Genomic DNA, 57,671 nt, shown 5'->3' on the forward strand with positions numbered 1-57,671 from the left:
ACTCGCGAGCGCCTGCCGGCGCTGCCCACGCTGGTGAAGACGGCTCACCGCCGTTTGAAGGAGGCCAAGATGCGTCTCGATGCACTCAATGCTGCTCCGCTCGGTTCAAATTTCAGCGTGCTTGGTGAGACATTCAGGGTTCCGCGCTTCAGCAAATGCGCTGACGGGCGCCCGATCCATGCCTGGGATGCGAAGGGCACCCGGCGCTCATTCGCTGGTGAGGAGCGCAGCGCATTCTGGGCGTGGGCTGCCATCGAGATCTTGCGGCACACCGGCATCCGCATCGAGGAACTCCTCGAGCTGGGGCATCACAGCATCGTCAGCTACAAGCTGCCCACCACCGGTCAGACCGTTCCGCTCTTGCAGATCGCCCCGTCGAAGACGGACCAAGAGCGACTTGTCTTGGTCACGCCGGAGCTGGCGGACGTGTTGAGTACGGTCGTCTCTCGAGTCCGAGGCTCGGACGGGAGAGTTCCTGTTGTTCGTAGCTATGACCACTATGAACGGGTCTGGAACCCGCCGATGCCTCTCCTGTTCCAGGATCGCTCTAGTGGGTACCTGCGTCCGCTGTCACCAGCGTCGATCCGTCGGGGACTCGACGTCACCCTGTTGGCCTCAGGTTTGACGGACAGCGCGGGTGACCCCCTCATCTTTCAGCCCCACGACTTCCGCCGGATCTTCATCACGGACTCCATCCTCAACGGCCTGCCACCTCACATCGCCCAGGTCATCGCTGGTCACGACCACATCGGAACGACGATGGGATACGCCGCCATTTACCCCACTGATGCCATCGAGGCACATCGAGCGTTCATCGCCCGGCGCCGGGCTCTGCGGCCTGCCGATGAATACCGCACCGTCACTCCTGAGGAATGGGGAGAATTTCTCGGGCACTTTGAGCGCCGCAAGCTCGCCCTGGGCGACTGCGGCCGCGCATACGGAACTGACTGTGCTCACGAACACGCTTGTGTCCGGTGCCCCGTCCTGATCGTCCACGCGACAGAGCGTCCCCGACTTGTCGAAATCCGCGACAACCTCCTCACGCGCATCTTGGAAGCCGAAAGGGAAGGCTGGCTCGGCGAGATCGAGGGGCTGCAGAGCAGCCTGACCCACGCCGAGGAGAAGCTTGCCCAACTCGACGCCCAGACCTCCCGGAAGCAGGAGTCTGTCGACCTGGGAATTCCTACCTTCCGGGAGATCGTTGCTCGCACCACTGCGGCGGCCACCCCGCCGGGGCCTGCGTGACTGAACGGCTGTCACTCCGGCGTGCTCAGCGGACACCGCCACAGAACGCGGCGCTTGGACGAGCTTCATCCACGCGGATGATCTACACCACCCCGGCCACGCGCCACGTTCTACGGGCGGCGGGCCAGCAGGTGGGTGTCGAGGAAGCCCCGCTCGGACGCTGGGTCGTGGAGCAACCGAGCCACCGTGACGAGTCCGGCCCCGGCCAGCAACTCGGCAAACTGGTCCGCCGGCCAGCTATAGGCAGGCGCCACCTTGTGGTCGAAGCAGACAGGCTCCGGCCCCTCGGTTCCGAAGAAGGACGCCAGGAGCAGGCCCCCTGGTGCCAGGACACGCACCTGCTCAGCGAGCAGCGCGGGCAATTCTTCAGGTGGGGTATGGATCATCGAGTAGTGGGCCAGCACTCCGCCGAGCGCGCCGTCCTCGACCGGCAGGGCCTCCATTCGCGCTTCGTCGAACCGCAGCGCCGGCTGGGCCCGCCGGGCGTGGGCGACCATAGCCGGGGAGAGGTCGAGCCCGAAGGCGTCCAACCCCAAGTCGTGCAGCATGGCCGTCAAATGGCCAGGTCCGCACCCGACGTCGGCTGCCCGTAGGTTCCCCGTGCCACGCACGAGCTCGGCGAAGGTGCCGATCATGTTCCGCGCGAACGGCTGCGTCTCCAACCGATTAGCGAACATCGACGCATACAGTTCGACGACCCCGTCATAGGCCGCCCTGGTTTCGTCCTGGTGTTTTAACACGGGAAGGAAGCTAACACCCGCGCCGTTCACGGCAGTTCTCCGGGCGCATACCGGCTCCTTCCCCGCAGGACTGATCGTCCTGTCACCTGACCACGGGACGCCCCGGTAGTTCGGAGAAGCTGCCTGGAGTGCTTCGACGGCACTCCCGTCGACCCCGCCACCTGCATGACGACCCCGGCCCGGTCACGCACCGACTGGCCGCGTGAGCCAGCCCCGTCCCGACCCGTCCAGGCCGGGACGGGGCCGGCACAACCCGGGCGGCCGCAGCACCGGCAAAGGCCGGCCGCCCGCTCCTTCACCCCTTCGAGTTCAGGAGAGATCCAGCATGCAGCATCGCCCCGTCGTCTTCGCCGCCCTACTCGGACTGACCCGCGCTGGCAGGGCGATCGGAGATTACTGGGTTATCGGGGCATCGGCGCGTCCGCCTTCCGTAGTGTCTCGTCGGGATGGGCTGCGCCGTGATCTCGGCGTCGAAGACGCGGAGATCACGTGTCTCGGCTGTGTGCCGGGGCGAGGTTCATCCGTGCGGGTGAAGCGTTTGGAATCTCAGCCTCTACGAGTTGCCGGGCACGACCGCCTCTACTTCGGGCCGCCCCGCGACTGATCTTGGGGGGGGCTGGTCCGGGGATTCGACGGGCTGGTGGTTCAGTTAGCGCAGGTCGGCCCGTTACTCATACCGGTACTTCAGCGAGTCCGCTTCCGCCTGCTCGATGTCAGCGATCGTCAGCTCCGGCATCCGCAGCTGGGCCAGTGTCACTCGGCCGAGGTCGGCTGGGCGTCCGCCGACAGCCACTGCTCCGGCTTCCAGGCCCCCGCTGCGCAGGAGCGACTTGGGGCAGTGCGGGTAGACCTCCTCGATCCCCAGCACCAGCGCACTGGCTGGCGGTTTGCCCACGGCGGTCAGCTGCGACAGCAGCTCCGGGCGGGTGGAGACGCAGGCCCGGCCGTTCACCCTGAGCGTCGTGGTGCGCCCCGGGATGACGAACAGCAGCCCGGCCCGTCCGGTGGCGATGACGTTCTGCAGGATGTCCAGACGCTTGTTGCCGGTCGCGTCCGGTATCGCCACCGTCTGTGCGTCCAGGACGGCGACGAACCCGGCAGGGCCGCCGCGCGGGGAAACATCACAGTTGCCCTCGGCGTCCGCGCTGGCGACCAGGACCAGCGATGAGCAGCCGATCAACCGCCGGGTCTGCTCCGTGAGTTCGGTCATCTGCTTGCGTATGGCCGTGTCTTTGGGCAGTTCGTGGACCCGGCGCAACGCATCCTGATCGGCCACGGCGTCGAGGCGGAGCGAGTCGAAGGCACTGCTGGCAAGGGATGTCGTCAGGCCACCGACCCTAAAGGGCCGACCTGCGACTGGTCTTGGTCGGTGAGTGCGGGGCCATAGAGACGGTCGCGCCCAGCCGAACCCGTGGGCCAACACACCCCGAGATCAATCGCGGGTCAGTCCGTTAGGGGCCCGGGGGCTCATAGGCTGTCCTGCGGATCTTGACTGCCTGACTGGCTTTATTCGGCAGTAGTGAAGTCGGTTGTCGATGGGTTGGGGAGGCATCCTGTTCTGCGGGAAGGCGGTGTTGAAGAGTTCCGGAGGCACCAAACCTCTTGCCCGGGCGCCGTGGGATGCTCCCGGCGAAGGGTGCTGGGCACAAGGATGTCCCAGGTCGAGCTGTCCGCGGTAATTCGGCGTGACCATCGCGACGGGCCGCCGATGCACAGTCATAGGAAGCCAACTGGCCGCGGGCGGTCACTCAGCGTTTGCGCGCTCCCGGCGGATGGAATGGGTCGGAATCCAGTACGAGCGGGCAGCGACAGCCAGCGCGACCCCGTACACGGCGAACGCGTCCAAGCCGATCCAGGCGACCGGCAGGGCATCGCCTGGGGAGTGGAAGCCGCCTCGCGGCATCGTCACCACGCCAGCCGTGGCCAGGACCGCGTAACCGACCCCGAGCACCCCGTACGGAGCCAAGCTGGCGGCGCCGATCAAGGCCGGGGCCATGGGGAGCCAGCGCGGAACGCGCCGACCGCTCAGCCACCGCGTCCAACGCGGGAAGACCTGGCCCCACGGGCGAACCAGGCCCCACAGCAGGCAGACGCCGAGCGCGGCCAGCAGCACGGTGCCGTCCAGGCCCCAGGACGGGGCTGCTCAACAGTGCAGTGCCGTTGTCGAACCAGCGGTAGTTCGGGGCGGACAGATGCAGGGCTGCGGCCTTCTTCTTCAGCAATAGCTCAACCTGCCGGTCGGTGAGCACCTTCGCCGGTCCCGGAGCGTTCCGATCCAACTCCACCTCGGCGGTGCGGAAGGTGGCCATGAGGCCACGACCTGCCGACCGGCGCGGTGATCGACGTCGCCCGGCTGACCGGCTGCCACCAGGACCCGGACGGCTCCCCGCACTGCAACGATGGGCGGAGCCCGGCCGGTGGCACCTGGAGCTCACCGACGTCCAGGAGCTCGCCCTGCCGATCCCCGCACGCGGACAGCTCGGGCCCTGGAAGCCCACCGAGGACCTGGTCGCGCAGGTGAGTGGTCCGGTCAGTTCTCGATCAGCGCCCTGCGGGGAAGGCTGCGCGCCGGCCGAATCCGACCATGACGAGCGCCATGAGTGTGAGAGCGATCATCCCGGCTGGAAGAACCGGTGCGCCCACGCCATCGACGACCACAGCCCCCACAGCACCACCCGCAAAGATCGCCAAGTTGAAGGATGTCGTCAGCATCGCGTTCGCCGCATCGGCGTTCTCGCCCGCGGCCTCCCCCAGGGCCGTCTGCAGCTGCGTCGCCGAGCCGCCGAACGCGAGGCCCCACAGGACGATCGCGAGCAGCACGAGCACAGTGGACTGCTGCGCGGCAACAAGAAACCCCCCGGCGACGATGAACAGGATCACACTCGCCAGGGTGAGCCTGCGAAGTGCGCCGTCGATGAACACGCCGGTGATCCAGATACCTCCGAGCGCAGCGACGCCGAAGACGAGAAGTGTGACGTCGGGCCGGAGGGCGAGACGCATCTGCTGCAGATAGGAAGCGATGTAGGTGTAGAGCAGGTTGTGCGCGAGCATCCAGACGAATACGACGGCGAGGATGGTCGCCACGCCGGGAATGCCCAGCACTCGGCTGAGCGGAGCGCGCGTCCGCGCCGGCTGCCCCGGGGCGTCGGGCACGAGGAACTTCGCGAAGACCATGACGATGACGCTGAGCAGTGACATCGCGGCGAAGGACCAGCGCCACCCGACCGTCGAGCCCAGCCAGGCGCCAAGTGGTGTTCCGACGCCGAGTGCGACCGGGGTTCCGGTCATGGCGATGGCAAGGGCACGCCCGGCGTGCTCAGGTGCGGCGATACGCCGGGCGTATCCGGCGAGCATGCCCCACAGCAGCCCGGAGAAGGCTCCCCCGACGAACCGGGCGACAAGAGCGACGGTGAACGAAGGCGATACCGCGGTGACGGCGTTCGCGACAAGGAACCCGAGCAGGCCCGCGAGGAGGAGCGGCTTCCGCCGTGCCCCGCGCGTCAGCGCGATCGCGGGTATCGCCGCGAGGACCGTTCCGATCGCGTAGGCGCTCACGAGCTGGCCGGCGCCGCCTTCGGAGACGTCGAGTCCGGCAGCGAGTTGCGGGAGCAGCCCCGCCGGCAGCGTCTCGGTCATGATCACGATGAATCCGGTACACGCCATCACCACCAGTGCCGGAACGGGGAACGACTCGTGCGCTCGCTCGCGGACCGGCGTGGGGCACGTTGTGGTCATCGGTCGGACTCCTCCACTAATTATGGATTGACTGATCCGATATTGATAGGCGTGCTTACGGGTGTCAAACTGGATCAGTCAGTCCGCAATAGAGGAGGTTCGCCGTGTCCCCCGTCGGCCGTCCCCGCATCTTCGACATGGAGGCCGTCTTGGAGGCCGCGATGTTGCTGTTCTGGGAACAGGGCTACGAAGCGACATCGCTGGCCCAGCTCCGCGAGACCACAGGACTGTCCTCCGCGAGCCTCTACGGCGCCTTCGGCTCGAAGGAGGGACTGTTCGAGAAGGCCGTTGAGCACTACATCGCCGGACCGGGCAGCGTCACCGATGTTGTGGCCGACGAGGCGGAAAGTCCCCGCGAGGCCATCGCCCGGCTCCTCCACGGGTCGATCAACATGCAGACCGACACATCCCACCCTCGCGGATGCCTCGTCGCCCTCTCGGGGACGGTCCGGGCACCGGGAGCAGGCGAGGCCGGAGCGCGAAAGGTCGTAGCGGCGCGCCGCGCAGCGGACCGAGCACGCATCAGGGCGTGCATCGTACGCGGCATCGCCGCAGGAGAACTCGCCGAAGACACCGACGTGGACGGCGTCACGTCAATGATCCACGGCTTCTTGCTCGGCATTTCGACACAGGTATGTGACGGGACATCAACACGGCACCTGCACGCCGCGGCCGACGCCGTGCTCGCGAACTGGGACACACAGAGACGCTGACGCTCACGCGCACCACGCGTCGACATCGCGGCCCACGCACAGCCCCCGGAACCGCACGACCTCAGCCGACATGAATCGCGTGCACAGCCGGCTGCGCACCTGGCCGCCCTAGCCTGCTGACTGCCGGGCAACCCGTCGATTACCGGCCAACGATGCGAGCCGAGCCACGTGCTGGTCGCCGGCCCGGGACGGCACCGCAGAGTCAGGATGTGGGAGCAGCTGCGACTGCTTCGGTCGGCTGGACGGCCAGACGGCGTGTGGCGAGATCGGCGTAGAGGGCAGCGCCGTCACACAGTACGTCCTCGTTGAACTCGGCATACGGGGAGTGGTTGTTCGCGACCGTCGCGGGGTCCGCGCCGCTTGGGGTGGCACCCAACATGACCACGGCGCCGGGCATTTCGTCCAGGACACCGGAGAAGTCCTCGGAACCGGTGAGGGGATGGGCGAGCGGCTGGAAGCGGTGCTCGCCGAACGACTCGTTGACGGTGGACTCGACGAAGGCGGTCTCGTGCGCGTCATTGACCGTCATGGGATAGCCCGGGTTGAAGTCGACCTCGGCGCGCAGGCCATGGGCGGCGGCGCGCAGTTTCGGGGATCACGTTGCGGCGGGTGCCGGCGTGGAAGGAGCCGACGGTCAGGAGGACTGGATCGAACGGATCGCAGGTCCGGGAGATCATCGTCTGCAGCGCGGTGACCATCTCGCATGCCGCCGGCACGGGGTCCCTGGCGCGGTGCGGGGCGGAGGCGTGGCCGCCTTCGCCGATGACGGTGACGTCCAGGGCATCGCCGCCCGCCATCGTCGTTCCACTGCGGGCCAGGAAGACACCGGTGGGACGTCCGGTGGTGAACACGTGCAGTGCGTAGGCGGCGACCGGCCGCGTCCAGGATGCCTTCGGCCAGCATCGCACCGGCTCCGTCGTGCCCTTCCTCGCCGGGCTGGAACATCAGCACCACGTCTCCGGCGAGGTCTTGGCGCGCCGAGCGGAGAGCAGGTGGGAGGCGCCGATCAGCATGCTGGTGTGCAGATCGTGGCCGCAGGCGTGCATGGCGCCCTGCGTCGCGGAAGCGAAGTCCGCACCGGTGCGCTCGGTCACCGGTAGGGCATCCATGTCCGCCCGGAGCAGCACGGCCGGTCCCTGCCGTCCTCCGCGCAGCACCGCCGTGACCGAGGAGAGCCGACTGCCCGTGAAGATTTCGAGCCCAAGCCCGTCCAGTGCTGCCAGCACCTTCTCCTGGGTCCGGGGAAGGTCATGGCCGACCTCGGGTTCGGTGTGCAGGCTGCGACGCAGCCGGATCAGGTCGTCGTGCAGCTCGATCGCTTATTCACGGGTCGCCATGACAGAGCGCACCTTTCTGGGGTGGCTGGGCGTGGTGCCGAGCGGCGGTTCTCCCCTTGGGGCGACAGCCGGGCGACATCAGTGCCGAAATGATCGCGATAGTTCACTTGGTGAGAGCTGATGCAAGGATGCGTTGGGCCTTGGTGGGGCTGAACTGCCAGGAGGGACGCGGTCGCTCAGCTTCGCAGCGGTTCCGCCAGTTGTCCCAGCAGTCCGGCGACCAGTGCCGTCTGTGCGGGCACGGTGTCGGGGTAGATGTACTCGCCCTGGGCTTGGGCGCGGTCGCCGACCGCGCCCATGCCGCACAGCATTGGCAGTCCGAGAGCGGCGACGAAGTTGGCATCGCTGGCGCCGCCGACGGTCCTTGTCGTACGGCACGCCACGAGCCGCGCACGCCTCCCCGACGTCGAGGCCACCCGAAAGGGCTCCGACGAACCAGGTGACGCAGCCGATACTGACGAGCACGACCGCGGGGAAAACGCACCATGCGGGGCGTTTCCAGCGGCGAGTCGGCAAGCCGCGCGCGGTCTTCCAGACGCTCAGCACGAACACGCCCAGAAGAATCACCGGGAGGGCGCTGATCGCCAGCGCCGAGACGGCGTTCACTTACGACGTGGTCCTTTCGTTGAGCTGCGGGCGTCCCGGGAGCGGGAGCCGTTTTTTCGGGGATGCCTCATGGTTCGCGCGGATCGGAAAAGTGTTCAGCAGAGCCCCTGCGCTGACACACCGGGCGAACGCGAGTGGCCCGGTGCGTTGGGCGCTAGGCGTCGGCGAGGCGCCCACGCAGCATGGAGTCCATCACCGTCATGTACCGCTGCGTCCGCGTGCGGCCGAGCACGAAGGGGTTCGGACCGTCGGGCCGGCTACGGAGCTGCTCGGCACGCTGGAGGCCGTAGTCGTTGGGGTGGTTGGACAACTCCACGTCCGCCTTCATACGCCGCATCTGTGCCCGGAAGGAGTGGATGGACCTCAGGTAGGTGCGCAGTGCGGTGGGTGTGCTGGGCGGGTTGGTGCCGCCCCACAGCATGGCGGTGTGACGCTCGCTGCCCGTTCTCACCGGGATGATCGGTGAGACGGTGCCCGGTGTGTGGCCTGGAGTGTGGTGCAGTTGGATCGTCGTGCCGCCGAGCGTGAGCCGTTGCCCGTCCGCGATCTCGAGGTCCCGGGCGGGGGCGTCGGCCGGTTGGGTGCCGGCGACGAGGTCCCAGTCGGCTGCAGACATCAGCACTCGTGCTCCGTAGCGGTCGGCGAGATACCGTGCTCCGCCGAAATGGTCGTCGTGGCCGTGGGTGACGACGACGTATCTGATCGTCTCCGGATCGGCCCCCAGTTCTCGGAGCCCGGGGAGGAGCACGTTCTCGGCCTCCGCGGCGGAGGTGAGGGCATCGATGAGCACGATCCCGTCGTCGGTAAGCACCGCCATCGCGGAGACCCATCCCGTGCTCAGCATGGCGAGGTTGTCGAAGAGCTTGATCGGAGCCGGTGCGGGCGGGCGGGGGAAATCGCGGCCGGGGGTCAGCGCCGTCACGAGGGCGCGAAGGACCGGGTCGGTCCCGGCCAGCCTGCGGGCACGGGCGTAGTGAACCCGCCCGTCGTCCGTTTCGGCGGCCATGGCCGAGGGGGTGGGACCCACCGAGCCGACACCGGCCACAAGCCCGAGAGCCGCGAGTTGGCCCAAGCGACGCCTCGTGAGAGGACCACTCGTGCCGCTGTGGCGGGGTAATGAAGTCATTGTGCTTCTCCTGATGAGTGTTCTGGAAGGTGACGGAATCGGGCCTACGGCAGTATTTCCCTCACGGCCGGACCACGTCGTCCCGGGGCCTCGGGAACGACGATCCGTGTCAGAGAGGACACCTGCACCCGTGAGGGCCTAGGCGCTCATGGGTCGCATGGTGGCGTCGTACACCGTGCGGTAGTCCGGGACGACGACCCGCGTCGCCGGGGACACCCTTTCGGCCTGCGCGACGAACGCGTCCAGATCCATCGCCGGGTCTCGTTCGGGAGAACCGCTCAGGGGTGTTTCGAAGTTGTCCCAGTGGACGGGCACGGCCACGCGAGGGCGGTCCAGCGCACGCAGCAGCCGGGGTACGTAGCGGTGTGTGGCGGTGCTGGAGGGCACGGCGATCATTGCGAGGTCGGGGCGCAGGCCCTGTACCGCACGCTCGGAGAAGTCGCTGGCCCCCATAAGGAAGGCCGACGGCCCGCTGTCCCCGGCCGTGACCTGGAAGGCGAGGGTGTCGCCCTCCGGCAGGTCCGAGATGGTGCTCGGGACTGTCGGAGGCGGTGAGTTCAGCGTGCCCGGGGCGAAGTAGGCGCACTTCTTGTTGCGGCTGTGCAGGCTCGGCACGACCTCGACGATGATCCCGTCGAAGTCCAGCACTTCGCCGCCCTTCACGACGGATATCTGCGCCGCGTCGACGCCCAGCGCGACCAGCAGGTGGTACGTGGTCTCGGTGCCGACGACTCGCGCGCCGGTGGTCCTGGCGATGTGAGGTACGTCGGCGAGGTGGTCCCAGTGGGAGTGGCTGACCAGGACGAGGTCGGGGCGGCCGACGTGCGCGTTCACGACCTCCGGCCGGGTCTGCAGTGAGGTCCGGGGGTTGAAGGCACCCTCGTACAGGCCGGTGGTGAAGCGAGTGAGGTACGGATCGAAGAGTACGGTCCGGTCGCCGACGTCGATGCGCCAGCCGGCGGTGCCGAGCCAGCGGAACGTTGCCGAACCGGCGTCTGAGCCACTGCCCCGGCCGCTGTCCCCGGCCGAGGCGGTGGCGGCCGTGGCCGGGATCAGCGGGGAGGCGGCACCGAGCGCGGCACCGCGCAGCACTGAACGACGGTTGAGCCTGAGGCCCGAAGGCATAACTGATCTGTCCGTGACACGTGTGTCCTGGGTCATGGCGTCAGGAGATCAGGGGGTGAACGGCCGTGTCCAAGAGCGGAGTCGGGCCCTGGTGATACGCGAACGCATATGTGGCCTGGTCACCGGCCGTCGATGTTGCCGCGGAGGAAGTCGACCGCGATGCCGGCTGCCTTGCCTATAGCGGCGTCCACCGTCGCGCGGGAGGCGGTCAGGTCCTGGGTGCGGGCGAAGACGGCGATCGCGTAGCACTCACCGTCGGGGTAGCGGACCACGCCCGCCTCCATGTGCAGCCCTGGCAGGGTTCCGGTCTTGGCCGAGACGGTGACGTCGTCTGGGAAGCCCGACACGAGGCGGTGCCGGAATACCTGACGGCCCATCAGGTCACGTACGAGCGCACAGGCTTCCGGCGGCCCGGCGGCATCACTCCAGATGAGGTGGAGCAACCGGGTGATCTCGCGAGGTGTGCTCGCCGTGGTGTGGCGGGGGTCCAGCACGGCGAGTCGTCTCTTGCGGTCGTCCGGCAGGGCCGGGTAGCGCACGGCGAACTCACGCTCGTCCCGCGCCCCGACCTCCGCGAGCATCGACTCCAGCAGGTCTCGCGGTCCGCCCACGATCCGGGTCCGATCCAGGCCGAGTTCTTCCGCGAGCAGCCGTACGGTGTCCAGGCCGACGCGGGCCAGCAACAGGTCGGCCGCCGAGTTGTCGCTGACCGACATCGCGAAGTGGGCCAGGTCGCGCAGCGACAGCTCGACGTCGTCCAGACAGCCGGCGGTCCCCCAGCCACCGAGCCGGTCTGCCGCGGTCACCGGCACCCGCTCCCGCGGGTCGAGCTGGCCGGCGACGACCTGCCGGGCGAACTCCAGCACCATCAGCACCTTGAAGATCGAGGCGATCACGACGGGATCGTCGGCGCCGACGGCCACTTCACGGGCGTCCTTCTCCGCTCCGGCATCCGCGGCGACCGTCGTGCGAAAGCGAACGGGAATCGCATGCAGCTGCCCCTCGGCCCGAGCCCCCGCGAAAACCTGTCGGATGCGTTCCTCTGTCACTGCTTCCCCCTTGCCATCGGCACGCGCTGATCCTCAGATAGCGGTCGGGCCCCACCAGCCGATCCATTCCCCACGCAGCGGCCCTCACGTACGATCTTGATCGTGGACCTCTTACGCCACCTGCGCCTGTTCGTCACCGTAGCCGACGAGCTGCACTTCAGCCGGGCAGCCGAGCGGCTGGGCATGGCGCAGCCGCCGCTCAGCCAGGCGATCCGCAGGCTGGAAAAGGAGCTCGGAACAGAGCTGTTCGACCGCTCGCAGCGCGGCGTCCGCCTGAGCGCCGCCGGGGCGGCACTGCTGGAAGAGACCCACGAACTCCTCGCCCGGGAAGAGAGGCTGCGCACGCTGGCACGCCAGGCCGCAGACGGCGGCCTCGGCACGCTCCGCGCGGGCGTACCGCCCGACACCACGGCCGCCGTGCTCTCCGCGCTGCTCTCTGCCTGCGCGGAGCACGCTCCGGGGCTCTCCGTCGACCTGCAGGAGGTCACCACCGAGGAACAACTGCGGCTGCTTTCCTGCGGCGGGCTGGACGTCGGGCTCGTGCACCACCCCGTCGACGCCACCGAACTGCACCTCGGCCCCGAAGCCTCGCTGGACCTGGGGATCGTCCTGCCGCGCACGTCGCCGCTGACCCGGCTGCCGGAGGTGAAGCTCGGCGAACTCTCGGGCCACGACCTGGTTCTCTTCCCCCGGGCACATTCCCCCGGCTGGTACGACCGGATCCTCGACGTGTGCCGCGCCGAGGGCTTCGTCCCCGGCCGCCTGCGGCACGCGTCCAACCCCGAGTTCCTGCTCGCCCTCGTGACGGCGGGGCACGGAGTCGCCTTCGACCAGGGGCCGGTAGCTCGCAAGGAGTCCCGCGTCGCCTGGCGGCCGCTGGCCGACCGCCCTCTCGCCCTGCGCATCAGCGGCGCCTGGCCCGCCAGCCGGGGAGCCCACCCGGCCGCCCGCCGTTTCGCGGAACTCGCGCACGGTGTCCTGGCCCGCGACCACACCGCGCATACGCGACGTGACGGCATCAACTACCAAGGGGACGAGCTCCCGCGCCCGTGGTCGGTGGTTTACGGCTGAGCTCTTCCGTTTGGAGCGGGGGTCTGGTGCCGTGCGTCGCAAGGCGGGGGCGGAGACCTGGCGACCGGCGACAACGCGGCGAGGTGCGACCACCGGTCTGTTGCGCGACGCGTTGGATGAGTAGGACGGCGCCGCCTCGCTGGCCGTCGTGGGTCCGCTGCTCCTGCGCTCCGGGCTGTTTCTGCTTGTCCTCAGGCTGCCGCTCTAAGGCTGTACCAACTCGTGGCCGCTGCACCTTACGGCAGTTGGTTGTACAGCTAGAACTTGCCCTCGACCGACAAGCGGTCACATGAATAGTGCAAGACCAGAGCACTGCCCCTTCACCAGTAGGTGCGGGTCACCACTGAGGCCGGGGTCGGCGCGGTCACCGGGTTGCTGGCCGCGCCCCGCACGCTGCTGCTGGGCCGTTACGACCCGGCGGGCCGCCTGCAGTACGTGGGCCGCAGCACCACTATGTCCCGAGCCGCCGGCCGCGCTGTGGCCGACCAGCTGGCCCCGCCGCACGGCGCGCACCCGTGGTCGGGCTGGACGTTCTCAGCAGGGTGGAGAACACAGCGCACCCTCGTTGTCGTCCTGGTGCAGCCGGATGTCGTGACGGAAGTCGGTGTCGACCTCGCCCGCGACAGCGCCGGACGGTGGCGGCACCCGGCCGCCCTCACCGCATCCGCGCGGACGTCGACGTGGCGCAGGCACGCTGTTCGGCGAGTGAGCCACGCTGACCGCCACAACAGGAGAGTCGCCCGGCTGTGTGGAACTGGCAGGTCTCGAAGTTCGACGGCCGAATCTCCAGCAGAGCGCTCAGCTCGCGCCGGATCGTCCGGAGTGTGTTGAAGGTGGCGTCGTCGGCGGAGGTGAGGTCCATCGTGAAGTTGGCGTCGAAGGGACGGAACCCCTTGACCTTCATCGTGATCGGGCCGACCGGGGTCAGCGTCGACTCCTGGAGGCGCGCGAGGATCCGCTGGGACACCTCGGAGACATCCGCGGTCGGCGAGCCTGGCCGGGAGTTGTTTGTTGAGGACGCCTCGGCGGTTGGGGGTAGACATGTCACTCCTGTTGAGGTCCCGCCGCCCAGCCGGTTCTGATCCTGGTCCATCATCCGCCGGCTGAAGTCCCCGCTTCCGGTCGCGGCAGAGTCAACCTCGACGGCTGGACTCTCAAGGACGAGGACGGCCGCACCTACACCTTCGACCACTACCCCTTGGATGGCCGCGACACCGCCGGCGACCTCTACGAGGACCGCCGCCACTACGTCTGGGACAACCGCTCCGACACCGCCACCCTCCGCAACGACCACGGACGCTTCATAGACGACGAGTCCGGGGGCCACCACCGCCACCCCGGCCGCCACCACCGCGTGCGTGAAATGAACCCCTCACCCACGCCCCGATAGAACAACGACGCGCCCGGCCAGGGAGCCCGGGCGCGTCTCGTTTTGGCGGGGGCCGGCCCTGGCGCTGTCGAGCCGACGTGTCTCCTTGCCAGCTCAGGTGGCTGCCAGAAGGATGGCGGTGTAGTGCGCGGTGAAGGCGGCGATGGTCAGGGCGTGGAAGACCTCGTGGAAGCCGAACCAGGCCGGTGAGGGGTCGGGGCGCTTGAGGGCGTAGACGATGGCTCCCGCGGTGTAGAGCAGACCGCCGGCGATGACGAGTACGACGACCGCGGTGTTGCCGGTGCGCGCGAAGTCGGGCAGGTAGAAGACGGCCACCCAGCCCAGCGCGATGTAGCACGGGGTGTACAGCCACCGGGGAGCCCCGATCCACAGGATGCGGAAGGCGATGCCGGCCAGGGCGCCCGCCCACACAGCCGCGAGGAGCATCCGCTGCTGTCCCGTGGGCAGCAGCAGTACCGCCAGCGGGGTGTAGGTGCCGGCGATGATCAGGAAGATGTTCGCGTGGTCCAGCCGCCGCAGGACGGCCTCGCCGCGCGGGCCCCAGGTTCCGCGGTGGTAGACCGCGCTGGTACCGAACAGCAGGCAGGCCGACGCTGCGTACCCCGAGCAGGCGGCCACTGCTGCAGCCGAGCGCGAAACGGCGATCAGTACGATGCCGCCGACCAGCGCCAGGGGGAACACGCCGGCGTGCAGCCAGCCTCGCATCCGCGGCTTCAGCGCAGCCGCCGCGCGCTGTACCCCGTCTTCCAGTGCGCTGGCTGTCTGCCCGGCAGTCGGCCAGCCGGTTGCGTCGGCAGGCGCATCGAGCGCCGGGGTGCCCAGGGTCTTGGGCGTGGTGCCAGTGCCGGGCGTGGTGCCAGTGCCGGGCTGTGACTGTCGTCCGTGTGCCAGCGGCTGAGGTTCTTCGGCGATCATGCGCTCATGTTCTGGAATCGAGGGGGGGATTGCGGCCCGGCGCATCGCTGTGGACCGAGTCAGGTGTCGGCTGTGTGCCGGGATGCGGTGCGGCGGTGTTCGGCGTTGATGCGCTGGGCTTCTTCGAGTTGGTCTTCGAGGATGATGATGCGGCAGGCGGCCTCGATGGGAGTGCCGCGGTCGACGAGTTCGCGGGCGCGGGCGGCGATCCGCAGCTGGTAGCGGGAGTAGCGGCGGTGTCCGCCCGCGGAGCGGAGCGGGGTGATGAGGCGGGCTTCGCCGATGGCGCGGAGGAAACCCTGCGTGGTGCCGAGCATCTCGGCGGCCCGGCCCATGGTGTAGGCGGGGTAGTTGTCGTCTTCGAGACGGCTAAATGAATCGTCTGCTGTCATTGCACCTCTCTGTGGAACGCATGGAGGGGCCCTGGCGCCGTACGGCGCCAGGGCCCGAAGGAAACTGCTACACCATCTGCCGGCCCTACTACTGCGCCGGCCTTCTGTCTCCACATACCCGACCGAGATGCTGCCGGGGATGCTGGGATCGCGGTTGCTTGACCGGAGACCACCTCACTATCGATGTCCTGCGGTACCCAGACTTCACAAGCCGCCTGGGCGATCCTGATGGCGTTCAATTCCTCCGTTCTTCCCTCACTGCTGGTACTGCTCTACTGCGTACTGCTGTGATGCGACCTGCTCAGTGACCTGTCACAGCGCCACTCTTCGGCAGCCAGCCCCGTCGCCCGTCTTGCGTCTGCTCCGGCTTGGAACCCCACTGCCGAACCTCCCGGTGCGCGCGCCCGCAGCCCGACGCCTTCACCGAGGTGCTTCTCACTGATTCCACTGCTGATACTGCGGGTACTGCTCGCGGCGGCCCCTGATCACTGCGGGCCACCCGGTCCGGCCGTCAGTCCCGTCGCCGTCCTGCAACAACCCTGGCTTCGAAACTCCACCACCGCACCGTCCTGCGAACTGCAACTGCGGTACTGCTGCCCGGCAGTTCATGTCTGCCGGGCCCTTCCGTCTGTCTGGGCTACGAGAGAAACCATAACCACACCACTGACCAATGTCTACTCTGACAAAGATAGATTTTCATGTGTGGGTGGTGATGCATGGGCTTGAGTGGCGATGGTGGGGCGGCGCCGACAGAGTCCTCAGGAGGCCAAGAACAACCGGAGACCCGACCCGCTGGGCGTCCCGCCACATCAGGGCGCCAGTCGCCTCCTCGCACTCGGGCGTGATGCAGCGCTTCCCGTTCGGCCAGCCCGCAGCGCACAGCTGCACGCATCGCCGTCGCCCGCGAGATCACGGAGCGAACGGTCCAGGCCGTCCTCGACCTCTAGCGGAGAGGTTGACCTGTACCACGGCACCGACGCCCGCTAGCTGGGCTGAGCGTCGCGTCGGCGAGGAGCGGCGCCCGCCGGCACCCGAGTGGCTGATCGAGCGCGGCCTGGACCGCAACGGAGATGCTGCGTGCACAGCGTCGGGCTGCTCGCCGCCGCCCCGGCTGCCACCGTGCAAGCGCAGCGCGCCCTTCAGCTCCATCAGGCCGCGGACGGAGGCAGGGCCTGCGCGACCGGGGATACCCCCGCGAGCTGGTCCAGGGCCTGTCGGTAGGTCTCCTGATGGCAAGGACGCCACCGGATGGATCGATCCGGCGGCCTCGACGGGAACGTTCCGCCAAGGCCGCGTCCCCGTCGTCTAGGTTCGCCGTCGCCCCGCCAGCCAGGCCAAGATGCCGACGATCACAAGGGCGATACCCTCGATGATCAGAACCCAGGCAACGCTGTGACTTGTCCAAGCTGACACGACGATGGCCAGACCTGCCAGAAGCACGATGGCGAGAACCGCGGCTGTCTTCCTGCTGGCTGGATTCACTCAAACGCCTCCTGACACTTCTGGATTGCCACTCCGGCGGGGCGGCCGACCCGCAGGGCGAAGTCGAACGAACGATCAACGCGTTGAAGAACTCCCGGGCCGTGGCCACGAGGTTCGACAAGCGCGGCCACATCTTCCACGGCACCGTCGCCGTCGCCTCGATCCGACTCTGGCTCCGTCCGTGATCTCCGCCGGATCTAGTCGCCGGTCGTGCCGTCGAGCATCTCGCGCAGGATGTCCAGGTGGCCGTTGTGGCGGGCCGTCTCCTCGATGAGGTGATGGAGAATCCAGCGCAGGTCGACATGGAGACCGTCGCGGACCGCTTGCTGGGCCTGCTTGTCCAGGCCGTTCCCGGCGACCAGTTCGCGGTAGTGGGCGCTCTGTTCGGCGTATTCGTCGAGCAACTGCGTGAGCGGGAAGTCGACGGCGATACGCATCTCGCGGTCGGGGTCCTCCTCGGTCCAGGGGCCCCGGTCCTCCTCGCCGAGGAAGACCACCTGGAACCAGTAGTACTCGACCCAACGGAGGTGGTTGATCACTCCGCTCATGGTCATCAGCGGTGAGCCCGGCAGGAGCGCCTTGTGGGCGTTCTCCGCAGAGACTCCATCGCACTTGGCGCGGGCGGTGTCACGTGCGTAGTCGAGAAACGTGGTGAGCTGGGTGCGCTCGTCCCACGCGGGCGGCGTGTCGTCGATTCTTGTCATCGCGCGAAGCGTCCCCGATCACCGCGACCGATGTCGAGGCATTTAACGCCGGGCCCAACCTGCTCCACCCAGCTCCTTGTCCGGCGGGGCGCGACAGCGATTCAGCGCCGGTGGGCAGCCCGGCATGATCCGCCGGACAGGCCCTAGAAGGCTGATGAAGATCTTGAGCTGTGAATGATCACGGTTCATGGGTCGGGGAGATCTCACGGACGAGCAGTGGGCGGTTTTGGAGCCGTTGTTGCCGAAAGGGACGAAGGTGGGGCGGCCGCCCGTCTGGCCTCGGCGGCAGTTGATCAACGGCATACGGTTCCGGGTCCGGACCGGTATTCCGTGGCGGGACGTGCCCGTCGAGTACGGCCGTGGGGCCGGATCTACGACCTCTTCCGTCGCTGGCAGCGGGACGGCACCTGGCACCGGATCCTCACCCACCTCCAGTCCTTGGCCGACGCGAAGGGTGCGATCACGTGGGACCTGAGCGTCGACTCCACGGTGTGCCGCGCCTATCAGCACGCAGCCGGGGCCTGTAAGCAGGGTGACCTGCAGAAGGAACCACCGGGCGGCGTCTTTGACGAGCCCCGCGATCACGGACTCGGACGCTCGCGCGGCGGGTTCACCACCAAGCTGCACCTGGCCGTTGAGCAAGGTCAGAAGCCCATGTCGATCGTGGTCACGGCCGGGCAGCGCGGTGACTCGCCTCAGTTCGAACCCGTACTGGAGAAAGTCCGCGTGCCCCGCACCGGGCCGGGCCGGCCACGCGTCCGCCCCGACCGCGTGCGGGCCGACAAGGCGTACGCCTCCCGCAAGAACCGCGCCTATCTGCGCCGCCGGGGAATCCGCTGCACCATCCCGGACAGGCCGACCAAGCCCGCAACCGCAAGAAGCTTGGTTACCGCGGCGGCCGTCCGCCGAAGTTTGACCCGGAGGATTACAAGGCCCGCCACGCGGTCGAGTGCGGCATCAACCGCCTCAAAAGGTACCGCCCGTGGCCACAAGGTACGACAAGCTCGCGGTCCGCTACGAGGCGACCGTCCTCGTAGCGGCCATCAACGAGTGGCTGTGATCAGCGGTCGTACGAAACCGGCCAGGACGGCGCGGAGGCGTCAGGAACCCATCGCGGCTCGGTCGGACTCGCTGCGAAGAACGCAGAATTCGTTGCCTTCGGGGTCAGCAAGGACTGCCCAGCCAGAGCCATCGGGATTCCGGTGATCGGTGACAAAGGTGGCACCGAGGCCGAGCAGCCGTTCCACCTCCTGCTCACGCGATGTCTCAGGGCGCAAACACAGATGGATCCGGTTCTTGATCTCCTTAGACTCGGGCACCTGGTTGAAGTACAGCACCGGCCCCTCCGCCAGCAGCACCTGAGTCTCCCGGTCACCCGGTTTGTCCTCCGGATGCAGTGGACGGCCCGTCACTCTGCTCCAGAACCGGGCCAGCTCGTAGGCATCCGCACAGTCAATCGCCACGTTCTGCAATACCGAAACCATGCGCGCGAGCCTTCCTCACTTCCACTCCAGACGCCACCGAGTTGCGCTCAGCCTTCGCGCACACAGCTCAGGCGCATGGCAGCACTTTCGATACACGCTCTAAAGGGTGTTGCAGAAGGCTTGGTGGCGGGCATTTCTCCTGTATGGGTGGGGTGTTGAGGGCTGAGCCGGTGTGGGTGGAGACGTTCACCGGGTTGCCGATGGGGCGCTTTGAGAAGCTGCTTCGGGTGGTGCGGGAGCGAGGCGGCGACGGCCCCGGTGGTGGTCGGCCGTGGTGTCTTCCGCTGGCCGAGCGGGTGCTGCTGGTCGCCGTGTACTACCGCACGAACCTCACCATGCGGCAGCTCGCGCCGCTCTTCGGCTGCTCATCTGCCACCGTCTGCCGGGTCATCCAGCGCCTTGGCCCGCTGCTTGCACTGGAGCCTGCGCCCAGGCCGGTACCGGGCACCGACCGGCTATGGATCGTGGACGGCACCCTGATCCCGGTCCGTGACCGGCAGATCGCAGCCTCCTCACGCAACTACCGGTTCTCGGCGAATGTGCAGGTCATCATCGATGCCGACACCCGCCTGGTGGTGGCATCGGCCCGGCCGGCACCCGGCAACAAGGCAGATGCACACGTCTGGCGCGAGTCAGACCTGCCGGCCGTGGCGGCGGACACGACGGTGATCGCGGACGGCGCCTACCTGGGCACTGGGCTGATCGTCCCGCACCGCAGACGAGCCGGACGTCCCCTCCTGCGCGGCCAGGAGGAAGACAACGCCGAACACCGGCGCGTGCGGGCACGCGTCGAGCACACCTTCGCCCGGATGAAGAACTGGAAGATCCTGCGCGACTGCCGCCAAAGGGGCGACGGCCTCCACCACGCCGTCCAGGCCGTCGCCACCATGCACAACCTCGCCATGGCAGGGTGAGACAGCAGGCCAGCCACCACCCAGACTGCCCGCCCCAAGCCTTCTGCAACACCCTTTAGGCGTGTCCGTTGATGGAGTCGTGTCGCTGCCGGGCTGCGCTCGTCGGACCGGTCCGGCGACACTGGCAGCGCGTAAACGGCCCCTGTCCTGTTCCCCGTTCGGGCCGGACCGCGCCTTCTCCGGTTGACCGGCCGCTGGCCGACGGCCTCGGGGCTCGCAGGGCCCCGAGGCCGTCGGCCAGCCCTGCGGCGTACAGCAACTACACCAACACGAGCCGCAGCCACGCCGGGTCGCCGGCGGTGGTGCTGGCCGGGGCGCCCAGGGTGCGCCCGCGCCCAGCCCAAGAACTCCCCGCCCGGTTCGGTCAGCACGTCCAGGGCCTTCGCGGCGGTGGCGTGGTGGGTGCGCATGCGCTGTTCGGTACCGGGGTCAGGGGAAGGCGAGTACATGGGTGATCTTGCGCAAACCGGGGTGGAGCACCGGGGGCGCTGGTGTCAGGTGGCGTCCTGGATCCGCAGCAGGAGCAGGTCAAACTCCGGGCCGTCGGGCGTGTTGCGGTACGGCCCCGCGTACTGGTAGCCGAGCCGGGCGTAGAGGTCCTGGCCGCGCTTATTCGAGGGCAGGGCGAGCAGCGAGGACCACTTCGGGGCGATGGCCTGGAGCAGTGCGGCGTGCAGCCGGGTTCCGATGCCGTGGGGTTGCCATGGTGGGCGAACGGCCAGTTCGCACAGCCCTATCAGCCGCCCGGTGCGGGCGCCTTCGGGGACCTGGTCGGCCAGAGGGCCGAACCAGTACGCCAGATGTCGGCGAGGGTGTCGTTCAGTGACGGGGCCTGGCCGGGCCCGTAGGTGCGGATCACCATGGCGGTGCGGATGCTCGAGGTGGTCACCGTCTCCCCCTAGCTGTTGCCGGCGATGGTGCGGTACTCCTCAAGCCAGTCCGCGACCGCCGGGACGGGTGCGTGCCGTTGCAGCGCGCTCGACACGTTCTGCCGTTGCTGCAGCAACCGGTCTGAGCGCACCTCCGGAAGGTAGGCTAGGGCGCGTCCGGCGGCCTCGGCCACGGCCTCCGGCTCCGGACGTTCCCTCACGGCATGCTGAATGGCGACGTCCGCCGTGTACAGAGCGCGATTGCGGGCGAAGTGGCGGCCGTGCAGCAGCACGGCCTGCTCCGCCCCGGCCGCAGCCCGGTCGTGCTGGTCGAGATCGGCACGGATACCGTCATCGCACTTCGGGCCGCACTGGAGGAACCATGGGGATCTCCGGAATCGGCGGCAGCGGAACTCCCCGGCCCTTCCACTCCTTGACCCCTCGTGAATCCGGATCACGAGGAAATTACCGATGCTCTGGCCTATCTGGCAGAGCTGACTGCCGTGGGAGATGGGGTGGCTGATCGCGCGCGGCAGTGCCGCCGGCTGATCGTGGAGCGTGCCTCGGAGTGAGCCGGATGTCGGCATACCGGTAGATGTCACGCGTGTTCAGACGCCTGCCAGGCCTACGGGAGTGCTTCACCTGCCCTGAACAGCCATCCCCACGACAGCCAGCAACCCTCCTGCCAGCCCCACCGCAACCGCCGCCTGGCCACCCCATGACAGCAGCCACAGCCCAACCTCAGCCCCTTATCCAGGGGCGTTCACTCCCATCACTGGCTGACGCCCACCCGCTGCCACCTCACCGCCCAGTCACAGATGTCGGCCGTCCGGCGGGGCTGTCGGTGATCCGTAGGCGATGTGTCGGGGGCCGCTGGAACCGTGGGCGTCGAGCTGCCCTGCAAGGCAGCCGCAACCGCAGCCGCCTTCACCGGCAAAAGGAGCCCCGCCGCCATGTCGTCTACGTCCTCCATCCTGCCCTGGGATGTTCAACGGCTGCCGCGTGCCGATGGCAGCGTCTTCCTGGTCACCGGCGGCAACGCCGGCATCGGGTACTTCGTCGCGGAGCAGTTGTCCGCAACCGGAGCCACTGTCGTACTGGGCAGCCGGAATCCCGCGAAGGCCGAAGGCGCCACGGCCTCGATCCGCTCGCGTGTCCCTGGCGCGCGGGTGCGGGCCGTACGGCTGGACCTCGCCGACCTCTCATCGCTCAGAACAGCGGTGGAATCACTGGATGTGGAATGCCTCGACGCGGTGGTCCACAACGCCGGCGTCGCGCTCGACGACCCGCCGCGCCGGGAGACCGGGGACGGTCACGAGCTCATGTTCGGCACGAACCACCTCGGACACTTCGCGCTGACCCACTGGCTGATGCCGCTGTTGTCGGCCGCACCGGCGGCCCGCATCGTGACCATGGGCAGCTTCGCGGCGAAGTCCGAGCGGCTCGACCTCGACGACCTGCAGTCCCGGACGGACTACCGGCCCAAGCGCACCTACGGACGCTCCAAGCTGGCGCAGATGTACTTCGGCCTCGAACTCGACCGCCACCTGCGCGCCGTCGACAGCACGGTGGCAAGCGTGGTGGTCCATCCCGGCGGCGCGCTGGACTCCCTGACGCCGTCACGCCCGCCAGTCCATGTGCGGACCGCTGGTGCGCGGCTCTGCGGGGCACCAGCCGCCCTCTTCGTCCAGGGCAAGCACTCCGGCGCATGGCCCGCGGTCCGAGCGGTGCTCGACCCGACCGTGCGCGGAGGGCAGCTGTGGGGACCGCGCGTCTTCAGCCTGCGAGGCAAGCCCCAAAGTGAACCGGTGTGGAACCACCTCACCGATACCTCCGTCGCGGTGCGGTTGTGGGACGCCAGCCGTGACCTGACCGGCCTCGACCTCGGCACCATCCCCGGATAGCCCCCAGGCGCGCGCTGGCCAACAAGCGTCCTCAGGTCGGCCAACTGGGGGCGCTCGGTCACATGCGTTCGTGCGGGTCGGCGGGGCCGGTACGGCAACGGCCCCCATGATCATGAACGTTTGTGAGGACGATCAAGGACCAGGTGGCCGTGGAGGCCACGGTAGGGTGACTTGCTGAACGAACCGGCGCCCGAGCCCCGACCCCGCCGGAAGACCTGGGCGAGGACGACCTCGGGGACGGCTGGACCGACCGTCTGCTGTTCCAGATGATCGCCTCCCTGATGCCCGGGGCCCGGGCGGTGCTGCGTCGCATCGTGGAGATGGGCGGCACGGCCACCTACGACGAGGTCCAGCAGCGCATCGCCGATCACCCGACGGCCCCGATACCGCGGGCGAAGATCGGCGGGTCCCTGACGAGCGTCAAGGCGGTGCAATGCCGCGTCGGCCCGGCTGGCGCGGATCATCTGCTTCAGCGGGACGAGCGAGCGCGGCTCTACCGCATCGAGCGGGTCTTGGTGGAAGGACTCATCCGGGCCGTCGCCCTCGCAGACAGCCGCCCTGATCTGATGCGCCGTGACCCAGACGGCCAGGAGCCCAGTCCCCCTGATCAGGGTCCTACGGCCCTTCGCAGCGGTACCGCCACGACGCCAGTCTCGCCGTGGGCAGGTAGGGGCGGGTCGGTCGAGGCGATTCTGTTGCCTGGGCATGGTGGAGTCCCGGCGCAATGGTCGGGGTCTCCGGGGCCTTCGGATCGTGGGTGGGCTGGGCCGCAGGTCAGTCAACTGGTCGGGGCAGTGCGGCGAGGCGGTGGAAAGCCGTGGCCAGATCCCAACCGAAACGGCGAGATCAGTCGCCGAGGATCCGCTCCCACAACAGCCCGTCCCGCCAGCTCCCGTCGAGAAAGATCGAGGAGTGCGCGACACCGTACGGGCTGAACCCGTTGCGGCGCAGCACCCGCTGCGACGGCAGATTCTCCAGATTGGTGGACGCCTCGGCGCGGTGCAACCCGAGTTCGTCGGTCATCACCCGGAGTACAAGCTCGACGGCGTGCCCGGCGTGCCCTTGATTCTGGGCGACGCCGGCGATCCAGTATCCGACGGAGGCGCGGCGCAGGTGCGGCTGCGGCAGGATGCCTCCCACGGTGATTTGCCCGATCACCTGGTCGTCGGCGAGAACCACGCCCGGCCAGACCGTGCCAGCTTGGTATCCGGCCAGCAGCTTGTCGATCCGCTCAGCCTGGCCCTCCGGGGTGAATAAGTCGGCCGGCTGGGCCGGTTCCCACCGACGGAAAGCCTCGAAGTCCCGCACCCGATGGGCTGCTATCGGGGCGGCGTCAGTGGGCTCGATCAGACGAATCCTGGTGCTGCTGCGCATGGGCGTGCTGATCCTCGTCGCGGTGCGTCGGATGAGACGGCCAGCCCAGGCAAGGGTGCCCGCGCCGCCGCACCCTACGCCCGCCGGAGGATCAAGTCGATCGCGCAGCTCATGTTGGACCGACAGAACCCCTCGAAAAGGTTCATCGTCCCAGCTCAGAAGGCACTTTCGCGTTTCCTCCCGGCTTCCGGCCTCATCCCACCCGAAACGGCGAGGCTAGACCGCGGTGAAGCCGCCGTCAGCGGCGACCACGGCTCCCGTGATGAAGCTGGAGCGTGGTGAGGCGAGGAAGCACAGGACCTCGGCGATCTCTTCGGGCTGTGCTACTCGGCCCAGGGGTTGCGCGTCGGCGAAGGACGCCAGGTAGGCGCGGCTGTCTGAGCGGATCGTGTCGAGGAAATCAGTCTCGATGACGCCTGCGGCAACGATGTTGGCGCGGATGCCCAATGGCCCGCCCTCGACCGCGAGCACCTTGGTCAGCTGGGCCAGAGCGCCCTTCGACGCGCTGTAGGCGGCGCCTTCGGGCAGGGCGACGGTGCAGGTGTAGGAGCCGGTGCTGACGATGGCTCCCCCGCCGCGGGCCTTCATGGCTCGGAAGGCTTCGCGGGTGCAGAAGAAGGAGCCGCGGGCGTTGACTGCCATCACGGTGTCCCAGTCCTCGGCGGTGGTGTCGGTGATGGGCTTGTTCAGGGTGCGTCCGGCGTTGTTCACCAGGATGTCCAGTCCGCCGAAGATCTTGATGGCTGACTGCACCGCGCGGGTGGCGGTCTCTTCCTGCGTGATGTCGCCACTTATCGCGAGGACGCTGGGAAACTCGTCCGGCAGCGTCTTGATGTCGGGGCGTAGGTCGACGGCGACGACGCGGGCGCCTCGTGCGCTGAGGAGCGCTACCGTCGCCTTGCCCACGCCGCGCGCCGCCCCGGTGACGAGGGCGACCTTTCCGGCGAGCTCGGCGGCTTCGGCGGCTTCGGCGGCTTCGGCGGCTTCGGCGGACAGAGTTGCAGGTGTCATGGTGCGTTCCCTGAAGAAGGTGAGTGCAGGCGCCGGTTTGGGGCGCCCTGAAGTGCTGTGCGGTGGCGCGGTAAGCGAGCCAGGTGGGAGATGCCGTTGACACGCTTACCGGGCGCATCCTTCACGGCAGGCTGTTGTGGACGTCTCAGGGCCCGGCTGCTCAGTGCGCGGTGAGCCCGCCGTCGACCACCAGCTCCGAGCCGGTGACGAACGAGGAGTCGTCGCAGGCGAGGAAGAGGATTGCGGGTGCGATCTCGTCGGCGCGGCCGGCCCGGCGCATGGGGGTGCGTTGGATGTCCGGCTGCTGGTCGCCCTGGTCGTCCAAGAGTTCCTGAATCATCGGTGTGGCGATCACTCCGGGATGCACGGAGTTGATCCGTACTCCCTGCCGGGCGTACTCGACCGCGGCGGTCTTGCTCAACAGGCGCACCGCGCCCTTGGACGCTTGGTAAGCCGCGGCCGCGCCGCTTCCCACAAGGCCGAGCACCGATGACGTGTTGATCACCGACGCGTTGCCGCTCGCACGCAGGAGCGGCATCGACGCCTTCATGCCGAGCCATGTGCCTTTCTGGTTCACGTCGATGACGCGGTCCCAAGACTCTTCCCGCGTTTCCTCGATACCCGGCCAGTCCAGGATGCCGGCGAGGTTCACGAGCACGTCCAGCGTTGCGAACCGGTCGCCTACGAGAGTGATCACTTCGTCCCACTCCCGGGCGGAGGAGACATCGAGGCGGGCCGTGACGACCTCCGCGCCGTGTGCCTCGATCCGATCGGCCAGAGCCCGCAGGGGGCCTTCGACGACATCGGTGATCACGATTCGAGCACCTTCGCGGGCGAAGAGCTCGGCGGTCGCTGTGCCGAGGCCGCCGGTCGCGCCGGTGATCAGTGCGACCTTGCCGCGGAGTCGTTGTCCTGTCATGAGGATGGTCCTTGATGCGTTGATGCTGACTGCTGTGTTGAGCCTTCTTGATCCGCCGACGGCGGATTCGCCCCCGATGAGCAGGGAGACCACGGCGGCCTCCGTTACGACGGCTTCTGCTCCCGGTAGAGCACGAGGTGCTCGTGGTGGAGCACTCCGTCCCGGATGTCGCCCGTGGCGGTGAACCCGGTGTCGTCGACGTAGTCCAGGTGGCTACCGGTCACGGTGTACCGGCCGGTGTACGCGCTGTGCCGCTCGCCGCGGGCTTCGTCGTAGCGGCCGTCCGGCAGCAGCTCCTGGCGGATGTGACCGTCCGCGGTCACCCACATCCCGACCGCGTCGGCGTGGTCGTCTCCAGCGGTCCCGGTCATGGCGGACTCCTCTCCTCGGTTGGTGCGGGTTCTGCCCTGCTCCACCGAGTCTGGGCAGGTCAGCGGCCATCAACCAGGACGCGTGCTGCCTGGGTGTGGCACACCCAGGCAGCACACCGGGCCGCCGCCTAGCCTGAACACATGGACGACAACCACCTGGGAGATTTCCTGCGCACACGCCGCGCCGGCCTGCGGCCGGAAGACGTCGGCATGGCGAGCTACGGGGTCCGCAAAGTCGCCGGACTGCGCCGCGAGGAAGTCGCCGTCCTGGCCGGAGTGAACGCCGACTACTACACCCGCCTGGAACAAGGGCGCGAGCGCAATCCCTCACCCCAAGTACTCGAAGCGCTCAGCGGCGCGCTGCACCTCGACGCGGGTACCCGCGCGCACCTGTACCGCCTGGCCGGGGCCGCACCGAGCGACCGGCCCTCCGGCCACGCCGCCGAGCGGGTCAGTCCCGCGCTGCGCCAGCTGATGGACGGCTACCCCAACACACCGGCGTTCGTCATGAGCCGGACCCTGGACATCCTCGCCGCCAACGCCTTGGCCGATGCCCTCTACGCCCCGTTCGAGCCGTCGGACAACCTGGCCCGCATGACCTTCCTCGACCCCGCGGGCCGACACTTCTACACGGACTGGGACCGGGCAGCACAGGCCACCGTCGCCAACCTGCGCCATGCAACCGGCTTCGACCCGGAACACCCACGGCTGCGCGAACTCGTCGGCACCCTCACTGAGCACAGCGCGGACTTCACCCGCCTGTGGAACGCCCACACAGTGCGCGGCAAGACCCAGGACGCCAAGCGTTTCCTCCATCCGGACGTCGGCCCTCTCACCCTCACCTACCAGGCTTTCGACGTACGCGACGCACCCGGCCAGCAGCTCGTCATCTACCACGCCGAACCAGGCAGCCCCAGCGCCCAGTCCCTCAATCTGCTCGGTTCCATCCACGCCTCCTGGCGCCAGCCCGAATCACGGCCCCACCACTAGTGCTGTGACCGGAAACGATCACCGTGCTGCTGGCTCATTGCCGAAAATCGAATCGTCATCACCTAGGAGAGAGACCTGATGCGGCGCTGCTCTGTGCTCATTACCGTCGGAGTCACGGAGCGGTGCTGACAGCTTGAGGGAGACGTGACGGCTGTGGATGAGCCTGGTGCGTACGAAATCCGGATCCATGGATGCCTGAGCGTGCGGGAGGCGTTGGGGCTGAAGGAGTCGGTCAAGCGTCTGCTGTGTCCGGACCCTGACCATGCGCCGCCGTGTGACGTGCCGTGGAGTTGCTTCGCCGTGGGTGACGACGAGCAGTCTGACGGCGGCATCGAGGCCACCGTCCTTGTCCTGGGCGTCAATGCATCAGGCAGGCGGGCCGCGCAGGTTGCTGACCAGGTGCGCGGTGTTGTGGGCGAGACCCGGCCAGTCACGGTGAGCGCGGCTGCTGCCGGACAGTTCGAGGAGCTGGCAGAGCAGTATCGGATCGAGCGCGCTGTCCGGCAGAGCTGAACGAGCAGCGCGCTGGTCTGGAGTGTCCAGTGCTGTGATTCGGGTGGTGAGAGTTGGCGACGGTGAACTGCCTCACTGGCCAGCGAGTTCGCCCGTCTGCGAAACAAGCTGGTCGCCTGTGACGCCCACTTCTTCGGCACCCCTGGTGACCTGGATCTGGGTGTGCCTCTCGCATCCTCGAAACGCCTGCCCACCGCGCGGCTGGCGTAACTGACTGCGCCCACCGCCTGCGGAACGTGCGGCCGGTTCAGCCTGCCAGGCGCTGGAGCCATTCGCGCAGCAGAGCCGTCTCCGTGTCTCGCAGAGGCACCCCGGCGCCCGCATCCGGGGGCCGGTGGTGAATGCGGTATGAGGTGCCCTCACCCTGCTGCGCGACTACGCCGACGAGAGCGACGGCGTACGGGTGATCTACTACGTACCGCCCTTGGGCCGATCACGATCGTGGCCTAGGTTGCGGCACAGGGCCTCCCTGAAACCCTGCGCCGCGCCCCGGACTTCTTTGGTCCGGGACGCCGCGGCTTGTGCCAGCTCTCGGCGCCCTCACACCATGACACCCTCCTCCAGTACAAGCCGCGTCCCCTCGAACCGCTCCCGCAGCGCCCGGTCGTGCGTGACCAGCACCACCGCCCCCGGGTAGCCGGCCAGGGCCTGTTCCAGTTCCTCGACCAGAGCGGGAGAGAGGTGGTTCGTCGGCTCGTCCAGGAGGAGCAGGTCTGCCGGGGCCGATACCAGGCGGGCCAGGTCGATGCGTCTTCGTTGGCCGTACGAGAGGTCGCCGACGCACAGATGCAGTTCCGCCGGGCGGAAGAGGCCGAGGGAGAGCAGGGACTCGGCGTGGTCGTCAGCGAAGCCGGGGCGGCCCAGGGCGAAGGCCTCCGCCACCGTCAGGCCGGGCGCCCACGGTGTCTCGTCCTGGCGCAGATGGCCGACCCTGCCCGGCACGCGTACCGAGCCCTCGTCCGGCCGCAGCTCGCCGGCCAGCAGTCGGATCAGGGTGGTCTTGCCCGCGCCGTTCGGGCCGGTGACCAGCAGCCGGTCGGTGGGGCCGAGGGTGAGGGAGTCCAGGTGGAGGCGGTTTCCTACCCGTACACCGGTGAGCTCGGTGGCTTCGTCGGTCTCGGCCGCTGTGCCGATGCGGGCCGTGAAGGCCAGCGGGTCGGGAGGAGGGGCCACCGGGGTCGCCGTCAGGCGGTCTACGCGCTCGCGGGCATTGCGGATGCGCACCATCGCGCCGTGCGCGCGGCCGCGGGCCCGGAAGCCGCCGTGGCCGAAGTTGGCCAGCGGCGCCTTGCGCGGAATGCCTTCGAGGCGGGTGGCGTTGCTGGTGGCCAGCCGCTGGTTGCGGGCCAACTCTGTGCGCCACTCCTCGTACTCCTGCAGCCGGCGCCGGCGGTCGGCGGCCTTGGCGGTGCGGTAGCCGACGTAGCCATCGCCGTAGCGTGTGATCTTTCCCGAGTCGGCCTCCAGGATCGTGGTGGTCAGGCGCTGGAGGAAAACGCGGTCGTGTGTGACCGCGAGCACCGTCCCGCGGTGTGCCCGCAGTTGCTCCTCCAGCCAGGCGACGGCCTGGTCGTCCAGGTCATTCGTCGGCTCGTCCAGCAGAAGCAGCTCCGGGCGGCCTGCCAGGACCGCGGCCAGGGACAGGCGGGAGCGCTCGCCGCCGGATAGCGTGCCGAGGCGGCGGTCGCGGGGCAGCGCGGGCAGGCCGAGGTGGTGCAGGGCCGTGTCTATACGGTGGTCGGCCCCGTAGGCGCCGCGGGCCTCGTAGCGCTCGAGGAGGGCGGCGTACGCGTCGAGGTCGCCGCCGTCGCCGAGTGTCTGCTCGGTCCGGCGCAGCTCCCTCTCCAGCGCGCGCAGCTCGGCCAGGGACAGGTCGATGGCGTCCTGGACCGTGGCGGTCGGCGGGAGCGGCAGGGTCTGTGGCAGATAGCCGATACCGTCGGCGGCGGTTACGGTCAACTCTCCGCCATCCGGGTGCTCCTGGCCCGCGATGAGCTTGAGGAGCGTGGACTTGCCGGAGCCGTTGTCGCCGATGAGCCCGGCCTTCTCGCCTGGCTTGAGCGTGAAGGAGACCTGGTCGAGAACGGAGCGGCCGGGGTAGCGCTTGGTGACGTCGACAAGGGTGAGTTGTGAGGTGCGCACGGGTGGGTCCCTCCTGGCCCAGGGCGGGCCGGAACGGGGCGGATGGCTGCACGGCGGGGCGCGGCGACGGCGGAGCGGTGCTCTACGCGGTCGGCGCCGGCTGTCTCACAGGGATCCCATGGGCAAGAAGGTACGACATGACCAGCCCCTTTGCAAGACGATACGTCTCGGCTCGCCGATCTCTTCTCGTAGTTCCCCACAGGCGGCATGCCCGCCGAAGAAGGAACAGGGCGGCGCGGCCGTCGGCGCGGCACAGATAGCCTGCGCGAATGAGGCGGATTCAGCGGGCTACTGGCGCGGTGGTCGGCTCAGCGGTGGGTGACGCCCTGGGCGGCCCCTTCGAGTTCGGTCCCCAGGGAGCGTTCTCCGCGCGGTTTCCCGCGCCTGGTGCCGGTGGCGAGATGCGCGGAGGCCGTGGATGGGATCCAGGCGAGGCCACTGACGACACGCAGATGGCCGTCCTGGTCGCGGAGTCGTTGCTGGAGCGGGGCGGACTGGATCTGCCGGACATCTTCGCCCGCTTCCAGCGGTGGGCAGCATCAGAACCGAAGGACATCGGCCTGCAGACCGAAGAGGTCCTGGCCAACGGCATGCCCTGGGACCTCGCCGCCGCGATCCATTTCCAGGTCAACCAACGAGCAGCGGGAAACGGCTCCTTGATGCGGGCATCGACCTCCGCGGTCCACTTCGCGGCCGCCGGCCAAAAAGCCACCATGGACGCGGCCCGCCGCATCGCTGCCCTCACCCATGGTGACCGCGCGGCCTGGGAAGGTACCGCGATCTTCCACGAACTCATCCGCGTCACGCTCGAGGACACCGAACCTCTCACCGCGCTGCCCGACATCCTGGCTCTTGTCCACCCCGACCACCGCAGCCGCTACGCCACCGTACTCGCGCCCGACTGGCACCCCGATCATGCGACCGAGTTCAACGGTGCCGTCTGGCCCTGCCTGGGCTCCGCCGTCTGGGCCCTGCGCACCACCACCAGCTTCGAAGACGCGATACGCGCCGCGATCGACCTCGGCGGTGACACGGACACCGTCGCCGCGGTGACCGGAGGCCTCGCGGGGGCGTACTACGGGCTGGACGCAATCCCCGCCCACTGGACCCAGCCGCTCCATGTCCCGCTCCCAGGATTCGACGGACGGGTGCTGCGCCTGGCGGATCTGCTCCACCTTGCCCACCGCCTCGAAACCGCTCATGCCGGTGATCTGCCTACGGATAGAGGCTGTTGATGAGACAGGCATGGTTTCCGGCACAGACGGCGCGGCTGTGGTGTAGGTCGCCGCGCCCCGCGCCGCCGAAATAGAACCCCCGCGCACGAGGAGGCCGCCGGAACGATCCGTATCGACAGTCCCGCTCGCCCCCATCCTCTGTTGCCGACGCCCCGGCCACCGTTCCAGACGTCCGAGCCCCCTGGACCTCCCGGGCCTCGCCAGGGCGCTGCTCGCCCAGCCAGCAGGTCACGCCCCCGTCGGGTACCGAGCGGACGACACATCCGGAGAACTGACCAACCCATCCAAGAGCACGCGCTAGAGGCCGGCCCCGGCTCGGGGACGGTTCCGGGGGCGGACCGTCATCCGCAGGGTGCGCGGTCGTACGGTGAGCCGGGCGACTTGGCGGATGACCTGGCCCTCGGAGAGTTCCAGCCGTACCGAACGCAGCATCGTCGCGAGCGCCGTGACCATCTCGGTGAGGGCGAGGCGGTCCCCCATGCACTTGTGCTTGCCGTCCCCGAAGGGCAGGAACGCGCCCGGCGGAGGCTCCTGCGCGGGGTCGGTCCACCGGTCCGGGTCGAAGGTCTGCGGGTCGGGGAAGCGCTCGGGGTCGCGGTGCAGGGCGTGCTGGCAGTAGGCCAGTTCGGTGCCGGCGGGCAGCGTCCACTCGCCGAGCCGGGTCTCCTCGGTGGTGCGGCGGGTGACCAGCCAGCCGGGGTGGTGCAGCCGCAGGGTCTCGGTGATCACCCGGTCCAGGTACGGCAGCCGGGTCACGTCGTCGAAGGCGACCGGCCGTTCGCCGAGGACCTCGTCCAGCTCGGCCATGACCCGGGCCTCGATGTCGGGGTTGCGGGCGAGCTCGTACAGGGCCCAGGACAGCACCGACGCGGTGGTCTCGGTCCCCGCGACGGCCAGGGTGAGGATCTCGGAGCAGATCTGATGCCCGGTCAGCGGCTCGCCGGTCTCCTCGTCGATGGTGCGCAGCAGCATGGAGAGCATGTCCCCGGTGTCGTGCCCGGAGGCCTGCAGCTCGTCGACGGCGGTGTTGATGGTGGCGCGTACGCCGGCCCGGGCCCGGTCGAAGCGGCGGTTGAAGGGCAGCGGCAGGCGCTCGGCCCAGTCGGGCAACATGATCCGCACGCCGACGTCGTTCAACACCACCGACAGGTCTCTGCGCAGCCGGCGGAAGACGGCGTCGTCGAGGCTGCCGGCGAACACCGTCTTGGCCAGCATGTCGAGGCTGAGCCCGACCATCGCCTCGCGTACGTCGAGGGCCTGCCCGGGCTCCCAGCCGTCGACCGTGGCGGCCACCTCGGCGCGCATGATGTCGACGTACCGGCTGATCTCGGTGTGGGCGAACGCAGGTTGGACCTGGCGGCGACGGCGTACGTGGGTCCGGCCGGTGGCGGTGACGACACTGTCGCCCAGCAGCTGGCCCAGCTTGTCGTAGAGCCGGCCCTTGTCGAGGGTGGGCCCCAGGGCCTTGAGCATCTGGTGGATCAGGGCCGGGTCCTGGACCACGACGGTGCGCGTCCCGGGTTGCAGGACGATCTCGACGAGTGGTTCCCGTGTCTCGCGCAGCGAGTCGATGAAGCCGAGGTTGTCGCGCATTTTCAGAGCGTGGCCGATGAACGGAAACGATCCCGCGGCTCGGGGTATGGGGGGAGGCGCAGTGGACGTCACGGGTCATCACCTTCACGGCAGTCATGGGGTCATGGGCGCCCCTATGACTTCCCAGAACCTTCCCAAGTGCAATCCTGACATGAACGTGTCCTGCGCCACGTGGGACGAGCTGGTTGGGAGAGGAGGGGGAGCCCCCCCCTCCCCTCCCCTCCCCTCCCCATTCCGGTCACAGGAGGTACGCCAGGGGTTCGGTCTTGCTGGTGTAGGGCAGCAGGTTGGAATCCAGACTGATCGGTGAGGTCTGGTCGTGTCAGGTGACCACTGGGCAGAGCGGCACCCCGTTTCGCGCTGTCGCTCGGTCAGCTCGCCGTCGAGGTCAAGCGCGTAGCGCAGCGCGCTCAACGTGTCCGCCGCCGGCACGCCCCAGGTCTTGCGAGCCTCGCTCTGGATCTCCAGCATCCCCGACCACCCCGGCGCCGTCGTCTCCCCGGTCCGGCCCGCCGCCCTCTCCGATGGACCTGGAGCCCGCGGTGGACTGAAGGGCCACGGGACCGGTCCGAGGTCGCTGGTGAGGACGGCCCCACCATCTACTCGTCTGGAACAGGGGGTGAGGTGTCAGCCGTCGAGCCAGTCGCCTGCAAGGCTCGTGGGACGGTATCCCGTGGCGTTCCAGAGGAAATGCGGGTGGGCGCAGCCGAACATGTAGGCGAGCAGTGTGGTGTCTTCTCTCCCGGTTTGGGGGTCGTGCAGGGCCTGGAACTTTTCAGATCCGACTGAGCCGGCGTCTTGTTGGACGTGACGAGCGCGGGCCTGGGACGGTGCGGCGCTGGATGCCTCCACGGCGGCGATGTAGGTGCGGCGCAAGATCTCCCATGTGCTGTCGATGTTGCCGTACCAGGGGCCGTGCAGTGCCTCGAAGGCATGGAGCTCGGCGTCGAAGAGGGGCCATGTCTGGGGGTACTGGGCCCGGCAGCGTTCGGATAGCTGAGCGGTCCGGGTGCTCAGTGCTGGTGCGGTGGGCCGCGGGGTGATGGTGAGGGTGGTGCCGTGGGTGAGGATGCCGGTGCATGGGTTGGGCTGCAGGTCGCAAAGCGGGCAGTCCTCGGCCGGGGGGAGGCCCTCGGTGATGCCGTCGAACCACAGGGCGTGACGGCCCGTGAGCCCCATCCAGACGATGGTGGTGGTCATCAGCCAGGTGTTCCACATCGGGCTATGCGCCTCGGGCATGCAGCCGTACTTGACGAGGGCGATGGCGCAGGCAGCGTAGAAAGCCTTGGTGTGGGTGGGCATGTCGGCTAGCCAGAAGTTACTGATCTCGCCGGTGAGGGCGTCGGCTCGGACGTCGACCATGTCGTCGATGACGCGGCACAGCAGCAGGGAGGCGAGGTGTTCTTCCTGCCAGAGTTCGGTGTCGGGTGAGACGTGCCAGAACAGGCAGTCCAGCATCTGCAGGAGTGAGTAGCTGCTCTGGCTCAGTGGGTTGGTCTGGGGAAGTATGACGCTGCCCGCGTGGTGCTGTTTGAGCCAGTACTCGTCGACGGATCGCTTATGGGCTGCGAAGAGTCCGGAGACAAGCGCCCGTGCGCTGTTGGTGTTGAAACTCTCAGCCAAGCGGTGTTCGGCGAGTTTGGTGAGGCGCGTTGTATCGATGGTGTCGCGCACGCGTTTGTATTCGTGGAAGACGAGGATGTCGTCTTCGAAGCGGTGGCGGTGACCCAGGTCTCGTTCAAGGTCGTTCATCTGCCGGGTCCAGGACCATCCACCGGTCAAGACGCTGTTGAGTTCCCGACGGTATGGCCAGGTCTTGTTGGTGAGAGGACGACCCGCGCTCTGCCGCCAGCCGTAGTCACTCAGCGTGCGTGCGGGGGGTGTGGGCAGCCGACCGCAGAGAGAGCAAGCACAGTCGGATATCTGCTGCTCCTCGCGCGGCGGGGTGAGTGCTCGGCTCCTCCAGGCCTCTTCCAGCATCCTGCTGGTCAGTCGGCATACCTCAGTATCGGTGCTGACTTGGGGGAAGGCTGCTTCGATCATGCGCAGGCTGGTGTCGAGTTGTCTCAACCTGGCGTGGCCCTCCGCGTCGGGCGGGAGGAACGTGCGCGGCGCCAGTTGGAGGGCTCCGTCCATATGCAGCGTGGTGCTGGAGTGGGGGGATCCGAGCTCGTCCAGCCGCTGCTGAGCGGCGCTCTGGCAGTCTCGGTACTCCTTCGTGCTCCCATTGATGCCCTTCGCCAAGAGGCGGGCCAGCGCTTCCCCCGCCTCCCCGGGCTGGAGTTGGGCGCTGGGCTGCGCCGGAACGCTGTCGGCGGACACCTTCGGGACAGCACCTAGGCCTCGAGATTTCACACCGATCTCCCTTCAAGCTATGTTCCATGCAGAGGAATCGAACGGCCCGTGGTTGTTTGGCCGGTCGCGTCCGCGATCTTTCTGTACCTTCCGCTGCGGCCGCCCCGAGCAGCCGGACTCACGCGACCGGCTCCCGGTCCGAACGACCGCGAGGGGCACGGCTGCTGCGTTGACAGCCGAGGAAGTGGAGCGGGCCGCCGTTGCCCTTTGAGGACGAACTGCCCCGCGCCCGCCCGGTTCTCGAACGGGGCGAACCGATCGTCCACGGCAGACTCGTCCTCGACAGCGCCGGCCTTCCGTGAACGGCCCGCCCTTGTCAAAGCACTCCTGCTGCGAGACGTGCGCCTACTTGGCTGCCTCAGGAGTGTTGATCAGGAAGCAATCGCGGCCCGTCAGGCGTAGTGCGTCCGGATCATGCGGCTGCCGGATCCGAGGTGCGCTACTGCCGCTAAGTGACTGCCAGGAGCGCCAGAGGATCCGATGCCAGTCGCCCCGGATGCCCGATCAACGGGAGCTTGCCCGGGGATGTCTGGACCATCTGCTGCGTCAGTTCTCCCATGTGATCTCCACGGGAATACCACCGTCCGCCTTGCTTCGACGGGGCAGAGCACCCGCGGCCTACTGCCCGCGGAGCGCAGCGAGGTGGCTATTGGCTCACCCGCCACCTCGGCTACGCGGTCCGCCCGGTCCGGCAGGTGGGCGTCGAACTGGCCATCGAAGAGGAAGGCCGGGGAGAACCAGTTCTCGTCATCGGCCGAGGCGTGTGGGTAGGCGCGGGCGGTGGCCTGCGGCAGGTCCCATGACTTGCACCCCTCGAACGCCGGCCTGGCTGCGGAGCAGGCCCATGTCTTGGATCCAGCACAGAAGACGCTCCTGGGCGTACTCAAGATGTCTGCTCGCAGAGTCGAAGGGGCGGTCGAACGTTGACGTCCTGAGGCATGGGCTTCCTTTCGGGAGACGGACCGCAGAGTCCCCCCGGCCTTGCAAACAAGCGGCCGCCGAGACCGCCTGCACACTCGAACTGGGCTTCGCAGAACGAAAGTTGAATCGAGAACGCTACGAGGCTGCCCAGGGCGTAAATGATCTACACCGTGACCCGGCCGTGATCTGGGTTACTGCTCAAGCCTCATGAGCTGCATATACTCGCGCGCCCCCGCGGGTGTGAACGCGACCTACGTCACCGCGTTCTCCTGTGCGGTCCGTCGAACGGATTGCGGTCCAGACCACCAGATCCGCCTGCGCTCCCTCGCGTGTCCAGCCGGTGTCGTCGAGCTGGTTCACCCGGGCCGAGCCCGCCGTTCAGGCGCAGACCGCCTCGGCGAGTCCGTCCCCTGTCGGTATTGGAGTCGCACCGGCCGAATTGCCAGTCGATACGCGGGACAGGATGGCGACGAACCACTGCACTCAGTGGGCCAGGTGAGAAATTGAAGCGTCGGCCCCCAAGGCCGATTCCAGTCTCCTAGGCTGCTTGAATTCCTGAGCTCCCGCAACCCATTCCAGACGCTCGGGGTATCAGATGTATGGCACACCACCTCCGACGTCGGAGACATGTTTCTTGAAATCAACGTTTGAGGTGGGGGGCGTCTATCAATCCACAAGGCTCCATCCAGAGATGGAACCATGGCTCATGAATTCAGCACGCCATGGCGAGAAGGTGACTGACCTGCGAACTGCGGCTACCAGCATGTACGGGACGGTGAATCGCGTCGTGGAAGCCGTAGGGCAGGACATCGAGCAGTTTCTCCGCGCCACCAGCGCCACCACGTATCACGTAAACGTGGACCAGCATGGCCTTCGCCGGACGACTGTCTCGTCTCAGCCGGGCCTACTCCACGCGACGCCATTATCACCGCACTTGGCCTCTTGAGTCTCTATGCAGCCGAGCTTGGCGTCAGCTACGACCCATGTGACGCGAAGAGGCAAGTAGTGGACCAAGGAACGTACACCCTGGATTCCGTCAAGGTCACCCTACGGTACGGCGTGGACGACGATGCTGAGCCAAGGCTCGGGCACCTCCCTGTCGCGCCAGCACCAGATCGGCGTCTCGACAGGAGCCGTCTCGTTGATCACGACCAGGATGCTGGCAGCGACGAGGCCCTGATGCTCGATCGGGAGGCACTCGCCAAGGGCGGTGCTCGAGGTCCCCTGCAGCCGAGCGAGCTCTCACGCGAACTTGACGGTGTGAAAGGCTCTTGCGCCGCGCCGTCATCCTGCCCTCTCTTGCACTGGTGCACTCGGTGTCGCCTGTCACCCTCAGCGGCCGCAGGCCGTCCCGAGCGGCGACGTGGACATGTCGCTATGGACTGTCCCGCAATCGATCTTGCGGCGTGCTAGATGTGCCAAACCAGCCAATCCCGCACGCCAGGGGCTTGAGGGCAGCGTACCGGCCACCCGATTCCGGCATGGGCCCCGTCGCAGATGCCAGCCAAACTCCGCGCGGACAAGGCGTAGTTCTCCTCCGCCGAAGATCGCGCCTGGCTGCGTAGCCGTGGCGTCGTCCCGCGTATCCCCCGCCCTGGGATCGAGTCGAGCAAGCAGCTCGGGCGGCACCGCTGGAAGATCGAGCGGTCGATTTCGTGGTTGTTCGACTACCTCCGGCTGACCGTGCGATACGAGCGCAAGGGCTCCCACTTTCTCGCCTTCCTCGGCCTCACGGCTGCACTGGTTTGCTACAACCTCGCCAAACTCACCATGTGAGACACGCTCTCAGGAAACGATCAAGGCGAAGCTGCCTTGGCAAAGAGCGAACCCGTCAATGACGGGGCCACTCTCAACTCGCGCGTTCCTGCATCTGGTCCTCAGCGTTCTCGAAGCTCAGCGGTCTTCCGCGGATCGTCCGCCAGAATGCGGGCCGCGAGCTGCCTCACCTGCTGCTCCACGGACTGATCGTGGGTGACGAACAACTCGTACCCGTATGAACATGTGCGCTCCCCCGGTGCCGGGACCTGGTGGAACTCGACATCGACGCCCTCGGGACTGGTGAGCTCCTCGGGGACGTCGGGCTCCTCGCGTCGTGGCCAGACACCTGCGAGAACGCAGCCCCACTGCTCGAACCAGCCGCTGCCCGCAAGGGTCTGCTCGAGCAGTCGGGCCACGGTGTCTACCGGCTCTTCCCAGCTGCGGTCCGCTGCGGCCCGCGCGAGTTCGGCTTCGTACTGGGCAGCATCGAAGCGGATGTCCCCGGGCAAGGCAGTGATATCGCTGGTGCTTTCCCAGGCGTCCCAGATCACCCGGTCGCCCTCGCGGCGCATGGTGACGTATAGGGCGCCGCAGCAGCCGGCGGTGCAGATCGGCTCAGTGATCATGACCCTGCGCGGTTCCGCCGTGACCGCCAGCGGCCAGCTCTCGGCCGGGCCTTTCCAGTGTCGGCAACTGAGTGCCACCCCTTCCGGGTGGACTTCCTTCAGAACGTCCACGCCGTCGATCAGAGGCCGCACCTCGGCCCAGGGGTCCGCCGCCCAGTCGTCCGGGATCCTATGCTGCAAAGTCAAGGTACTGATCGCCAGCTGATCGGTCATACTCACATGATCGGCTGACGCCGCGCAGCCGCATACTCATTTCCTGGGTGTGATCAGCCTCGGCTGGTCGTGCCAGGGCGGCCACCGCTCGTGATCGAGAAGCTCGCCAAACTCACCACGTGAGACATGCTCTTCATCCTGGCGAAGACGTGCTCGACGCGGGCACGGACCTTCTTGTGGGAGCGGTTGTGCTCCTGTTTCCACTCGCAGAGCTCGCCGCCGACGGGGCGGCGGTGCGGAATCACGAGGCCGGTGCCTTGGTAGCCGCCATCAGCGATCGTCGTGGTCCCTTCCACGGCTGCCCTCGCGCCGGATTCGAACCACGCTTAGCAGTCGTTGCGGTTCCCCGGCACCGGCCGTCCGACCGCGACGACAGCGGGCGTCAGCGTCGATGACTACCTGGTGGTTTGTCGAGTAGCGGTAATTCTTCGACTGCTCGGCGGCGGTGTGATCCCGGGTGCGGACAAGAGTTCCGTCGACGATGAGCACAGCCGCGGCGAAAGCGCTGCCGCTGCTTGAGGGCAAGCTGCGGCCCCGTGCGGTCGATGATCCGGTCGGCGCTGGACTTGGAGACGCCGAACTAGGCGGCGAGCTGCCGCAGCGTCAGGTTGGTTCGCCAGTAGGCGGCCACCAGCAGAACCCGGTCCTCCAGTGGCAAGGACCACGGACGCCCAGGACGCGTCCGGTCGGCCCCTTCTCGTCGAAGCACTGTGATCAGCTTGCGGAAGTCACGCGGGGCTCATCCCGCTGAAAGGGGTGCTGTCCCAGGACATCTCTGACGCCGTGATCACACCGGTCACGCCAAGATCATGTCACCGCGGCGTCCGGCCCTGTGAGCCGAGGTGTCACAGCTTGATCTGCCCGGTCAGCCACCATTCAAGGTACTTGGCCAGGCTCGGTGCCACCCAGGTGCGGCTGTCGTCCTCGTGGTTCCAGACGAAGACGTCGGGCCGCCGCAGGCCGGGCAGGAGCGCGAAGAGATCACCGTTGTCGGCGTCCGCGAAGAAGAGCAGCGGGTCGAATGGCATGTAGAGCGTGGCGAGCTCACTGTCCTCGCGAAGGGTCCGGTTCTCGGAGGCGATCCGCTCCGCCGACCAGATCAGCCCAGCCTCGTACTCGCCCTCGATGCCGTCGCATTCGCGGAGCAGGGCGACCAGGTCAGCGGGTAGTGGATGCCCTAGGGATGAGGCACAGCGGAGCAGCGCCGACTCCGACGCTGGGGGCTGGAAGACCGCAGACCCGGGAAGGCCCTCGACAAGCTCAATCCACACAGTTTCCCCGAACCTCCCCAAGACGGTGATCAAGTCAGCAAGGGGCCTTATCGGCGCGAACCGAGGGCCCCCACCCGAACGCAGCGCGCCGGATCACCAAGCGAAGAGTACGGCCCCGCCCCTGCCAGCCTGACGCTGCCCCGGACCGATGCGGGGACAGCCCTCAGCCTTCCCACCGCCGCGGCCTGGCGGACGGCACTCGTTTCCGGTCGCCCTCGCGCCTCGCCCGGCGACGCGCGTGCTGCTGTCGTGAGGCCGGTCGGACCAAGATCGATTGTCAGTGGTGGGTGAGAGGATCGGAGCATCAAGTCGGAACAAGGGGGAGCTGTGATGACCGGAAGCCAGAATTACATCAACCACGTTGCTCTAGTGCTGGATGCCAGCTCATCCATGTCGCACCTGAGCCGAAAGGTCGTCGAGGTCGCCGATCAGCAGATCGCCTACCTCGCCCGCCGTTCGAGGGAATTGGACCAGGAGACCCGCGTCACGGTGTACGTCTTCGCCGACAAGGTGGAGTGCGTCATCTACGACAAGGACGTGCTGCGCATGCCGTCGCTGAAGCAGCTGTACCGTCCGGGTGGAATGACGGCGCTCCTGGCTGCCGCACTGAAGTCACAGCGGGAGCTGGCGCAGACCGCGCAACTGTACGGCGACCACAGCTTTTTGACCTTCGTGCTCACCGACGGTCAGGAGAACGCGAGCCACCGCTGCCGGGGTTTCTCCGCCCAGGATCCACACCAACTGGTCCAGGCCGTGGCCGAGATGATCGCGACGCAGCAGGACAACTGGACGCTGGCCGTCCTGGTGCCCGACCAGATGGGCAAGCGCGAGGCCATGCAGTGCGGTTTCCCCAAGGACAACATCGCCATATGGGACGCCACCAGCACACAGGGCCTGGAGGAGGCCGGGCAGGTCATCCGGCAGGCCACGGAGAACTTCATGATGGGCCGCGCCCAGGGCATTCGGGGATCGCGCGCGGTGTTCTCCACCGGCGCGGACGCGGTCAATGAGAACACCATCAAGGCAGCCGGCCTCACCCCGGTCGATCCGTCGAAGTACCAATTGATCCCGGTCTCTCGCGACGCGGCCATCAGAGAATGGGTCATCGAATGCGGACACGCCTACCGGACCGGTGGGGCGTTCTACCAGCTGAGCAAATCGGAGAAGATCCAGGCGCAGAAGCAGATCGCGGTCCTAGAGAAGAAGACAGACCGCGTGTACACGGGACCCGAAGCCCGGGCTCTGCTCGGCCTGCCCGACACGGAAGTTCGCATCAAGCCGGACCACAACGACCACTTCACCATCTTCGTGCAGAGCACCAGCGTCAACCGGAAACTCGTGCCCCATACACGGCTGCTGCTCATGATCTGACTTCGATGTGAGACCGATCGGGATGCCGGGAAATGACCGCTCCCCGGCATCCCACGCCGCCGACTCGGCCGGCGACGGGCGCCGACCGAACAGCACGCGGTGCGACATGCTGCCGCCGCTTGCGTCTTCTCCCCGAGCCCGTCCCAGGCGCGGCCGGCAGGTCGCCTTCCTTCAGCGCGTGGCCCGCGACAGACCGAGTTCGCGTTCGCCGAGTGGGGTGAAGAAGCGCTCGACATCGGCATCGGTGACCTCCGCAGGGCACTTCGGCGACCAAGCGTGGCCCGCAGTCCTTGTCGACGACTTGAGGCGCGGATCCCCTCCACCAGCTCGGGTTGGCCCAGGGTCCAGGGCGGCGCAGGAGACTGGCGGCGATGGCTGCTTCTGACTGCTGCGCAGCCACGCTGACCACCCTCGAACGCACCGAACCCGTGCACCACCTCCTCGGCCCCGCCCTACGGCGGGGCTGAGGTCGTTCAGTGTCGCGTCGACCACTGTGGCGTAGCCCATGAGCAGAGGCACTTCGGCCAAGTCGGGGGTCCGATGAGGGACCGGTCGCCGATCAGGGGCTTGAGCTGTGCTGCGGGCAGGCTCAGCACTTTCACTGCCGTACACGGCGCCACCTCGAACCGTACCGGCGGGACGTTGTGCCGCACGATGAACTGTCCGGCCGGTACGGTGACTTCGCCGGACGAAGCGCCACGCTCCGCGCCGCACCAGGTGCACGGGGACGCGGCAGCGCGAGGCCGCTGCCGAGGGTCGTACACAGCGGCGCCGGCTCCTTCAGCGTGTGTGAACTCGAGGACGCAGCCCTCGGCCATCCCTGATTGAACCGGGGCGACCTATTCCGGAAGGCTCGCGTGGACAAGCCTCCGGGGGTGTGATGCGCTCGATCGCGCTGTGAGGCTGGTGAGCTTTCCCGGACCCCGGTCAGGCGGGCGGATCAGCGCAGTCCGGCGAAGAGATCGTTCTCGGGTACGGCCGCGCCGGTGGCGTCCTGGACACGTACGAAGGTCTCCATGCCCATCAACTCGCCGAACCTCTCCTTGCCCATCTTGAGGAAGAAGATGTTCTCGCCCTGACTGGCGTGCGCGGCCAATGCGTCGAACTTCTGACCGCTGAACGCGGTGGTGTCCACCCATGTGGTGATCTCATCGTCGGGGAGGCCGATCTCGGCCATCGCGGCGGCCTCGGCAGGATCCGGCTCCGGCATGTCCTCATGAAACTCACGCATGACCTCCCCGAACCGCTGCATCATCGAGCGGGGCATCGTCGTCCAGTACACCTTCGGTGTCAGCGCGGTCATCTCCAGCGCCGCCATCGTGATGCGGTGGGCCTGGATGTGGTCGGGGTGGCCGTAGAAGCCGTTCTCGTCGTAGGTGACGACCACATCAGGTCTGTAGTGCCGCATGAGTTCCGCGAGTCGGGCGGCGCCCTTCTGCACGGGGGTCTGCCAGAAGGATCCGGGGGCGTCGTTGCTCGGCCAGCCCATCATCCCGGAGTCGGCATAGTCCAGCACTTCCAGATCGCTGACCTTCAGGACGTGACAGCTCGCCTCGAGTTCTTGACGGCGCATCAAGGCGACCGCTGCCGGATCGTGCCCGGGATCGCCCGGCTTGACACCCCCCGGTCCGTCACCGCAACCGCCATCGGTACACGTCACGAGGACCGTGCGGATGCCTTCCGCCGCGTACCGCGCGAGGACCCCTCCGGTCCCGGTGGCCTCGTCGTCAGGGTGGGCGTGCACTGCCATGAGCGTCAAGGGCCGGTCAGCCATAAAACAGTCCTCCTGCAGAAATACGTCTTGGTCCGAGTGCGGCGGGCGTACCGCGATCCCGGGGCCCGGATCCTGTCGGGGCGGACGACCTTGTGGTCTCCGTGTTCCCCGCACGTGCGGCTCCGGTCCCTCGACCGATGCAACAGTGTCGGCCGGACCGGCTGTTCCCGGCACGGCTGCTTGGCCTTCCAGGCCTCGGCGTTTCAACGCGCACGAGGTACAGGCGTGAACTGCGCCGTGGCATGGAGCATCGCTCTGACCAGTAACTTTCGGACGTGATTCAGAGTGTGTCCCTATCCGCGGCGCCCCAGCTCCCCTCGTATTTCATGGGCATGGGGTCGGGCCTGTGCGGAAGGGTGAGGCCGTGCTGACCTACGTGTACCGCGTCACCAAGTACGACCCCGCAGACCGCGATGGACGTGGCCGCTACACCGGCCCTGAGGACACTGTCAGCGGCCACGGCGCGGTCGAGGGGGCCTATCTTCGGCGGTCGCGGCCTTCGCGGCGGACACCGGCATCGATCATCTGGTCGTATGCGAACCGCAGGTTCCCTCCCTCTCACACTTCGGTGTGAAGCCTCCGGTGGACGGTATCGGGCTGGCACGGCTCTTCCCGTCCGGCCAAGCCGCTTTTCACGACAGGGCACAGATACCGCTCGATATCGTGCTGGAGCTGGTGCGGGTCATGCTGCGCGACAGCGGGGCCTGGTGCCGCCCTGCCCGCTGACGGTCTCGTCGAGGGCGTGTGGCAGGACGACGGCGGCAACATCCGCAGCGTCATCGCCGACGAGGACGAGTTCCCCGAACTGACCGCCCGGATATTCCGTGCCCGTGCCGCCGCGCTCCTGTCTGTATATGTGGGTGAACGTGTGCCTCTGTGCACTGCTGTCGTGCCCGACAACGACGGAGTCCTACGGGCTCGTTGGCGAACCGAGCCGACGCCAGGCGACCGCGACTGGGCACTTCGGCAGCCCCACGGGTGAGCGCTCCGACAGGCAGGACTCAGATGCGTGACCGACCGGCCATCGAGTGGCCATCGGTCGTGAGATTCGGCCACGGAATCTGAGATCCCACACCTGGTGTTGCTCGAGGCAGCCGCAGAAATCTGTCATGCCCCCAAGAGCAGGAAGAGGGCGCAGCCGATCACGTCGGGCACCCAGATCAGCCGATTGACCTGCTTCAGGACACGGGCCGGTACCCCCTGTCTGGTGTCACCTCACCGGTGACGCGGAGACAGCGGGTTGAGCAGGTCAGGTGTACGACCTCAGCCATCGAGCGGCGCGGCTCGTGACACCTGGTCAGGATCGGCGAACACCTCGTTCGCGAGCCGGACGTATCGCTCAAGGTATTGCCCTTCCTCACCCGCCGTGCTTAAGGTCCCCCCGTTTATCGAATCGATTCGATGGATTCGACACAGCCGACGGGCGGGCCCCAAGGCCGACCGGGTGGAGGTGGAATGACCACGATCAAGGACGTCGCCGAGCGGGCAGGCGTCGCGCCGAGCACCGTGTCGTACGTCCTGAGCGGATCTCGCAAGATCTCCGAGGACACCCGGCGCGCGGTGCAGGCCGCGATCGACGATCTCGGATACCACCCGCGCGCGAGTGCCCGTACGCTGCGCAGCGCACGGACCCGGGTGCTCGCGCTGGCCGCGCCGCGCGTGCCCGGGGCGTACCGGGCGATCGACGGGCGGTTCGCGATCGACGTCACCGACGCCGCCCGCGTGCACGGGTACGACGTGCTGCTGATGACAGACAGCGACGGCGTCGGTGGGCTGCGGCGGGTGGCCCGCAGCAGGCTCGCGGACGCCGCGGTGCTGATGGCGGTCGAGGACCGCGACCCCCGTGTCGAGGTCCTGCGCGAACTGGGCTTCCCCGGGGCTCTGCTGGGTCACGACGATCACGCGGCGCTGCCCTGGACCGACCTCGACTGGGAGGCCGCTGTCGCCCTCGCCGTGCGCGAGACGGCCGCAGCCGGACACCGGCGGATCCTCTTCCTGTCGTCGGCCGAGCACGAGGTCGCCGCACGCCGCGGCTATGCCCTGCACGGCCTCGACGGCGCCCGGCGAGCGGCCGTCGAGACCGGGGCCGATGTCCGCGTGATCCCGTCCCACCGCGGTCCGGACGTCCTGGCGCGGCGGCTGAGCGAGGCTCTGGCCGCGCGGCCCGTCCCGACCGCGCTGGTCGTCCAGCACCTGATCCTTCTCCCCCGCCTGCTGGACGCAGTGGCGGAGGCCGGGTTGCGGGTCCCCCACGATCTGACCGTCGTGCTCGTCGGCAGTCTCCCGGACGAGCTGGGCATCCGGCATCTGCCGCGGATCGATCTGCCCGTCGCGGAGATGTCCACAGCCGTGACCCGGCTCGCCATCGACGCGATCGGCCCCGGCCGCGACGACCGGTCGTCGACTTCGCAGGAGCCCCTCGCGGCACCTGCCTCGAGCATGCCCTCCGGCACGCCGCACCACCTGATCCAGCCGCGGATGGCCGGGCCCGTCATCGCCCCGCCGTCGCCCGGCTGACCATTCGGACCGTCCGTACGGCACGGCCCCCCCACGTCCCATCGCCGGACCACCGCATGTCCAGAGCCGCACATGTAACGGAGGATCAACCTTGCCGTTCTTAGCAGGACGCATCAGAACAGGACGCGTTCCCGCGCTCGCCGCCACCCTTGCCTGTGCCCTCGTCGCGCCAGGGCTGGCCGGCTGTGCCGCGGAGCCCGACCCGGGCACTGTCACCGTGCTCAACTCGGCGACCGACACCGCCGAGCACACCGCCAACCAGCGGTTCTTCGACCGCTGCGGCAAGCCGCTCGGCTTGCAGGTCGAGCAGATCAGCGTGCCCGCCGACCAGATCGCCTCCAAGGCGCTGCGGATGGCGTCGTCCGACTCGCTCACCGACATTCTGGAGCTCGACGGTTCGGAGCTGCCCCAGTTCGCGCAGACCGAGGGCCTGCGGCCGCTCGACGACGTCGGGGTCGACACCTCCGGCCTCTCCGCGAGCGCGAAGTCCCTCGGCTCGTACGACGGCACCCAGTACGGCATCGCCCGTTCCGTCAACTCCCTCGCGCTGATCTACAACACCGAGCTCCTCAAGGACGCGGGCGTCGCCGCGCCCACCACCTGGAAGGAGCTGCGGGCGGCCGCGAAGAAGCTGACCGCGGGCGACACGTACGGCATGGCCTTCAGTGCGAGCCCGAACGCGGACGGCGTCTACCAGTTCCTTCCGTTCTTCTGGTCCGCCGGCGGTGACGAGACCAAGATCGACAACGGCAAGGGCGAGGCCGCGCTCCAGCTCTGGAAGGACCTGGTCGCGGACGGCTCCGCCTCCAAGTCCGTCGTCAACTGGAACCAGCAGGACGTCAACGACCAGTTCGTCGCGGGCCGCGCCGCCATGATGATCAACGGGCCGTGGCAGGTGCCGGTCCTCAGCGCCCAGAAGAACGTGGACTGGGCGGTCGCGAGCATTCCGGTGCCCGAGGCGGGCAAGCCGGCGGTGCCACCCATCGGCGGCACCGTCATGGCCGTACCGAAGAACGACGAGGACCCGGCCCGCGAGAAGAACGCCGGCAAGGTCCTCAACTGCCTCAACTCCGAGAAGAACCAGCTCCACTGGGGCGAATCGGTCAACAACGTGCCCACCCGCACCACGGCCGCTCAGGCGTACGCGAAGCAGAACCCGAAGCTCACCGCCTTCGCCGAGCTGGTCACCACCGCCCGCTCCCGTACCGCGAAGGTCGGCACCGGCTGGCCGGTCGTCGGCGACGCGCTCTCGGGCGCCTTCCAGTCCGTGCTGACGGGCCGTACCAGTCCCGAACAGGCCCTGCACCGGGCCCAGCAGCAGGCTTCAGCGGGGAAGTGAGGAACCGGCCATGACCACCATCACCTCCCCGGCGCCCGCCTCGGGCACCGCCAAAGCGAAGTCCGCCGCCGGCCGCGCTCCGATGCGCCGCGGGCTGCTGCGCTGGCTCTTCGTCGCTCCCGCGCTCGCCTACATGGCGCTCTTCTTCGGCTACCCGCTCGTCCGCAACGTCGTGATGAGCTTCCAGCACTACACGCCGAAGACGTACTTCACCGGCGAGGCGCCGTTCAACGGCCTCGACAACTGGCGGGCAGTCTTCGCCAACGAGCTGTTCACCGACGCCCTGTGGCACACGGCCCTGTTCACCGTCGGTTCACTGCTCGGCCAGTTCACCGTCGGCCTGGCCCTCGCCGTCTTCTTCTCCCGTCGCTTCCGGCTCTCCGGCTTCGTACGCGCCATCCTGCTGCTGCCGTGGCTCGTGCCCATGGTCGTCTCCGCAGTCGTCTGGCGGCGCATCCTCGACCAGGACCACGGCATGCTGAACACCGCCCTCCACGCGGTCGGCCTGGCCCCGCAGGACGGCGTGCCGTGGCTGAGCAGCCCCGGCGTGGCACTGCTGTCGGCGGTCCTGGTCAACATCTGGATCGGCATCCCGTTCAACATGGTCATCCTCTACGGCGGCCTCCAGGAGATCCCGCGCGACCTGTACGAGGCCGCCTCGCTCGACGGCTCCGGCCCATGGCGGACGTTCCGCAGCATCACGCTGCCGATGCTGCGCCCGGTGATCACCGTCGTGCTCGTGCTGGGCTTCATGTCGACGGTGAAGATCCTCGACCTGATCCTGGCGCTCACCTCGGGCGGACCCGCGGACGCCACACAGACGCTGGGCACGGTCACGTACCAGCTCTCCTTCCTTCAGCTCGACTTCGGCCAGGGCGCCGTGGTGGGCAACGTCCTGATCCTCATCAGCGCGGTCTTCGCCGTGCTGTACCTGCGGGCCAACCGCGCCGACTTCGGCAAGGGGAAGTGACCGACGATGAACCGACCGATGAGACCATCGATGCAACGGCCGGCGAGCCTTCTCCGCCTTCGTTCGGTGTGGAACACCGCCGCCGCGCTGCTGATCCTCGCCGTGCTGCTCTTCCCCGTGTACTGGATGCTCAACACCGCCCTCCAGCCCGAGTCGAGCATCGCCGCCACCGAGTGGTTCCCCGCCGCACCGTCCCTGAAGAACTTCGACACTGCGATCAGCACCCAGGGCGGCTCGCTGCTCACCAGCTTCGTCGTCGCGCTCGGCGCCGTCGTCGTCTGTCTCGCGCTCGCAGCGCCCGCCGCGTACGGGCTCGCCCAGTTCGGACTCGGCGGCGGGCAGGGCATCGTCTTCGCGACGCTCATCACGCAGATGGTTCCGGGCATCGTCATCGCCAACGCCCTCTACAGCGCCTATGCGCAGCTCGACCTCGTCAACTCCTATCTGGGGCTGATCCTGGCGGACGCCTCGCTCGGTCTGCCGTTCGCGGTCGTGCTGCTGCGGGCGTTCATGGTGTCGATCCCCAGCGAGGTAGTCGAGGCCGCGATGGTGGACGGGGCGAACCGCTTCACCGCGTTCGTGCGGATCGTGCTGCCCATGAGCCGCAACGCCCTGATCACGGCGGGGCTGTTCACCTTCCTCTTCGCCTGGTCGGACTTCATGTTCGCACTCACCCTCAACACCACGGACGACGTCAAGCCCATCACGCTCGGCATCTACCAGTTCGTCGGCGCACATGTCAGCGACTGGGGCGCGGTCATGGCGACCGCCGTGCTCTCCGCCGTACCGGCCGCGATCCTGCTCGTCGTCGCCCAGAAGTACATCGCCGCCGGGATCACCGGCGGGTCGGTCAAGTAGGCAGGTGCCCTTTCCGTGAGTTCCTCCGAGTTCCCCGAGTTCCCCGCCGGCTTCTTCTTCGGTGCCGCCACGGCCAGTTACCAGATAGAGGGCGCGTACGACGAGGACGGCAGAGGCCCGTCCATCTGGGACACCTTCTGCCGCGAGCCCGGGAGCGTCGCGGACGGCGCCACCGGTGACGTCGCCTGCGACCACTACCACCGCTACCGTGAGGACATCGCGCTGCTGCGCGGGCTGGGCGTGGACAGCTACCGCTTCTCCATCGCCTGGCCGCGTATCCAGCCGACCGGCTCCGGCCCCGCCAACGCGCCGGGGCTCGACTTCTACGACCGGCTCGTCGACGAGTTGCTGGCCTCTGGCATCTCGCCCGCCGCCACCCTCTACCACTGGGACCTCCCCCAGGCCCTGGAGGACCAGGGCGGCTGGCGGGTACGCGAGACGGCGGAGCGGTTCGCCGAGTACGCCGGGGTGGTCGCCGCCCGGCTCGGCGACCGGGTGGACCGTTGGATCACGCTCAACGAGCCCTTCTGCAGCGCCTTCATCGGCTACGCGGCGGGCGCCCACGCCCCGGGTGCCCGCGAGGGACGCGGCGCGCTCGCCGCCGCACACCATCTGCTCGTCGGCCACGGGCTGGCCGTACAGGCGCTGCGCGCGGCGGGGGCACGGGAGGCCGGGATCACGCTCAACCCCGACCGGCTGCTGCCGGCCACGGACTCCCCCGCCGACCTGGCCGCCGTACGCCGCGTCGGGACGCTCCACAACGACGTGTGGTTCGAGCCGCTGTTCGCCGGGCGCTACCCGGAGCACGAAGCCGAGACCTGGGGTGAGCTGCTGCTCTCCGGCGCCGGCTCGTACCGCCTCGACGGCGACCTCGACCTCATCGGCGCACCGCTCGACTTCGTCGGCATCAACTACTACCGGCCGATCACCGTCGCCGACGCCCCGTACCGCGACGCCGACCCGGCCACCCGCACCGCGGTCGACGTCCGGGCCGAGGAGACCTGGCGCGACGATGTCCGCCACACCACCATGGGCTGGCCCGTCGTCCCGCACACCTTCACGGATCTGCTGGTGGACCTGGCCGAGCGCTATCCCGCGCTGCCGCCGCTCCTGATCACCGAGAACGGCTCGGCGGAGGCGGACACCCTCGACGCCGACGGCCGGGTCCGCGACGTGGAGCGGGTCGACTACCTCCACAGCCATCTGGAGGCGCTCGCCGCCGCCCTGTGCGCAGGCGTCGACGTGCGCGGCTACTACGTGTGGTCGCTGCTGGACAACTTCGAGTGGGCCCGCGGCTACGGCCAGCGCTTCGGCATCGTCCGGGTCGACTACGACACGCAGACACGCACACCCAAGGACAGCTACCGCTGGTACCAGCGGCTGATCGCCGCCCACCGCGCCCGCACCACCCCTGGTAAGGACCCCCGTTGAAGTTCACCGACGGCTACTGGCTGATGCGCGAAGGCGTCCAGGCGTCCTACGCCGCCGAGGTCGCCGACGTCCACGTCGACAAGGACCGGTTCACGCTCCACGCGCCCGTACGGCACGTCACGCGCCGCGGCCAGACCCTCAACAGCCCGCTGCTGACCGTCGAGTGCTGGTCCCCCGCCGAGGGCGTGATCGGCATCCGCTCCACCCACCACGCGGGCGCTGCCGAGCGCGGCCCGGAGTTCGCACTGCACACCGAGCCCGGCCACGCGGCGGAGGTCACCCGGGAGGGCTCGCTGCTGGAGCTGACGGCCGGGGAGCTGTCCCTGCGTGTGGACACAGCTGCCCCTTGGCGACTGGACTTCACCGCGGACGGTCGTGTCCTCACCTCGGCGAAGGCACGCGGCACCGGCTTCGCGGTCACGGGCGACGGCAGCCACTACTCGCTGGCGCACCTCACGCTCGACGTCGGCGAGTTGGTGTACGGGCTCGGGGAACGGTTCACGCCGTTCGTAAGGAACGGCCAGAGCGTGGACATCTGGCAGGCCGACGGCGGCACCGCGAGCGAGCAGGCGTACAAGAACGTCCCCTTCCACCTCACGAACCGTGGCTACGGCGTTTTCGTCAACCACCCCGCGAAGGTGAGCTACGAGATCGACTCAGAAGCCGTCGGGCAGGTGCAGTTCAGCGTCGAGGACCAGTCGCTGGAGTACTTCATCGTGTACGGTCCGACGCCCAAGGACGTCCTGGACCGCTACACGGCGCTCACCGGCCGCCCGGCTCTGCCGCCCGCCTGGTCGTTCGGGCTGTGGCTGTCCACGTCGTTCACGACCTCGTACGACGAGGAGACGGTGAACCGGTTCGTGTGCGGGATGGCCGAGCGCGACATCCCGCTGGGCGTCTTCCACTTCGACTGCTTCTGGATGCGCGAGTACCAGTGGTGCGACTTCACCTGGGACCCGGAGGTCTTCCCCGACCCGGACGGCATGCTGCGGCGGCTGAAGGAGGAGCACTGCCTGCGCGTGTCGGTGTGGATCAACCCGTACATCGCACAGAAGTCCCCGCTGTTCGCGGAGGCCAAGCAGCACGGCTATCTGGTCCGCAAGGCCAACGGCGACGTGTGGCAGTGGGACCTGTGGCAGGCCGGCATGGCCCTGGTCGACTTCACCGACCCGGACGCGCGGGAGTGGTACGCGAGCAAGCTGCGCGCGCTCACCGCGCAGGGCGTCGACTGCTTCAAGACCGACTTCGGCGAGCGGATCCCGACCGATGTGGTCTGGCACGACGGCTCCGACCCGGAGCGCATGCACAACTACTACACGCAGCTCTACAACGAGACCGTCTTCGAGGTGCTGAGCGAGGCCCGGGGCGCCGGTGAGGCCGTGCTTTTCGCCCGCTCGGCGACGGCGGGCGGACAGCAGTTCCCGGTGCACTGGGGAGGCGACTGTGAGTCGCACTTCGGCGCGATGGCCGAGTCGCTGCGCGGCGGGCTGTCGCTCGGCCTGTCCGGGTTCGGCTTCTGGAGCCATGACATCGGTGGCTTCGAGGGCACGCCGACGCCCGAGGTGTTCAAGCGGTGGGTGCAGTTCGGGCTGCTGTCGTCGCACAGCCGGCTGCACGGCAGCAAGTCGTACCGGGTGCCGTGGGACTACGACGAGGAGGCGGTCGCGGTCACCCGCGACTTCACCCGCCTCAAGCACCGGCTCATGCCCTACCTGTTCCGTGCGGCACAGCAGGCCGCCGAGCGCGGCACGCCGATGATGCGGGCGATGGTCCTGGAGTTCCCCGACGACCCGGCCTGCCACACCCTCGACCGGCAGTACATGCTCGGCGACGACCTGCTCGTCGCTCCCGTGTTCTCGGCCGACGGCGTCGTCGACTACTACGTCCCGGACGGCACCTGGACGCATGCGCTGTCGGGCGAACAGGTCCAGGGGCCGGGCTGGCGGCGCGAGCGGTACGGGTACGGCAGCCTGCCCCTGCTTGCCCGGCCCGGCTCGGTCATCCCGTACGGCGTGAGCGACGACGCGGCGGAGTACGACTGGGCGCACGGGGTGACACTGCGGGTCCACGCGCCCGTCGACGGTGCGACGGTCGTGACGCGGGTCCCGGCCCCGGGCGCCCGGGACAGCCCGGCGGCCGTCTTCCGGACGACTCGCGACGGCGACACGGTCACGGTCGAGGCGGAGGGGGTATCGGGGCCGTGGCAGGTGCTGTTGGTCGGAGCGCAGGCGGAACCCGGCGACACCGGATCGTCGGCGTCGGCCGAGCGGACCGCGCTCGGCACTCTTCTCGCCGTATCCCCGGGCACGGCCCACCTCACGGCACGACTCACCGGGAGCTGACAAGGCTCTCAAGACAGCGCGGTCAGGATGCCCACCCTTGCCCTGCATGTGCGAGGCAGGCATGAGTGATGTGGGCGTCCGCGTGGATGCGGCCAGTCTCCACGAGCCACGGACTTTGCCGGGCTTGCGCCTACAGGCACCTGCTCGGCGGCGCCTGGTCGTCCACGGCGATGCCCAACCGCCGGCGCGCCTCGGCGGTCATGGGAGTGATTGGACAGGCGTTCAGAGTGGCTCGTCCTGCGGAGTGACAGGACGATCGGGATTTCGCGGTCGGTCTTCTGCGCGTACTCGTTGTACAGCGGGAGGATGCGTGCCATGTGGAGCCAGAGGGGCTCACGTTCGGCCGGGGACGCGCCCCGGGCGCGAGCGGTGAACCGACGGCCGCCGACCTGCACCCAGACGCTCGGGGCCGCCACGCCCCTCGTCCGTGCTACGCCCCCTTTCCCCGGCGTGCGCCCGCCGGGGGGGAGCCTCGCCAGCCCGTACGCCCCTCCGTGTCGCACGGCTCAAGAAGGGGGCGGGGCCACTCACTACGTGGCCCTGGTCCGGCGGAACGTTTCGATCGCGGTCCGCACCTGCGAGGCCCGGTCCCACCCCGCGCCGTACCCGCCGTGCGGCGTACGCCAGTGGCGCACCAGCCTGCTCACCTTTCCAGCGGCTTGGCGGTGGATTTCTCCCGGTGGGTGGGTCACATGCGCCGGACGGCTCCTCGCGCGGAAGCCTGGGCCATGACTGGCAGACCGAGTTCCGGCGACTTCGTGACACTGCCGACAGGGGGCGCGCTACCGATGAGCAGCCGATCACCCCCTTGGCCGATACTGCCTCCTTTCGTCCTCTTTTCGTCCCCCGTATCTTCAGAGAAACTCTGTGTCTCGCAGAACAGGGGCCCTCCTTTGGCCCACGCTGACGCCACCCTGGCCCAGCTCGGCGTCACGGCCGAACTCGCCCGAAAGACGGGCGTGTTCGGCAACTTCGCGATCAGCTTCTCCGTCATCTGCAACCTCGCCGGCGGAATGAGCTTGTTCGGCTACGGCCTGGACCACGGCAGGCCCGTGGTCATGCCGGCCAGCTGGATCGTCATCGGCTTCATGACGCTGCTGGTCGGAATGTCCCTGGCCGACGTCGTCTCCGCATACCCCACTTCCGTGTGCCGTTCGTCCTTGCACTGCCCGCCCTATGGTCTCCAGCCGCCCACGGCGCCATCACCGCGATCAACGCGGTCGGCATGATCCCCGAGTCCTTCAACTACGCCGGCGTGACACTGGCCATCGCGCTGGTGCCGGCCTGGCTGACCGGATCGCCCGCGGACGCCGCGACTGCCAGCTCACCACCCACGCCAGCACCGCCCTGCTGGGCGGACTAGAGGAGGACGTCTGATGCACAGCCACGACGAACAGCGCGACGAGCAACCCACGGCACTCGGGCCCTGGCCCACTGGAGCCGTCACGCCGGGGGCGTTCAAGGAATCCGTCCGAAGTGGGGAGATCACAGCGGTGAGACTCGCCGTGCCGGACATGCAGGGTCGGCCCAAGGGCAAGATCCTGACCGCTCCCGTCTTCGTGGACCGGATGAACTCCAAGGCGGAGATGTGCGCCTACGTCCTGGCCACAGACGTCGACATGTCCCCGCTCGATGGCTTCGCCCTCACCGGCTGGGAGCAGGGCTATGGCGACCTCGGAGTGAAGGCGGATCCGAGCAGCATCCGACTCCTGCCCCACCAGCCCGGCACGGCCCTCATCATGGGTGACGTCTTCCACCACGACGGCCGACCCGTCGAGGTCGCTCCCCGCCACATGCTGCGCACTCAGCTAAAGCGCCTGGCCGATCTCGGCTATCACGTGGCGCTGGGCACGGAGGTTGAATTCGTGCTGTACGAGGGCACCGGCTAGGAGGCGCACAGGTCGGCTTACCGTGGTCTGCGCACGGCCTGGTCTGGCGACCTCGACTACGCCCTCAGCCATCCCCCGGAAGTCGCTGACTTCCTCCAGCACCTCCACGATGCCCTGCGGGAAGCGGGCGTTCCCGTCGAGGCGATCAAGACCGAGGGTGCGGCAGGCCAGGTCGAAGTGACCTTCGCCTATGGCGAGGTGATGTCGGCGTGCGACGCCTACGCCGCCTTCCGGCTCATCGTGCCGGACCTCGCTCAGCGGCGCGGTATGACTCCGACCTTCATGGCCGCGCCCGCGACCGGCATTGGCAGCGGCCTGCACTTGCACCTGTCGCTGTGGTCCGCCAACGGCAACGCGTTCACCTACCACCGGAGCGCGGACCTGCCCCCGGTGTTGGAACGGGCCATTGCCGGCCTGGTGTCCGGCATGCCACACCTGGCTCCGCTGTATGCCCCCACCCCCAACGCCTACAAGCGGTACGCTCCGCATACCTTCGCCCCGACCAGCTACACCTGGGGCTTCGACAACCGCACCTGCGCCATTCGCGTCACCGGTGTCGGCGAGAGCGCCCACCTCGAAGTCCGCCTGCCGGGCGCCGACGCCAACCTCTATCTCGCCCTCACTGCCGCCTGCGCCGCCATCCTCCACGGTATCCAGGACCGCCCCGAGCTTCCGGCGCCCTGTGGCGGCGACGCCTACACGGCAAGCGACGCCACCCCCGTGCCGGCCGACCTCACCGAAGCCGTGAACAGGTTCATCGGCAACAAGGTCGTGTACGACGCACTCGGGGAAACGGTCGTGAACCACTACGCCCGCGCGGCCCAGGCCGAACTCGCCTGGCACCGCAGGCAGGTCACCGACGTTGAGCGCCAGCGGGGTTTCCACCGTGCTTGATCTTCCCCTTCGCCCCACAGGGACCCAACAGATGAACTCAGCACCTCGAGCCACTTGGCCCAGCCCGGCCTGGCGCTGTGCCGAAACGAAGACGACCTTCTGCCGGTGATCACGGGAGTTTCACGCTGCCAGACCACGCGGAGCGGCTGCATTGGAAGGTGGTGCTGGGTCCACCCCTGTGGTGGTGCTGGACCGCTGGCGGGCCGAGCGGGCCGTTCATAGCGTCGTACTCATGATGGATGACACGAACGAGGAACGAACGGGTGCCACCAGGCGGACGGCATTGCGCGGGCTGGGACTCGCGGTGGGGGGCATGGCACTGGCCACCGGGCTCGGAACCTCGCCGGCCGCAGCGGGCCCGCGTCGCGGGCTCACCACCTACGTGCTGGTGCACGGTACCCACAGCGCCGGCGCGTTCTGGATGCCGATCGCGCGGGAGCTGACGCTGCGCGGTCACCGCGTCGTCATGGTGGACCAGCCGCGGCATGGCGCGGAGGCTTTCGTGCCGGAGTCGTATCAGCGGCAGGACCTCAAAGCGATGGCGGCCGAGCCTTCCCCACTGAAGGGCCTCGGGCTGGAGGACTACGAGGCGCGTGTCACGGGCATCGTGCGGCGGGCGGCACGGAACGGCCCGGTAGTGCTGGTCGGGCACAGCCTGGGTGGCGTATCGGTCAGCCGTGTCGGCGATGCCGTCCCGCATCTGCTTCACCACATTTGCTACATGGCGGCCTTCTGTCCCAGCCGCGTCCTGCCCACAGCGGACGCCTGCACGGCGGCACCCGAGAACGCGGACGCCGTCAGCCCGGTCGAACTGACGGTGGGTGACCCGGACCGGCTCGGTGTACTACGACTGAACTTCCGGACAGGTGACAACCGTGAGCTGGCCCTCCTGAAGGAGATGATCTGCACGGACTACCCCGACGCCGAATTCCGCCGGTTACTGGCCGGCATGCAGACCGACGAGCCCGTCGCCGCTTATGCGGGCCGAGCGGTCGGTCGGGCTGGTAGCTGGGGACGCATTCCCCGCACTTACCTGCGTTTCGGCAGGGATCGGACGATCGCCACCGCACTCCAGGACAGAATGATCGCGGAAGCCGACGCGTTCACGCCCGGCAACAGCTTCCGCGTGCACGATTTTCCCGGGGCGTCACACGCCGGCCCTCTGGACCCCATCCCGGTCGCAGAAATCCTGGACACGCTCGCAGGGCAGGAGGGATAGGGCACTCGAAGAAATCGCAAGCCAAGAGTGCCTCTGCCTGGGAGCGCCGAAAGCCGGACCAGGTCGTGGACAAGCGGCCGGGGGGTGGGGCGATCCCGCCCCCCCCCAGGAGGGCTCCGGCGTTGTGCAGCTCCGTTGCCATACAGTCGCACCGGGCCAGCACCTGCAGATCGAGCCCCGTCTTCATATCGGTCATCTCACCGGTGTGGTCGGTTCGCGGAAGAGTCGGTCGGATCGTGCTACGACCCCCGAACCACCGAACGCGAAGCGGCCTTTGTCGGCCGTTTCGCCGGATCGGGGCCGTGCGAGGCCCGGTAGGTCGTCCAGGCGAGGGTCAGCACCGCCATCACGGCGCCCAGCAACAGCAACTCCGACGGCGGCACCACGTGTTCGATCAGAGCGAGCAGATAAGGTGCCCCGAAGCCCAGGTAGGCGAAGGCCTGGAAGATCGCGGTCAGCCGGCCCAGGTTCTCGGTGCTCGCCATGCGCTGCACCTCCATCAGTCCGCACACCAGGCAGCAGCCGTAGCCCGCCCCGAGCACCAGTGCGGCGACTGCGACGATCCACCAGTGCGCGTCCGCCGCGGCCACCGCGCCGAGCACCAGCCCGCCCACCACGATGCCCAGCGCGGTCGCGATCAAGTACGGCTTGTCCGGGTGGCTGACCCGGCGCGCCAGCGGCTGGACGGCGATGCCCGCGACCATGGTCAGCATGGTCACGACCGCGCTGAACATCAGCGCGTTGTCACCGAGCCGGTCCAGCACCAGGCCGGGCAGATAGGCCAGCGCGATGGCGGACGCGCCGAACACCCAGGGCGCCAGCGGCGCGACGACCGTCCAGAACCGGCGGCTGCTCTCCTCAGGCAACCGCAGGCGAGACCAGAGCGGGGCGTCCCCGTTGGCCGCGTGGGTCTCCGGCGTGTGCAGTACGAACGGCACGGCCGCCAGGGTGAGTACCACGTGCGGCACGTAGGA

At 68.3% G+C, this 57,671-nt stretch carries 46 protein-coding genes and 8 pseudogenes (2 of these 54 only partly in view); 24 read left to right on the forward strand and 30 right to left on the reverse strand.

Features of this window, described 5'->3' with window-relative positions:
- Positions 1 to 1,245 carry the 3' portion of a site-specific integrase gene (locus OG542_RS00435; RefSeq protein WP_328407145.1) on the forward strand. It extends 1,236 nt beyond the left edge of the window, so only the last 1,245 of its 2,481 coding nucleotides appear in the window; the start codon falls outside the window, past its left edge; it ends in the stop codon at positions 1,243 to 1,245.
- 110 nt (positions 1,246 to 1,355) lie between these two features.
- On the opposite strand, the gene OG542_RS00440 is transcribed toward OG542_RS00435, so the two are convergent.
- The 4 genes and pseudogenes from OG542_RS00440 to OG542_RS00460 form a co-directional block, all read right to left on the reverse strand.
- Positions 1,356 to 1,985 carry a class I SAM-dependent methyltransferase gene (locus tag OG542_RS00440; protein WP_328417685.1) on the reverse strand — a complete coding sequence of 210 codons (630 nt, stop codon included), beginning with the start codon at positions 1,983 to 1,985 and terminating at the stop codon, positions 1,356 to 1,358.
- Between the two features lie 667 nt (positions 1,986 to 2,652).
- Positions 2,653 to 3,312 (reverse strand): annotated as a pseudogene (locus OG542_RS00445) (MSMEG_1061 family FMN-dependent PPOX-type flavoprotein).
- 417 nt (positions 3,313 to 3,729) lie between these two features.
- Positions 3,730 to 4,098: a hypothetical protein gene (locus tag OG542_RS00450; protein WP_328407147.1), complete on the reverse strand. Its 369-nt coding sequence runs from the start codon at positions 4,096 to 4,098 to the stop codon at positions 3,730 to 3,732.
- 428 nt (positions 4,099 to 4,526) lie between these two features.
- Positions 4,527 to 5,720 (reverse strand): MFS transporter, encoded by a 1,194-nt coding sequence (locus OG542_RS00460; RefSeq protein WP_328407149.1) that lies wholly within the window; start codon positions 5,718 to 5,720, stop codon positions 4,527 to 4,529.
- A 104-nt stretch (positions 5,721 to 5,824) separates the two neighbouring features.
- Between OG542_RS00460 and OG542_RS00465 the strand changes: the two genes are divergently transcribed.
- Entirely contained in the window at positions 5,825 to 6,433 is a 609-nt protein-coding gene (locus OG542_RS00465) for a TetR/AcrR family transcriptional regulator (protein ID WP_328407151.1), read from the forward strand.
- A 202-nt stretch (positions 6,434 to 6,635) separates the two neighbouring features.
- Here OG542_RS00465 and OG542_RS40600 read toward each other — a convergent pair.
- The 5 genes and pseudogenes from OG542_RS40600 to OG542_RS00500 form a co-directional block, all read right to left on the reverse strand.
- A pseudogene (locus tag OG542_RS40600) lies at positions 6,636 to 7,749 on the reverse strand (M20 metallopeptidase family protein).
- A 197-nt stretch (positions 7,750 to 7,946) separates the two neighbouring features.
- Positions 7,947 to 8,129: pseudogene (locus tag OG542_RS00485) on the reverse strand (M20 family peptidase); the annotation flags it as partial.
- 401 nt (positions 8,130 to 8,530) lie between these two features.
- Positions 8,531 to 9,382 (reverse strand): MBL fold metallo-hydrolase, encoded by an 852-nt coding sequence (locus OG542_RS00490; RefSeq protein WP_328407158.1) that lies wholly within the window; start codon positions 9,380 to 9,382, stop codon positions 8,531 to 8,533.
- 258 nt (positions 9,383 to 9,640) lie between these two features.
- Positions 9,641 to 10,594 (reverse strand): MBL fold metallo-hydrolase, encoded by a 954-nt coding sequence (locus OG542_RS00495; protein ID WP_328407160.1) that lies wholly within the window; start codon positions 10,592 to 10,594, stop codon positions 9,641 to 9,643.
- 152 nt (positions 10,595 to 10,746) lie between these two features.
- Complete coding sequence (locus tag OG542_RS00500) at positions 10,747 to 11,676, reverse strand: serine hydrolase (protein ID WP_328407162.1); 930 nt, start codon at positions 11,674 to 11,676, stop codon at positions 10,747 to 10,749.
- A 102-nt stretch (positions 11,677 to 11,778) separates the two neighbouring features.
- On the opposite strand from OG542_RS00500, the gene OG542_RS00505 reads away from it, so the two are divergent.
- Both OG542_RS00505 and OG542_RS00510 read left to right on the forward strand, forming a co-directional pair.
- A complete protein-coding gene (locus tag OG542_RS00505; RefSeq protein ID WP_328407165.1) occupies positions 11,779 to 12,747 on the forward strand; it encodes a LysR family transcriptional regulator in 969 nt (322 codons plus the stop codon).
- Positions 12,748 to 13,852: 1,105 nt separating this feature from the next.
- Positions 13,853 to 14,137: pseudogene (locus tag OG542_RS00510) on the forward strand (lamin tail domain-containing protein); the annotation flags it as partial.
- Between the two features lie 93 nt (positions 14,138 to 14,230).
- On the opposite strand, the gene trhA reads toward OG542_RS00510, so the two are convergent.
- On the reverse strand, positions 14,231 to 15,052 hold the full coding sequence (gene trhA, locus OG542_RS00515) for a PAQR family membrane homeostasis protein TrhA (RefSeq protein ID WP_328407167.1): 822 nt from the start codon (positions 15,050 to 15,052) through the stop codon (positions 14,231 to 14,233).
- Positions 15,053 to 15,111: 59 nt separating this feature from the next.
- Positions 15,112 to 15,444 carry a MerR family transcriptional regulator gene (locus OG542_RS00520; protein ID WP_328407169.1) on the reverse strand — a complete coding sequence of 111 codons (333 nt, stop codon included), beginning with the start codon at positions 15,442 to 15,444 and terminating at the stop codon, positions 15,112 to 15,114.
- 1,535 nt (positions 15,445 to 16,979) lie between these two features.
- Between OG542_RS00520 and OG542_RS00525 the strand changes: the two are divergent.
- Positions 16,980 to 17,111: pseudogene (locus tag OG542_RS00525) on the forward strand (IS5/IS1182 family transposase); the annotation flags it as partial.
- Between the two features lie 12 nt (positions 17,112 to 17,123).
- Here OG542_RS00525 and OG542_RS00530 read toward each other — a convergent pair.
- The gene (locus OG542_RS00530; RefSeq protein ID WP_328407171.1) at positions 17,124 to 17,630 is read right to left on the reverse strand and encodes a DinB family protein; all 507 of its coding nucleotides are present in this window, start codon (positions 17,628 to 17,630) and stop codon (positions 17,124 to 17,126) included.
- Between the two features lie 187 nt (positions 17,631 to 17,817).
- On the opposite strand from OG542_RS00530, the pseudogene OG542_RS00535 reads away from it, so the two are divergent.
- A pseudogene (locus OG542_RS00535) lies at positions 17,818 to 18,690 on the forward strand (IS5 family transposase).
- 40 nt (positions 18,691 to 18,730) lie between these two features.
- On the opposite strand, the gene OG542_RS00540 reads toward OG542_RS00535, so the two are convergent.
- Complete coding sequence (locus OG542_RS00540) at positions 18,731 to 19,114, reverse strand: VOC family protein (RefSeq protein WP_328407173.1); 384 nt, start codon at positions 19,112 to 19,114, stop codon at positions 18,731 to 18,733.
- A gap of 143 nt (positions 19,115 to 19,257) precedes the next feature.
- On the opposite strand from OG542_RS00540, the gene OG542_RS00545 reads away from it, so the two are divergent.
- Positions 19,258 to 20,028 carry a transposase gene (locus tag OG542_RS00545; RefSeq protein ID WP_328407177.1) on the forward strand — a complete coding sequence of 257 codons (771 nt, stop codon included), beginning with the start codon at positions 19,258 to 19,260 and terminating at the stop codon, positions 20,026 to 20,028.
- A 494-nt stretch (positions 20,029 to 20,522) separates the two neighbouring features.
- Here OG542_RS00545 and OG542_RS00550 read toward each other — a convergent pair whose 3' ends face one another.
- From OG542_RS00550 to OG542_RS00560, 3 genes are read right to left on the reverse strand one after another with little or no spacing between them, the layout of a single operon-like run.
- Entirely contained in the window at positions 20,523 to 20,828 is a 306-nt protein-coding gene (locus tag OG542_RS00550; protein ID WP_328417687.1) for a GNAT family N-acetyltransferase, read from the reverse strand.
- Positions 20,765 to 20,917 (reverse strand): hypothetical protein, encoded by a 153-nt coding sequence (locus OG542_RS00555; protein WP_328407179.1) that lies wholly within the window; start codon positions 20,915 to 20,917, stop codon positions 20,765 to 20,767. The genes OG542_RS00550 and OG542_RS00555 overlap by 64 nt, the downstream gene beginning before the upstream one ends.
- A gap of 9 nt (positions 20,918 to 20,926) precedes the next feature.
- Positions 20,927 to 21,190, reverse strand: a complete 264-nt coding sequence (locus OG542_RS00560; protein WP_328407181.1) for a hypothetical protein — start codon at positions 21,188 to 21,190, stop codon at positions 20,927 to 20,929.
- Between the two features lie 660 nt (positions 21,191 to 21,850).
- Here OG542_RS00560 and OG542_RS00565 point away from each other — a divergent pair.
- Positions 21,851 to 22,801, forward strand: coding sequence for an SDR family NAD(P)-dependent oxidoreductase (locus OG542_RS00565; protein WP_328407183.1), 951 nt, complete (start codon positions 21,851 to 21,853; stop codon positions 22,799 to 22,801).
- 846 nt (positions 22,802 to 23,647) lie between these two features.
- On the opposite strand, the gene OG542_RS00570 is transcribed toward OG542_RS00565, so the two are convergent.
- The 4 genes from OG542_RS00570 to OG542_RS00585 all read right to left on the reverse strand — a co-directional run bounded on the left by OG542_RS00570 (position 23,648) and on the right by OG542_RS00585 (position 26,476).
- Positions 23,648 to 24,175, reverse strand: a complete 528-nt coding sequence (locus tag OG542_RS00570; RefSeq protein WP_328407185.1) for a GNAT family N-acetyltransferase — start codon at positions 24,173 to 24,175, stop codon at positions 23,648 to 23,650.
- A 216-nt stretch (positions 24,176 to 24,391) separates the two neighbouring features.
- Positions 24,392 to 25,186: an SDR family NAD(P)-dependent oxidoreductase gene (locus OG542_RS00575; RefSeq protein WP_328407187.1), complete on the reverse strand. Its 795-nt coding sequence runs from the start codon at positions 25,184 to 25,186 to the stop codon at positions 24,392 to 24,394.
- Positions 25,187 to 25,346: 160 nt separating this feature from the next.
- Positions 25,347 to 26,105: an SDR family NAD(P)-dependent oxidoreductase gene (locus OG542_RS00580; protein ID WP_328407189.1), complete on the reverse strand. Its 759-nt coding sequence runs from the start codon at positions 26,103 to 26,105 to the stop codon at positions 25,347 to 25,349.
- A 104-nt stretch (positions 26,106 to 26,209) separates the two neighbouring features.
- On the reverse strand, positions 26,210 to 26,476 hold the full coding sequence (locus tag OG542_RS00585; protein ID WP_328407191.1) for an Atu4866 domain-containing protein: 267 nt from the start codon (positions 26,474 to 26,476) through the stop codon (positions 26,210 to 26,212).
- A 141-nt stretch (positions 26,477 to 26,617) separates the two neighbouring features.
- Between OG542_RS00585 and OG542_RS00590 the strand changes: the two genes are divergently transcribed.
- Both OG542_RS00590 and OG542_RS00595 read left to right on the forward strand, forming a co-directional pair.
- Positions 26,618 to 27,466 (forward strand): helix-turn-helix transcriptional regulator, encoded by an 849-nt coding sequence (locus OG542_RS00590; protein ID WP_328407193.1) that lies wholly within the window; start codon positions 26,618 to 26,620, stop codon positions 27,464 to 27,466.
- Between the two features lie 144 nt (positions 27,467 to 27,610).
- On the forward strand, positions 27,611 to 27,979 hold the full coding sequence (locus OG542_RS00595; protein WP_328407195.1) for a hypothetical protein: 369 nt from the start codon (positions 27,611 to 27,613) through the stop codon (positions 27,977 to 27,979).
- A 540-nt stretch (positions 27,980 to 28,519) separates the two neighbouring features.
- On the opposite strand, the gene OG542_RS00600 is transcribed toward OG542_RS00595, so the two are convergent.
- Positions 28,520 to 30,121 (reverse strand): TlrC/CarA/OleB/SrmB family ABC-F type ribosomal protection protein, encoded by a 1,602-nt coding sequence (locus OG542_RS00600; protein WP_328407197.1) that lies wholly within the window; start codon positions 30,119 to 30,121, stop codon positions 28,520 to 28,522.
- Positions 30,122 to 30,390: 269 nt separating this feature from the next.
- On the opposite strand from OG542_RS00600, the gene OG542_RS00605 reads away from it, so the two are divergent.
- On the forward strand, positions 30,391 to 31,356 hold the full coding sequence (locus OG542_RS00605; protein ID WP_328407199.1) for an ADP-ribosylglycohydrolase family protein: 966 nt from the start codon (positions 30,391 to 30,393) through the stop codon (positions 31,354 to 31,356).
- A gap of 297 nt (positions 31,357 to 31,653) precedes the next feature.
- Here the strand turns inward: OG542_RS00605 and OG542_RS00610 are convergent, their stop codons facing one another.
- Positions 31,654 to 33,021, reverse strand: coding sequence for a cytochrome P450 (locus OG542_RS00610; protein ID WP_328407201.1), 1,368 nt, complete (start codon positions 33,019 to 33,021; stop codon positions 31,654 to 31,656).
- Between the two features lie 555 nt (positions 33,022 to 33,576).
- Entirely contained in the window at positions 33,577 to 35,271 is a 1,695-nt protein-coding gene (locus OG542_RS00615) for a hypothetical protein (RefSeq protein WP_328407203.1), read from the reverse strand.
- A 2,553-nt stretch (positions 35,272 to 37,824) separates the two neighbouring features.
- Between OG542_RS00615 and OG542_RS00620 the strand changes: the two genes are divergently transcribed.
- Positions 37,825 to 38,001: a transposase gene (locus OG542_RS00620; RefSeq protein ID WP_408057841.1), complete on the forward strand. Its 177-nt coding sequence runs from the start codon at positions 37,825 to 37,827 to the stop codon at positions 37,999 to 38,001.
- Between the two features lie 101 nt (positions 38,002 to 38,102).
- Here OG542_RS00620 and OG542_RS00625 read toward each other — a convergent pair whose 3' ends face one another.
- The 3 genes and pseudogenes from OG542_RS00625 to OG542_RS00635 form a co-directional block, all read right to left on the reverse strand.
- Positions 38,103 to 38,822 carry a hypothetical protein gene (locus OG542_RS00625; protein WP_328407205.1) on the reverse strand — a complete coding sequence of 240 codons (720 nt, stop codon included), beginning with the start codon at positions 38,820 to 38,822 and terminating at the stop codon, positions 38,103 to 38,105.
- A gap of 128 nt (positions 38,823 to 38,950) precedes the next feature.
- Positions 38,951 to 39,622: pseudogene (locus OG542_RS00630) on the reverse strand (transposase); the annotation flags it as partial.
- A 45-nt stretch (positions 39,623 to 39,667) separates the two neighbouring features.
- Positions 39,668 to 40,093 carry an SMI1/KNR4 family protein gene (locus tag OG542_RS00635; protein ID WP_328407207.1) on the reverse strand — a complete coding sequence of 142 codons (426 nt, stop codon included), beginning with the start codon at positions 40,091 to 40,093 and terminating at the stop codon, positions 39,668 to 39,670.
- Positions 40,094 to 40,423: 330 nt separating this feature from the next.
- On the opposite strand from OG542_RS00635, the gene OG542_RS00640 reads away from it, so the two are divergent.
- On the forward strand, positions 40,424 to 41,464 hold the full coding sequence (locus OG542_RS00640) for a vWA domain-containing protein (RefSeq protein ID WP_328407209.1): 1,041 nt from the start codon (positions 40,424 to 40,426) through the stop codon (positions 41,462 to 41,464).
- 171 nt (positions 41,465 to 41,635) lie between these two features.
- Here OG542_RS00640 and OG542_RS00645 read toward each other — a convergent pair.
- Positions 41,636 to 41,808: pseudogene (locus OG542_RS00645) on the reverse strand (enoyl-CoA hydratase/isomerase family protein); the annotation flags it as partial.
- A gap of 596 nt (positions 41,809 to 42,404) precedes the next feature.
- Positions 42,405 to 43,238 carry a PIG-L family deacetylase gene (locus OG542_RS00650; protein WP_328407211.1) on the reverse strand — a complete coding sequence of 278 codons (834 nt, stop codon included), beginning with the start codon at positions 43,236 to 43,238 and terminating at the stop codon, positions 42,405 to 42,407.
- A gap of 1,455 nt (positions 43,239 to 44,693) precedes the next feature.
- Between OG542_RS00650 and OG542_RS00655 the strand changes: the two genes are divergently transcribed.
- The 6 genes from OG542_RS00655 (at position 44,694) to yicI (ending at position 52,695) form a co-directional block, all read left to right on the forward strand.
- Positions 44,694 to 45,755 carry a LacI family DNA-binding transcriptional regulator gene (locus OG542_RS00655; RefSeq protein WP_328407213.1) on the forward strand — a complete coding sequence of 354 codons (1,062 nt, stop codon included), beginning with the start codon at positions 44,694 to 44,696 and terminating at the stop codon, positions 45,753 to 45,755.
- A gap of 91 nt (positions 45,756 to 45,846) precedes the next feature.
- The gene (locus tag OG542_RS00660; protein WP_328407215.1) at positions 45,847 to 47,094 is read left to right on the forward strand and encodes a sugar ABC transporter substrate-binding protein; all 1,248 of its coding nucleotides are present in this window, start codon (positions 45,847 to 45,849) and stop codon (positions 47,092 to 47,094) included.
- Between the two features lie 10 nt (positions 47,095 to 47,104).
- Positions 47,105 to 48,064 (forward strand): carbohydrate ABC transporter permease, encoded by a 960-nt coding sequence (locus OG542_RS00665; protein WP_328407217.1) that lies wholly within the window; start codon positions 47,105 to 47,107, stop codon positions 48,062 to 48,064.
- Between the two features lie 30 nt (positions 48,065 to 48,094).
- Positions 48,095 to 48,922 carry a carbohydrate ABC transporter permease gene (locus OG542_RS00670; protein WP_328417689.1) on the forward strand — a complete coding sequence of 276 codons (828 nt, stop codon included), beginning with the start codon at positions 48,095 to 48,097 and terminating at the stop codon, positions 48,920 to 48,922.
- Positions 48,923 to 48,937: 15 nt separating this feature from the next.
- Entirely contained in the window at positions 48,938 to 50,353 is a 1,416-nt protein-coding gene (locus OG542_RS00675; protein ID WP_328407219.1) for a GH1 family beta-glucosidase, read from the forward strand.
- A complete protein-coding gene (gene yicI / locus OG542_RS00680; protein ID WP_328407221.1) occupies positions 50,350 to 52,695 on the forward strand; it encodes an alpha-xylosidase in 2,346 nt (781 codons plus the stop codon). The genes OG542_RS00675 and yicI overlap by 4 nt, the downstream gene beginning before the upstream one ends.
- Before the next feature lie 8 nt (positions 52,696 to 52,703).
- On the opposite strand, the gene OG542_RS00685 is transcribed toward yicI, so the two are convergent.
- Positions 52,704 to 53,198, reverse strand: a complete 495-nt coding sequence (locus OG542_RS00685; protein ID WP_328407223.1) for a nitroreductase/quinone reductase family protein — start codon at positions 53,196 to 53,198, stop codon at positions 52,704 to 52,706.
- Positions 53,199 to 53,588: 390 nt separating this feature from the next.
- On the opposite strand from OG542_RS00685, the gene OG542_RS00690 reads away from it, so the two are divergent.
- The 5 genes from OG542_RS00690 (at position 53,589) to OG542_RS00710 (ending at position 56,697) form a co-directional block, all read left to right on the forward strand.
- Positions 53,589 to 53,924, forward strand: a complete 336-nt coding sequence (locus tag OG542_RS00690; protein ID WP_328407225.1) for a hypothetical protein — start codon at positions 53,589 to 53,591, stop codon at positions 53,922 to 53,924.
- Positions 53,921 to 54,058, forward strand: a complete 138-nt coding sequence (locus OG542_RS00695; RefSeq protein WP_328407227.1) for a hypothetical protein — start codon at positions 53,921 to 53,923, stop codon at positions 54,056 to 54,058. The genes OG542_RS00690 and OG542_RS00695 overlap by 4 nt, the downstream gene beginning before the upstream one ends.
- A 13-nt stretch (positions 54,059 to 54,071) precedes the next feature.
- Entirely contained in the window at positions 54,072 to 54,584 is a 513-nt protein-coding gene (locus OG542_RS00700) for a type I glutamate--ammonia ligase (RefSeq protein WP_328407229.1), read from the forward strand.
- Positions 54,585 to 54,611: 27 nt separating this feature from the next.
- Positions 54,612 to 55,478 (forward strand): type I glutamate--ammonia ligase, encoded by an 867-nt coding sequence (locus tag OG542_RS00705; RefSeq protein WP_328417691.1) that lies wholly within the window; start codon positions 54,612 to 54,614, stop codon positions 55,476 to 55,478.
- Between the two features lie 313 nt (positions 55,479 to 55,791).
- The gene (locus OG542_RS00710; RefSeq protein ID WP_328417693.1) at positions 55,792 to 56,697 is read left to right on the forward strand and encodes an alpha/beta hydrolase; all 906 of its coding nucleotides are present in this window, start codon (positions 55,792 to 55,794) and stop codon (positions 56,695 to 56,697) included.
- 239 nt (positions 56,698 to 56,936) lie between these two features.
- Here the strand turns inward: OG542_RS00710 and OG542_RS00715 are convergent, their stop codons facing one another.
- Positions 56,937 to 57,671: the 3' portion of an MFS transporter gene (locus tag OG542_RS00715; RefSeq protein WP_328407231.1), read on the reverse strand. It continues 558 nt past the right edge of the window; the window shows 735 of its 1,293 coding nt (coding positions 559-1,293); its start codon lies beyond the right edge, outside the window; it ends in the stop codon at positions 56,937 to 56,939.

The organism is Streptomyces violaceus, assembly GCF_036014075.1.
GTDB classification, from domain to species: domain Bacteria; phylum Actinomycetota; class Actinomycetes; order Streptomycetales; family Streptomycetaceae; genus Streptomyces; species Streptomyces violaceus.

What these genes read in the sequence shown, in the direction of transcription:
- OG542_RS00710 (WP_328417693.1), top strand. Translation starts at nt 55,792, where the DNA reads ATGGCACTGGCCACCGGGCTCGGAACCTCGCCGGCCGCAGCGGGCCCG.
- OG542_RS00460 (WP_328407149.1), bottom strand. Translation starts at nt 5,720, where the DNA reads ATGACCACAACGTGCCCCACGCCGGTCCGCGAGCGAGCGCACGAGTCG.
- OG542_RS00670 (WP_328417689.1), top strand. Translation starts at nt 48,095, where the DNA reads ATGCAACGGCCGGCGAGCCTTCTCCGCCTTCGTTCGGTGTGGAACACC.
- OG542_RS00520 (WP_328407169.1), bottom strand. Translation starts at nt 15,444, where the DNA reads ATGACAGCAGACGATTCATTTAGCCGTCTCGAAGACGACAACTACCCC.
- OG542_RS00640 (WP_328407209.1), top strand. Translation starts at nt 40,424, where the DNA reads ATGACCGGAAGCCAGAATTACATCAACCACGTTGCTCTAGTGCTGGAT.
- OG542_RS00590 (WP_328407193.1), top strand. Translation starts at nt 26,618, where the DNA reads ATGGACGACAACCACCTGGGAGATTTCCTGCGCACACGCCGCGCCGGC.
- OG542_RS00565 (WP_328407183.1), top strand. Translation starts at nt 21,851, where the DNA reads ATGTCGTCTACGTCCTCCATCCTGCCCTGGGATGTTCAACGGCTGCCG.
- OG542_RS00530 (WP_328407171.1), bottom strand. Translation starts at nt 17,630, where the DNA reads ATGACAAGAATCGACGACACGCCGCCCGCGTGGGACGAGCGCACCCAG.
- OG542_RS00490 (WP_328407158.1), bottom strand. Translation starts at nt 9,382, where the DNA reads ATGGCCGCCGAAACGGACGACGGGCGGGTTCACTACGCCCGTGCCCGC.
- OG542_RS00695 (WP_328407227.1), top strand. Translation starts at nt 53,921, where the DNA reads ATGATCCCCGAGTCCTTCAACTACGCCGGCGTGACACTGGCCATCGCG.
- OG542_RS00575 (WP_328407187.1), bottom strand. Translation starts at nt 25,186, where the DNA reads ATGACACCTGCAACTCTGTCCGCCGAAGCCGCCGAAGCCGCCGAAGCC.
- OG542_RS00605 (WP_328407199.1), top strand. Translation starts at nt 30,391, where the DNA reads ATGAGGCGGATTCAGCGGGCTACTGGCGCGGTGGTCGGCTCAGCGGTG.
- OG542_RS00625 (WP_328407205.1), bottom strand. Translation starts at nt 38,822, where the DNA reads ATGACCGATCAGCTGGCGATCAGTACCTTGACTTTGCAGCATAGGATC.
- OG542_RS00655 (WP_328407213.1), top strand. Translation starts at nt 44,694, where the DNA reads ATGACCACGATCAAGGACGTCGCCGAGCGGGCAGGCGTCGCGCCGAGC.
- OG542_RS00585 (WP_328407191.1), bottom strand. Translation starts at nt 26,476, where the DNA reads ATGACCGGGACCGCTGGAGACGACCACGCCGACGCGGTCGGGATGTGG.
- OG542_RS00700 (WP_328407229.1), top strand. Translation starts at nt 54,072, where the DNA reads ATGCACAGCCACGACGAACAGCGCGACGAGCAACCCACGGCACTCGGG.
- trhA (WP_328407167.1), bottom strand. Translation starts at nt 15,052, where the DNA reads ATGATCGCCGAAGAACCTCAGCCGCTGGCACACGGACGACAGTCACAG.
- OG542_RS00650 (WP_328407211.1), bottom strand. Translation starts at nt 43,238, where the DNA reads ATGGCTGACCGGCCCTTGACGCTCATGGCAGTGCACGCCCACCCTGAC.
- OG542_RS00545 (WP_328407177.1), top strand. Translation starts at nt 19,258, where the DNA reads ATGGGTGGGGTGTTGAGGGCTGAGCCGGTGTGGGTGGAGACGTTCACC.
- OG542_RS00665 (WP_328407217.1), top strand. Translation starts at nt 47,105, where the DNA reads ATGACCACCATCACCTCCCCGGCGCCCGCCTCGGGCACCGCCAAAGCG.
- OG542_RS00580 (WP_328407189.1), bottom strand. Translation starts at nt 26,105, where the DNA reads ATGACAGGACAACGACTCCGCGGCAAGGTCGCACTGATCACCGGCGCG.
- OG542_RS00570 (WP_328407185.1), bottom strand. Translation starts at nt 24,175, where the DNA reads ATGCGCAGCAGCACCAGGATTCGTCTGATCGAGCCCACTGACGCCGCC.
- OG542_RS00540 (WP_328407173.1), bottom strand. Translation starts at nt 19,114, where the DNA reads ATGGTTTCGGTATTGCAGAACGTGGCGATTGACTGTGCGGATGCCTAC.